The sequence below is a fragment of the Variovorax ureilyticus genome (assembly GCF_037889935.1).
Lineage (GTDB): Bacteria > Pseudomonadota > Gammaproteobacteria > Burkholderiales > Burkholderiaceae_C > Variovorax > Variovorax ureilyticus.
Genome location: NZ_JBBKZU010000019.1, coordinates 1 through 57,671, shown reverse-complemented (window position 1 = coordinate 57,671; position 57,671 = coordinate 1). Strand labels below are relative to the sequence as shown.

Sequence of the window (57,671 nt, the reverse complement as noted above, 5' to 3'; positions counted from 1 at the left end):
ACATGTTTCTCGAGCCCCCCTGGGCAGTTGATGAAGGCGCGGCGCGATCGAAGGGTTCGAAACCTTCGGGCTCCGTGCGGTTTGAATCTGTCATGTCAGAAAGCGAGAGGTTGGAGGTTCCAGGCAGTATGCCAGCGCACGACGCCGTCACGCTCGCTGAGCGCGATCTTCACCAGCCCCCCGCGGCACGGGCCGCCGACGCACTCGCCGGTGTTGGGCTTGTAGACCGCGCCGTGCGTCGCGCAGAGGAGCCACTGGCCGCTGTCGTCGAAGAAGCGGTCGGGCTGGAAGTCGAGTTCCATCGCCACGTGGCTGCAGCGATTGAGGTAGGCATGGGCCACTCCCTCGAACCGGACGGCGAAGGCGCGGCAGGTCTGCCCCGCATGGACCACGTCGAACGGCACGGCGCGCCCGCCTTCGACCAGATCGCCGGCATTGCAAAGAGGAATGCACTCGTCGCTCATGGCCGGATTGTCATGCGTTCCCAAGTAGCCACTGTGCGAGACCGGAAACCGAATGCGCCACATGCAACGGCGAAAGCGGCTCGAAGGTGTCGGGCTCGTGCGCCCCGTAACTCACGCCGACGCTCGCGCAGCCCGCGTTGATCGCGAGCTGGAGGTCGTGCGTGGTATCCCCGATCATCAGCGTGCGCTCCGGCGGCACGTCGAGTTCGTCCATGAGTTCCAGCAGCATGCGCGGATGCGGCTTGCCGAAGGTCTCGTCCGCCGTGCGCGAGGCATCGAAACGATCGCGCAACGCGACCGTGGCGAGCGCCTCGTTCAAGCCCCGGCGCGACTTGCCGGTGGCGACGGCGAGCAGATGGCCGCGCGCGCGCAGCGCATCCAGCATCGGGAGCACGCCGTCGAAGAGCACGACGTCGTCCTGGTGCTGAAGATAGTGGTAGCGGTAGCGCGCACCGAGCTCCGGATACTTTTCCCGCGGGACATCGGGCGCCGCCTTGGCGAGCGCTTCGGCCAGACCCAGGCCGATCACCCAGGCGGCGTCGCTCTCGCTGGGCCTGGCGCCCCCCACATCGACCACGGCGGCCTGGATGCAGCGAACGATGAGTTGCGTGGAGTCATAGAGCGTCCCGTCCCAATCAAAGGCAATCAGATCGAAACGGCGGGCGCGTGGGTCAGTCATGAGGCGTTGTCGAAGGATGGGCAGCGAGCACCTCGAGCGCTTCCGGCGGCATCAGGGCATTCAATTCCGCCGGGAGATCGGCCTGCAGCGCCATGCGCTCGTGGCTCGCGGGATGGGTGAACTGCAGGCGCCAGGCGTGCAGGAACATGCGTTTGAGGCCGATCTTCTGCAGCGCGCGGTTGCGCTCGAACTTGCCATATTTGTCGTCGCCGGCGATGGCGTGGCCGGCCGAGGCCAGGTGAACCCGTATCTGGTGCGTCCTGCCGGTCTTGATCGTGACCGCGAGCAGCGACACCGGTTCGGCGTCGGCCGACAGATTGAAGCGGGCGAGCACCTTGACCAGCGTCACCGCCCGCATCGCATCCGGGTGATCCTTGGCCACGACGCGCACGCGCCGCTCGCCAGCATCGGCCCCGCCAGCCGCGCCCGGGAGCAGGTATTTCGCGAGGGGCGCATCGAGCACCTTCTTGTTCGCGGGCCAGTTGCCTTCGACCAGCGCGAGGTAGGTCTTCCCCGTCTCGCGGTCGCGGAACTGGTCCTGCAGCGCGGTCAGGGCCGACCGCTTTTTCGCCACCAGCAGGACGCCGGAGGTCTCGCGGTCGAGCCGATGCACCAGTTCCAGAAAGCGGGCCGCGGGCCGCGCCCGTCGCAGTTGCTCGATCACGCCGAAGCTCACGCCGCTGCCGCCGTGCACCGCGACGCCCGCGGGCTTGTTGATGGCGATCAGCGCGTCGTCTTCGTGCAACACGGGGAATTCCCGAGGTGGGGCGGGCGGCGACGAACCCTCTTCCGCACGCGCGGCGACCCTCACCGGGGGCACGCGCAACACGTCGCCTTCAGAGAGGCGAGTCTCTGCCTGCGCCCTGCCTTTATTGATGCGCACCTCGCCCGAACGGATGATCCGGTACACGTGGGTCTTCGGCACGCCCTTCAGTTGACGGAACAGGAAATTGTCCAGTCGCTGACCGGCAGAATCCTCGTCAACCCTGAGAAAGCGAACTTCCGCCGCCCCGGGGCCTGGCTTCGCACCTATAATATTTTTCACCAGCGCGGTCATGTAAGTGCTTGATTAATCAGAAGTTTAGAGCACAGCAGGGGGCGCTGCGAGGTCGATGCCGCTTTGATGTCGAGTCCGCAGGCCACGCGCAAGAGCGCAAGGCGGCAGGCGCTTCATCCGAGTCAAGCCGACGCCCACGAAACACCATTACGGAATACCCCAGCCGGCAGCTCCAGGCTACCGGCGGATCGAAGCGAGTACCTCGTGTTGATGCTACTGGTTCAACTTGTCCTGCGCTGGCTGATGCCGGCGAGCACAGGCATTGAGCCACCGGCCGTGCGCATCACCATTGCGCCAGTCGCTGTCGAAAAGATAGCAAGTCAGCACCCGATCGGACTCGCACCCATCCACGCGCCCCCGCACTGGCCCGCATCGAGCTGAATCTCGATGCGGCTGCCGGCATTCGCACGGCAGTTCACGCCAGGGCCTAGCGGCAATTCCTTCGTTTCGCGGCGCGCCGTCCGTGCATCGTTAGGTCCGTCATGGACCGGTAAGACGAGACGAAACATAGAGAAGGACAACGCATCATGAAACGGATGCTGATCAATGCCACGCAGGCCGAAGAACGCCGCCTGGCCATCGTCGATGGGCAAAAGCTCCTCGACTACGAAATCGAGATCGAAGGACGGGAGCAGCGCAAGGGCAACATCTACAAGGCCGTCGTGACGCGCGTCGAGCCGTCGCTGGAGGCCTGCTTCGTGGACTACGGCGAGGACCGCCACGGCTTCCTGCCGTTCAAGGAGATCTCCAAGCAGTATTTCGCCGAGGGCGTGTCGGCCAGCCAGGCCCGCATCCAGGACGTGATCAAGGAGGGCCAGGAGCTGGTCGTCCAGGTCGAAAAGGAAGAGCGCGGCAACAAGGGCGCCGCGCTGACCACCTTCATCTCGCTGGCCGGACGCTACGTCGTCCTGATGCCGAACAACCCGCGCGGCGGCGGGGTCAGCCGGCGCATCGAGGGCGACGACCGGGCCGAGCTCAAGGAGGCGATGGACCAGCTCGAGTACCCCAAGGGCATGAGCATCATCGCGCGCACCGCGGGCATCGGCCGCTCGGCGCCCGAACTGCAATGGGACCTGAACTACCTGCTCAAGCTCTGGAGCGCCATCGACGGCGCCGCCAAGGGCGGCAAGGGCGCCTTCCTGATCTACCAGGAATCCTCGCTGGTCATCCGCGCGATCCGTGACTATTTCAATCACGACATCGGCGACATCCTGATCGACACCGACGACATCTACGACCAGGCGCAGCAGTTCATGGCGCACGTCATGCCCGAGCATGCGGCCCGGGTGAAGCGCTACCGCGACGATGCGGCGCTGTTCAGCCGCTTCCAGATCGAGCACCAGATCGAATCGGCCTACGCCCGCACCGTGCAGCTGCCCAGCGGCGGCGCGATCGTGATCGACCACACCGAAGCTCTGGTTTCGGTCGACGTCAACTCGGCCCGCGCGATCAAGGGCGGCGACATCGAGGAGACGGCCACGCGCACCAACCTCGAGGCCGCCGACGAAGTGGCGCGCCAGATGCGCCTGCGCGACCTGGGCGGCCTGATCGTCATCGACTTCATCGACATGGACGAGTCGAAGAACCGCCGCGAAGTCGAAAGCCGCCTGCGCGAAGCGCTTCGCCAGGACCGCGCCCGCGTGCAGTTCGGCTCGATCAGCAAGTTCGGGCTCATGGAAATGAGCCGCCAGCGCCTGAAGCCGGCGCTCTCCGAAGGCTCCTCGATCCCCTGCCCGCGCTGCGGCGGCTCGGGCCACATCCGCGACACCGAATCGAGCGCGCTGCAGATCCTGCGCATCATTCAGGAAGAGTCCATGAAGGACAACACGGCGGCGGTGCACGTCCAGGTGCCGGTCGAGGTGGCTTCCTTCCTGCTCAACGAAAAGCGCACCGAGATCGCCAAGATCGAACTCAAGCAGCGCGTGAGCGTGCTGATGGTGCCCAACAAGACGCTCGAGACGCCCAACTACAAGCTCGAGCGCCTGAAGCACGACGACCCGCGACTCGACCACATCGACGCCAGCTACAAGATGGCCGACGAGTTCGAGGACCCGACTTCGGTGACGCGCCGCTCGCAAGAGCCGACGAACAAGCAGACGCCGGTGATCAAGGGCGTGCTGCCGGACGCACCCGCCCCGGTCGTGGCCCCGAAGGCCGAGACTGCACAGGCGCCCGTCGCTGCACCGGCCGCGGCAACGGCTGCCGCCTCCGCAGCGCAGGCCAAGGCGGCCGAGACCGGCTTCTTCGGCTGGATCAAGCGCGTCTTCGGCGCGGCCCCGGCTGCGGTGCCCGAGCCCGCACCGATTCCCGTCGAGGCACCCAAGCCGCGCCGCGAAGGCCGGGCCGGTGGCCGCGACGGCGAGGGACAGCGCACCCAGCGCGATGGTGATCAGCGCCGTGGACGTGCCGAAGGCCGCAACGGCCGGGATGGCGACCGTCGTGGTGGAGGTCGCAGCGGCGAGCGTCGCGAAGGCGGCGAGCGTCGCGAGGGCCGCAACGAAGCCCGCGCTGAAAACCAGGCGCGCGAGCCGCGCGAAGCGCGCCAGGGCCGTGAAGGCGAGCGCCGCGGTCGCGGTGGTGAACGCCGCGAAGGCGAAGGCCGCCAGCAGCCCGTGGAGGCGGTGGACAGCCAGCTCGAAGCCCAGGCGCTGGCAGCAGCCGGGGCGGCCAACGATTCCGCCATCCCGGCGGAACGGGCGCCGCGCGGCCGTGGCGAACGCCGGGAGCGCGGCGAGCGTGGCGGCGAGGCAGGACGCGACCGCAGCGGCGACGCTTCGCGTGAATCCGCCGCAGAGGCGGCCGAAGGCGGCGCATCCGGCGAGCGCGCCGGCCGCGGCGACCGTGAAGAACGCGCACCGCGCGGCGAACGAGGCGAAGGCCGCCGCGAGCGCCGCAATGACGGTGCTGCGCGTCCTGAAGCGTCTCCGGAGCAATCCGTCGCCGAAACAACCGGAGCGCCGGCTGAAGAGCAAGGCGCCGAAGCCGCACCGCGCCGTGAAGGCGAAGAGCGTCGAGGCCGTTCGCGCGACCGGTACGGCCGCGATCGCCGCGAACGCGCTCCCCGCGAGGAGGCCGAGACCAGCGTATCCGCCGCAGCGGAACGTCCGGCAAGCGAGGATCTCGCACCTCAGCTGCCCGTGGCACCTGTGCTCGCAGAAGCGACCGCCGCGCCGAAAGCGCAACCGATCGTGGTTCCGTCGAGCGCAGTGCCCCCCCGCGCGATGCCCAAGATCCAGCCCTTCCTCCTGCCGCTGCACGAACTGGCCCAGATCGCCGAAGGTTCGGGGCTGCAATGGGTGAATTCCGACGCCGACCGCGTGGCGCAGGTCCGCGCGGCGATTGCGGCCGAGCCCAAGCCGATCCATGTTCCCCGCGAACGGCCGCCGACGATCGTCCTTGACGAGGGTCCGCTGGTGCTGGTCGAAACCCGTCGGGATCTCGCGGGCATCGTGCTGCCCTTCGAGAAGGCAGCGCAGGACGCGAGCCCCCGCCCCTGAACCCCAGGGGCCGTGGCGCTCCGTCTCTGAGCCGTAAGAAAAAGCCCGGTGCGTGCGCACCGGGCTTTTTTTATTGCGTGAGCGCCCGCTCCGGCGCCATCCCGGTTGGTGCCTTGCAACGCCTGTATCGAGATTTCGCGGGCGATGCGACTTGTGATGCTGCGCCGCACAAGAAAAAGAGGCTGCACAAAGTCACGTTTCGCCAAACGGCGTATGTAAACAACACATTCAAGCCCGTCCGCATTAACATGTTGTTAAACAAAAGGACTACACTCTGTCGAAACATGTTGCATTGCATCAAACGTCAGGCGAACGCGCCGCACAGAGGCGAAGACTAGACCGTTTGGCGGACGATGTAGCGCTTTTGTTGACACGACAGCGACCGCAGCCTATGTTCAAATTCTTGCGAATAGTAGTAAAGCGTTACACTGAAACGCCCTCTGATTGAAGCAGTACCCGTTACGGGAGAATTTCAAATGTTTCGTTCTGACTCGACCGCAAACGGCAACGTGGTCCGACGTTTTTCTCCCGACGGGGGCGGCTCTTCGGCACCTGCGACGTACGCAAAGCCGCGCCGGCTGTCCTACTTCGAACGCACCGTCAAACGGTCGATCGATATCGCGGGTGCACTGACGTTCTTCGCGCTGTTCGGCCCGCTTTACGTCATCGTCGCATTGAGCGTGATGATCAGCATGGGCCGCCCGGTCCACTTCTGGCAGAACCGTCTCGGCGAGAACGGCGAGCGCTTCCGTTTCTACAAGTTCCGCTCGATGGTGCGGAACTCCGAAGACGTTCTGGACGAGTTCCTGAGCCGCAACGACATGGCCCGCACCGAATGGGACACCTTCCAGAAATTGGAGAAGGATCCACGGATTACACCGATCGGCATGTTCATCCGCAAGCTGAGCCTGGACGAACTCCCCCAGTTCTGGAACGTCCTGAAGGGCGACATGAGCCTCGTCGGCCCCCGCCCCTGCATGGAGCGCCAACGCAGCCTCTATGGCAAGGGATGGGAGCACTACTGCGCCGTGCGTCCGGGCATCACCGGCTTGTGGCAGGTGAGCGGCCGCAACAGGCTCTCCTACGCACGTCGCGTGGAACTCGACGTCGAATACGTGTGCAACTGGTCCCTCTGGCTGGATATCAAGATCCTTCTCAGGACCGTCCGCGCCGTGGTCAGCGGAGAGGGTTCGCGGTGACAGCCGTTCACCCCGTTGTACTCTGCGGGGGAAGCGGCACACGGTTGTGGCCCCTCTCACGCAAGACGCTGCCCAAGCAATTCGTTCCGCTCGTCGGTGACAAGAGCCTGCTGGTGCTCACGCTGGAGCGCCTTCGAAAGCTCAACACCGAAGTGACCTGCGTGGCATCGGAGGAACACCGGTTCCTCGTGCAGGAATGCGTGGATGCGGCACAGGTGACCGGGCGACAGCTGCTCGAACCCGTCGCCCGGAACACCGCCGCCGCGATGGCCGCCGTGGCGCTGCTTTCCAAGCCGGATCACCTGCTGCTCTTCGCGCCCGCGGACCATCACATTCCGGATGTCGACGGTTTCGCCGAGACGATCCGGACGGGCATTCCCGCTGCGCTGCGCGGTCATCTGGTGACCTTCGGCGTCGAGCCGACCTTTCCCAGCACCGCCTACGGCTACATCCGCCAGGGCACGAAGCTCGATGGACCGCTGGCCGAAGAAGCGGGCCATACGGTGGCGTCGTTCATCGAGAAGCCCGCAGCCGCCCGCGCCGAACAGTTGTTGCTCGAGGGCGGAAACTTCTGGAACGCCGGGATTCTGCTGGTGCAGGCCAAGGTGCTGATCAAGGCACTGGAAACGCACGCGCCGGACATTCTCGAATCGTGCAAGGCGGCCACCGCGGCCGTCGAGGTCGACGGCGACTTCCTGCGCATGGAGCGGTCCGCTTTCGAGCACTGCCGCAGCCAGAGCATGGACTACGCGGTCCTCGAGAAATCCGATCAGGTCGCCGTCATCCCGTTCCGCGGACGCTGGACCGACGTCGGCAGCTGGAATGCAGTGGCCGAGCTCCACGAACTGGATTCGAACGGCAATCGCATCAGCGGCAACGGCTTTGCGATGAGTTCGGCCAATACCTTCATCCATGCGCCCATCCGTCCTGTCGTGGCGCTGGGCACCAAGGATCTGCTGGTGGTCGACACGCCGGACGCGCTGCTGGTGGTGCACAACGACTGCGTCGAGCAGGTCAAGGACGTCGTCGCGCTGCTCACGGCCAAGGGCCAGAGCCAGGCGGTCCGTCATCGCCGTGTGCCGCGGCCCTGGGGCGCCTATGACAGCATCGACGACGGCGAACGCTTCGCGGTCAAGCGACTCACGGTGAAGCCGGGTGCCCGGCTGGCGCTCCGGATGCACCATCACCGCGCCGAGCACTGGGTCGTCGTCAAGGGCGCGGCCCGGGTGACCTGCGACGGCCATGCCCAGCTCGTGAAGGAAAACGAGTCGATCTACATCCCCGTGGGCGCGGTCTACCGCCTGGAGAACGCCGGCAAGACCACGCTCGAAGTGATCGAAGTCCAAACCGGCAGCTACCTGGCTGACGACGACATCGTTCGGTTCGACGACGAAGACGGCATGGGCTCCGACGCCAGTCAGCGCAAGCTCGCGTGACACTCACCCGCGAACATCAAGGTGATACTGAATGAACGAGTTCCAGAAGCCGATTTTCGTGGCGGGTCATCGTGGCATGGTCGGAAGCGCGATCGTGCGCGGTCTGGCCAGCAGGGGCTACACCAACATCATCACCCGCAGCCGCGCCGAGCTTGACCTGACCGACCAGGCGCAGGTCAGGGCCTTCTTCGCCAAGGAGAAGCCGCAGGAGGTGTACGTGGCGGCAGCCCTGGTCGGCGGCATCCATGCCAACAACACCTACCCGGCCGAGTTCATCTACTCGAACCTGATGGTCGAGGCGAACGTGGTCCACGAGTCGTGGCGCACCGGCGTTGCCAAGCTGCTGTTCCTGGGATCGAGCTGCATCTATCCGCGCCTTGCCACCCAGCCCATGTCGGAGGACGTGCTCCTGACCGGCAAGCTCGAACCGACCAACGAGCCCTACGCGATCGCGAAGATCGCGGGCATCAAGCTGTGCGAGAGCTACAACCGCCAGTACGGCTGCGACTACCGCAGCGTGATGCCGACCAACCTCTACGGGCCCGGCGACAACTATCACCCGGAGAACAGCCACGTGCTGCCGGCGATGATCCGCCGCTTCCACGAGGCCAAGATGTCGGATGCGCCGTCCGTCGTGATCTGGGGCACGGGCACGCCCAAGCGGGAGTTCCTCTACGTCGACGACCTGGCCAGCGCATGCGTCCACATCATGGACCTTCCGCGTGAGGTCTATGCCGCGCACACCGAAGTCATGAGTAGCCACATCAACATCGGCTCGGGCGAAGACCAGTCGATCGCCGAGCTCGCCCAGCTGGTGAGCGATGTCGTGGGATACCAGGGCTCGATCCAGTACGACACGAGCAAGCCCGACGGGACCCCGCGCAAGCTGCTCGACATCTCCCGCATCCGCCAGCTCGGCTGGATGCCCCGAGTGCCTTTGCGCGAAGGCATTGCCAAGGCGTACGAAGATTTCCGCAGCGAAGAACTGGTCGCCTGAGCGGGGATCTCCCGATACGATTCGCGTGATGCAAGGACCCTCGATTTCGCTCATTCCTCCGGGCAGCGGCGGCGTCAAGGATTACGCGGTCGTCGTCGGCGGCCCGCTTCACGCGCCGCCCATGGAGCTCGGTCCCACCACCGATTCCTCGTCGTGGTCCGGCGACTTGCTGCTGCTGCATTTCAGTGGCTACGGCTTCCAGAAGCGTGGCGTACCTCTGTGGCTGGTCAAGAGGATCGGCAGCCTTCGGCAGCAGTTCAGGTCGTTCGGCGTGGTCTTTCACGAGCTCTTCGCCTCCGGGCCGCCGTGGGGTTCGGCTTTCTGGCTCAACGGCATCCAGAAGCAGATCGCGCGCGAACTGCTCTCTCTGTCCGATTTCTGGCTGACCAACCGGGACGAGTCCGCCCGCTGGCTGCTCGACCAGCGCCGCGACACGCCGCACCGCGTGCTGCCGGTGTTCTCGAATGTGGGCGAGCCGGACAGCATCGAGACCGAGCGCCAGCCGCGAATGGTCGTGTTCGGCAGCTCGGGCGTGCGGGCCAATGTCTACCAGTGGGCCGACGGCGAAATCTTCCGGCGAGCACGAAAGGCGGGCCTCGAGATCCATGACATCGGCCCGCCGCAACAGGACCCGGAGTTGCTCCAGCGATTCGAGCAGGAGGGCGTGGTGGCGCACGGCAAGCTCTCCGCCGACCAGGTCAGCAGCGAGCTGTCCACCGCGGCCTGCGGCGCTCTCGCCTACCCGACCGACTACGTCTCCAAGAGCGGCGTCTTCGCGGCCTATTGCGCGCATGGCATCTGCCCCGTGCTGCTCGCGAAGGAATACGGTTCATACGACGGCCTGTCGCCGCATGTGCACTACATCCCGGGATTCGAAGCGCTGGACGGCTCGGTATCGAATGCCAAGGCCATCGGCCGGGAAGCACGCCAGTGGTACGAGCCGCACCGGATCGACGCCCATGTCGCCGCGCTGCAAGCCATGGCGGCGGAGGTGCAGAAATGAACGAACTGCAATTTCTCTGGAGCGAGCGCGAACGGCCTCCGCTCGGCTCGAAACGTTGGCTCGTGGTCTGGGCCAAGCGCGCGCTTCAATTTCGCTCGCTCCTGTCCATCGTGCGGCACAGACGAAAGCTGCGTGCGAGCGGGATGCAAATCGGCCTGCTGTCGGTCATCGATTCGAAGGACCTCAAAGGCCAGGGCTCCAACTTCAGCATCGGCGATCGGACATTCATCGCGCACAACGCGGAGCTCGTCGCGCTGGAGAAGATCACGATCGGCTCGCGCGTGGTCATCAATGACCGGGTGACGGTGCTCACGGGCAGCCACCACGTCGGCGATCCGACATGGCGCCAGTTCAGGAAGCCGGTGCGCATCGACGACTACGCATGGATCGCGGTCGGCGCGACGATCCTGCCGGGCGTCACGATCGGCTACGGGGCCGTGGTCGGTGCCGGGGCGGTCGTGGCCAAGGACGTGCCCCCGCTGGCAGTCGCGACCGGCAATCCCGCGACCGTGCGCCTCAACGTCCGGCCTCAGGATCTCGACTACGACCCGGTCATCTTCCTCGCCCCGTACGAGGCCTGGGTGGGCCGCAGCAAGGGCGCCCTCGTCACGCCGGCCGACGCATTCCCGCCGGGCAGGCCGGCACCGACGGGCAGCGAAAAGCCCACGCCATGAGCGCCGTGCTTTCATCAGCCCCGCCCCGAGCTGCGAGCAAGCCGCAGTCGCTCAGCCGCGCCGGGCAGCTTTTTCTGGCGGTGTTCTTCATCGTCGTGTACGAAGGCGCCGTTCGCAAATGGGTCACGTCCGCGTCATCGCTGCCCCTGATCGGCCTTCGGGACTTCTGCGCGGCCTGGCTGATCTTCTACGCCTGGAAGCGCGGCTATCTGCGCCAGCAGATGAAGATCACGTCCGCCCTCTTCGCGTGGTCGCTGCTGGTGTTCGGATGGGGCCTTCTCCAGCTCGCCGCAGGCCAGAGCTCGCCCCTCATCTTCATCATCGGGCTGCGCTTCTGGCTCCTGTACACCTGGTTCGCGGTTGCGGCGGCGGCCTCGATGAACGAGACCGACTATCGTGCGGCGCTCCTGATGGCGGGGTGGATGATGGTCCTGATGGCGCCGCTGGCCGTACTGCAGCACTACTCGCCGCCCGGGGCGTGGATCAACGTGCAGCTGGAGGGTGGTGATGACGAGGAAGGCATCTTCACCGTCGTGGTGGGCGTGGTCCGCACCACCGGGACCTTCAGCTTCACCTCCGGCTACGCGACGTTCATGGGACTGGTGGCGCCTATCGTCTTCGGCCTGCTGTCGGCCCGAAAGCCACGCAGCAAGCACTACCTCTTCGCGACGGCGGTCTTCATCGCTTTCCTGGTCGGAGCGCTGGTGAGCGGCTCCAGAACGGCCGTCATCTCTTCGGGGATGATGTTCATGGCCTACCTGATCGGCAGGCTGGTGTTCTCCCGCATGCCGCAGAAGCCGGCCGCCGCGGTCGGCGTCGTCATCGCGCTGTTGCTGGTCGGCATCTTCGCCATCTTCTTCCGGGATGCGATCGACGTGACGCAAACGCGCTTCGAGCAGGCGTCGGAGGCGGAGGACTTCTGGGGTCGGGTGCAGACCATCCTCGTTGGCGAGTCGCATGTGTTCGAGACCGTCAACTGGCTGGGCGGGGGTGTCGGGTACGGCTCCAACCTCGCCAACTTCGTGCGCACCGGCTCGTCCGGCTACTTCGCGCTCGCCGAATCCGAAGGCGGGCGGATCCTGCTGGAAGGCGGGTTGCTCGGAATGACGTATGTGGGCCTGAAGCTGCTGGTGATCGTCATTGGCCTCTTCAAGAGCTTCAGGTTGTCGATGAAGACCCATTCGCCCTATCCGGTGCTCGTCTGGCTCACCGCCGCACTGGCGATCCTGTCGTGGCCCTCCAGCGGCCAGTTGACCGCCAACGGGCTGCTGGGGATCATTCTTGCGTTCGCCCTCTTGCTGTTCCGGTTTCCGAGGCTTGAGATCTTTCCTGGACGTGCCTCGAAAACGTGAGACTGCTCCACTTCGTTCCATCGGTTAATCCCTACGGCGGCGGGCCCATCGAAGGCGTCAGGCGACTTCGGGACGCGCTGGCGGCCATCGGCCATCCGGGCGACATCCTGAGCCTCGACAGCCCCGATGCCGACTACGTGACCGACTTTCCCGGACAGCTGACCGCCCTGGGTCCGTCCTCGAGCGGCTATTTCTACAACGACCGGGCGATTCCATGGCTGCAGGCCAACGCCGCGAACTACGACGCCGTGATCGTCAACGGGCTCTGGCAGTACACGGGCCTGGCGACCTGGCGGGCGCTCGGCCGTTCGGCGACGCCCTACTTCGTCTACACGCACGGCATGCTGGACCCCTGGTTCAAGCGCCGCTACCCGCTCAAGCACCTGAAGAAGTGGCTGTACTGGCCCTGGGCGGACTACCGCGTCCTGCGCGATGCCGCCGCGGTGATCTTCACCTGCGAAGAAGAACGCCTGCTGGCGCGCCAGTCGTTCTGGCTCTATCGGGCCCGGGAAGTCGTCGGTTCCTATGGCACTTCACAGCCGCCGACCAACGCGCGTGCGCTGGCCGCCGGATTCACCGCCGCCTTCCCGGAAATCCAGGGCAAGCGCATCCTGCTCTATCTCGGCCGCATCCACGAGAAGAAGGGTGGCGACCTGCTCATCGATGCCTTCGCGCGCGTGCTCGGCGAAGCGCCGGACCTGCACCTCGTGATGGCAGGCGCGGGCGACGACGCCATCGTGAACCAGCTCAAGAGCCGCGCCGGGCAACTCGGCGTCGCCGAGCGCATCACCTGGACCGGTCTCGTGTCGGGCGACCTCAAATGGGGTGCGTTCTACGCGTCCGACGTGTTCTGCCTGCCCTCGCACCAGGAGAACTTCGGCATCGCGGTGGTGGAGGCCCTTGCGTGCGGCAAGCCGGTACTCATCAGCGACAAGGTGAACATCTGGCGCGAGATCCAGCAGGACGGCGCCGGGCTGGTCGGCCCCGACACGCTGGAGGGCACCATCGGGACCCTGCGCCAGTGGCTTTCCCTGTCGCGCGCCGATGTCGCGTCCATGCGCATCGCCGCCCTGCGCTGCTTCCAGGCACGCTTCCAGATCGAGCAGGTGGCTGAGACGCTCGTGCGGATCATCAACGACCACTCGCCCGGTGCGTCGCATTTCAGCCCTCTCGAGCGCGCCTCGAATCAACATCGAAACGCTGCCTGAGGGTCAATGAAGCTTCTCGTCTACGGCATCAATTTCGCACCCGAACTCACCGGCATCGGCAAGTACACAGGCGAGATGGTCGCCTGGCTGGCCGCCCAGGGACACGAGGTGCGCGTCGTCACCGCGCCGCCCTACTACCCCGACTGGGCGGTCTGGCCCGGCTACAACGGGGCGCGCTATACGACCGAAAGCTGGAACGGCGCGAAGGTCATCCGCACCCCGCTGTGGGTGCCGCGCAAGGTCACAGGCACACGCCGCCTGATCCATCTCGCGAGCTTCGCGCTCGGCAGCATTCCAGCGCTGCTGGCCCAGTGGCACTGGAAGCCGGACGTGGTCTGGGTGACCGAGCCGCCGCTCTTCTGCTCCCCGGCCGCGGTCGTCTTCGCGCGGCTGCGTTCGGCCAAGGCATGGCTGCACATCCAGGACTACGAGGTGGATGCGGCGTTCGAGCTCGGCCTGCTCAAGGGCCAGCGAGTGCGTTCGATGGTCGCCTCCATGGAACGCCGGCTCATGCGGTGCTTCGATCGCATCTCGACGATTTCCATGCGGATGATGGAGCGCGCGAACAGCAAGGGAACCGAGGATGCGCGCCTGGTCTCGCTGCCCAACTGGGCCGACGTCTCGGCGATTCGCCCGCTCACCGGCGAGAGCCCCTATCGCGCCGAACTGGGCCTGCCGCCCGATGCGGTGGTCGCGCTCTATTCGGGCAACATGGGCGCCAAGCAGGGGCTGGAACTGCTGGCCGAGACCGCATCGCTGCTTGCCGGCCACGCTGACATCCACTTCGTCTTTTGCGGCAACGGCGCCGGCCGCGCCGACCTCATCAAGCGCTGCGAAAGCCTATCGAACGTGCGCTTCCTCGATCTTCAGCCCATGGAGCGCCTGGGCGATCTCCTCGGGCTCGCGGACATCCATCTGTTGCCGCAGCGCGCCGACGCTGCCGATCTGGTGATGCCGTCCAAGCTCACGGGCATGCTGAGCAGCGGCAGGCCCGTGGTCGCGGGCGCCAGGCCGGAAACCGAGCTCGGCCAGGTCACAGCGAAATGCGGCATCGCGGTGCCGCCGGACGACCCGAAGGCCTTTGCCGACGCGGTGCTCTCGCTCGCCTCGCAGCCGGATCGCCGGCGCGAACTCGGCATCCGCGCGCGAACCTATGCGGAAGAGAACTTCGACCGCGACGCGGTGCTCAGGCAGTTCGAGCGCGATCTGAAGGCCTGCGTGGCGGACACGCGCCGCTGACACGGCCGCCCGGCGCGTGAACATGGCGGCCTGCCCGCCATGCGATCACGGACCGCGATCACTGCTCTTCGGGCAGGATGCTTTCGTAGTTGTAGTGGGTGTAGCGATAGCGGCCGTACTTCGAGGCCGACAGCGTCCGGCGGCCGAGATTCATCGCGTTCAACAGCACCCCGGTGGCCGCCTTGCCGCTCATCGCAAGGCGCCGCGTGCTCTCCTTGATTTCGCCCATGGTCGAGAGGTCGGCCCGCGCCACCAGCAGCACGGTGCCGGTGTGCGCGGCCACGGTGCTCGTGTCGGCGGCCACCAGCACGGGCGGCGAGTCGATCACCAGCAGGTCGTACTGCTCCGACAGGCGCTCCAGCGTGGTCTTGAACGAATCCGACACCAGCAGCTCGGCCGGGTTCGGGGGCAATTGGCCCGTCGCGAGGAAGTCGAGGTTCTGGACCACCTGCTTGTGGACCGTCTGCTGGATCGTCAGGCTGCCCGCGATCAGCTCGGACAGGCCGCCATGCCGCTGCAGCCCCAGGTACTGGTGCGTGTGGCCACGGCGCAGGTCCGCGTCGATGAGCAGCGTGCGCCGCCCGGCGGCTGCCATCAGCGCTGCGAAGTTGGCCGACACGAAGCTCTTGCCGACGCCCGGCGTCGGGCCCGTGATCAGCACGCGGTTGTTCGGGGACTCGAGCATCGCGAACTGCATCGCAGTGCGCAGGCTTCGCAGGCTTTCCACCGCGGGATCGTCGGGATGCTCGATCGCGAGCAGCCTCACACCCGTGGCGCCGCTCAGGCGCCGCTTGGCGATCGCATCCTGGTGCGAACTCACGGGAATGGACGAGAACACCGGCAGGCCGCTGTTGACCTCCACCTCGTGCGGATCGCGGATGCGGCGTTCGACGAAGGCATTGCGCAGGAAGGCCGCGACGATACCGAGGAACAGCCCCAGCGCGAGCGCCGCGCCGATGATCACCTTGCGGTTCGGCTTGATCGGGTAGAGCGGCACGACGGCCTCGTCGACCACGCGCACGTTGCCGATCTTGCCTTCCTTCACCAGGCGCAGTTGCAGGGCATTGTTGAGCAGCGACTGGTACAGCTCGGTGTTCACCTTCACGTCGCGCTCCATGCGCACCGCTTCCTGCTGCACTTCAGGCAACTGCTTGATGCGCTGCTGGATCTCGCCCAGATCGGTCTTCAGCGCGGCAATCTGTGCATCGAGCGTCTGGACCAGCGGATGGGCGGATGTAAAGCGCGCTTCGAGTTCGCGGCGACGCTGCTGGGCTTCCAGCAGTTTCGTCTGGCGATCGACCGACTGGGTGAGCGCCGTCGAAGCGGCCTGGCTGAAGTCCACCGTACCCTTCTGGTTGCGGTAGCGGTTGTAGACGTCTTCCGAGGCTTCGAGCTGCTTCTTGAACTGCGGCAACTGCACGTCGAGGAACGCCAGCGTCTTCTGCGCCTCCGCAGCCTTGCGTTCGATGTTCTGCCGCACGTACTCCGCGCCGACCGCGTTCAGGACGCGCGTGAGCTTGTACGGATCGGTGTCCTGGCGCGACACGTTGATGATCCCCGAGGCCCTGCCGCGCTCGAAGACGCTCAGGCTGTTCTGGAGCCCGATGATGGTGGGCAGCTTGGCCTGGGCTTGAAGATCGAATTCCGCGCCGGGCTTGCCCGCAAGTTCGGTGACCAGCAGCTCGATCGGCCCCTGGGTGCTGGTCGCCTTGAGCATCGTGCCGACCGTTCCGCCGAGCGGTTCGGCGAGCCCGGGCCCGGAGAGCGCATAGCGACCGCCCTCCTTCGCAGTGATGAGGAAACCAGCGCCTTCAAGCGCTTCCGGCACGTTGAACTTCGAGACCTCGATGCGCTCCTGGCCGGAGACGTAGCCGCCCTGGCCCAGGAATCCCGGATCCGACAGCGAGGTCGAGCGCCGCGCGAGCCAGCCGCCGATGTACGGGATGTAGCGCGGCGACGCGACGACGAAAAGATTGGCTGCCTCGGCCGCCTGCGTCGCGATCATCCGCGAGCGGAGGATTTCGATTTCCGCGCTGGCGGGCGCCCTCACGTCCACCAGCCCGCCCGCCTCGGCCAAGGCACCCTTGCCACCGCCGCCGCCTTCCGAGTTTTCGACCTGGATGACCATGGCGGACTCGTACACGGGCTTTTCGAGAAACGCGTAGATGAACCCGGCCACGAAGACCACGAGCGCGATGCCGGCGATCAACCACTTGTTGGACTGCAGCACCTCGAGGTATCGACCGATGTCGAAGTCCTCTTCCTCCGGCGTTTCGAACGCGCTGGGACCGGCCTTGGGGGTGAGAGTGGAGTTCATTAACTGGATACTCTGGAAATGCGTTGGGCCCATTGCTGGGCGCCCTCTTCGATGAGTGTGAGCGAGTGCAGGAAGGCATCCCGGCCGGCCTGGTACGGATCAAGCACGTCGCGATCGCTGAACTCGCCGAGACGAAACACCTTGCCTCGCGCAAACTGGTAGCGCTCCTCGATCGCACGGCGCTGTTCGCGGTCCATGACGAGGATCAGATCCGCGCGCTGGCACATCTGTGCATCGAGCTGCCGCGCCTGGTGATCGGCGATGTCGATGCCGCGCGCCTCCATGAGCTCGCGCGCCATGGGGTCGGCCGGCTTGCCGACGAGCGCCTGCAGCCCCGCGGAAGCGACTTGCGCGTTCGGCAGCGCAGCACCGAAGAGCCCTTGCGCCATCGGGCTTCGGCAGATGTTTCCCAGACAGACGACGAGAACGTTGCGAATGGTCACGATCAGCCCGTCATTGGTTGGTGCCCGGCCTGACGACCCCGCGGTAGGAGGTCCAGGTCGTCGCGGTCGGAAGGATCAGGTTGAGCACGCGGTTCCAGCGGACCAGTTGCACCGGATCGACGTAGACCACGTCCTTGGCACGCAGCGCGAACCCATCGGCCATCGCGATGGCCGTCGGCGTCTTCGCATCGAGGTGGAAGATCGACTGGCCGCCGGTCGGCTCGTTGCGGATCACGAAGATCTGCAGCGGATTGGCGGTGTTGAGGTTCACGCCACCCGCTTCCACCAGCGCATCGCTCAGGCTGAGCCGCCCGTTGCGCATCGGCACCCCGAGCTGATTGTTCACTTCGCCGAAGACGGCGACCTTGTTTTCGTCGCGACCGCGGATGTACAGCATGTCGCCCGGCTTCAGCGGGATCCGGCTCGGATCGATGCCCGCGTCCGCCATGGCGACCAGATTCAACTGCATCATCTTGCCGTCGCGCGTGAGGTCGACGGCAGAACGATCGCCGTTGGCGGTCAGGCCGCCCGCGCGATTGAGCGCCTCCGCGAGCGTCATCGGGATGTCGCTGAACACGATCACACCGGGTGCGCGCACTTCGCCTTCCAGGTAGGCGCGCTTGCTGCGGAAGGAGTTGACCCGCACGCTCAGCTGCGGATCACGGAAAACACGCGACAGACGCTTGACGAGCGCCTGCTCGACTTCCTCGATGGTCATGCCGTTCACGTTCAGCGTGCCGGCATAAGGAAAGCTCAACTGTCCGGTCGTCGACACGATGTAGCCGGGCGCCGCAGACACACTGCCGACATCTCCGCCGCCGCTCGATGGGGGCGTGCTGTAGACGATTTCCGGGTGATCGAGCACGAGGATGCCCAGCACGTCGCCCGGGCCGATCCGGTAGGGGCCGATATTGCCGATCAGCTTCCTTACCTCGGGGCCCACCGTCGTCTGCGCCGTCGCGGCGCGCTGTGCATGAATCAGCTCGGGCGTGATCTCCGTGATCGCACCCGCCGGCGGCGGATCAATCTCGTTCGTGGAGAAGCCCGAGGGAGAAACGGCCTTGGCGGCGTCACCGCTGGCGGAGGTGAAGCCCGGCCCCAGCGGCGCACAACCCTGAACCAGCAGGACAGCCGCTGCCAAGCAAGTGGCATGGAGGAAATAACGTTTCAAAAGCGACCCCGCATCGTGACCCTGAAATGAATACTTTTGCAAACAGTTACCACTGTACCTCAGGAAAGGTAGCGACTCAAACCCTTTGTCGGCTTAGTGCGTAAGGTGGATGAAGGCCTACGAGACAGTACGCCAAACGACCTCATCAAAAGGAGCAATTTGCCGACATACAGCGAATCGGGAGGCCTCCTTCTTCTGGTTCGGTGCTACAAATTCAGTAGCATCAATGCAGCACGGAGTATGGCTGCGTCAGGGATTTTCTGTCTGCGCAGCGCGCTTCCAGGCGGCGGAAGCCTGATCGGCGTCATCGCGCGCCTCGGCCAGCTGAGCGAGCGCCTGCCAGGCCCGCCGATGGAGATTGACGTCCTGCAAGCCGAGGCCCGCCTGTGTGAGCAACTGTTGCGCCTTGCCCCACAGCTGCCGCTTCATGCAGGCCATGCCTGCAAGGTACTGCAGATTGGCATCGCGCGGGTTGTTACGCTGGGCGGACTCGATGCGCGAAAGCCACTCCGCGTCCACCGAATCCAGCCCCGCCTCGAGGGCGCGCACCAGCTTGACGCGCAGCGACTCGCCCAAGCTTTGCGGCTGCTGGATCATCCGCTCCCAGATCGGCAAGAGCCACGCGCGGGCCACCGACAGATCGCCGCGCAGGGTGACCATGCGCTGGGCTGCGTGGATCGCGACTTCCGGAATCTGGCGCTCGCTCAGCTCGAACTCGTTCCAAGCGCGCAGGAGCTGCGCCGGGTCGTGCGCACCCGACAGCAGTTCGGTCGCCAGGCCGCGCACGATGCTCTGCGCCCCCGAGTCCGAGAAAGCGCGGTGCTTCGCCAGGAGACGCGCGGTTTCCAGCGCCTCCAGCGTCCGCCGGTCCTGCCGGGCAGCCTTCAGACGGATGCGCAGGGCCAGCGTGCGCCGCTGCGCGCCCAGCGGCAGCTCTTCCAGGCGCGCGAGCGCACCCGGCGCATCGCGATCGTCCAGCGCCCAGCGAGCGGCGCGCAACTGCACGCCCTCGCGGGTCTCCGGCGTCGCCATGGCGCCGCGCTCCGCGCTTTCGTTGAGCGCCTGCTGCAGATGCGCGTCGCGCGCCGGCCTGTCCTGCAGGGATTGCGCGCTCTCCGCCGCCAGCAGGTGCGCCATCACACGGACTTGCGGCGCGGCCGGCAGGTGGGCATCGAGCGCGGCCAGCGCCCGCTCCTGCACCAGCGCGGCCAATGCCGCCTTGCGGGCACGCGAGAAACGCCCCGCGAGGAGCTGCACCGCGGCATCGAGGAGCGAGGCATGCAAGGCGCGCTCCTTCTGCTGGAGTCGCCATTGCCGCGCCTGCTTCGGCAGCGAGAACAGGGCCGACAGCCCGCGTAGGGCCAAGTGCAGGAACACGAATGCCGCGAAAAGCAGGAGTAACACGAGGTTCAGCGACAGATCGACCCGCCATGGCGGCCAGAAGACGGTGATCGTCCCCTGGTTGTTGCCCGCGAATAGCGCCACCGCGGCCGCGATACCGAACAGTGCAAGTAGCCAGAGAGCCGCGCGCATGATCCCTAGCGTCCGGCAGCGGCCGTCGCCAGGGCCGCGAGAGTTTCATCGATACGCGGCGGCTCGGTGGTCTTCACCTGCGCCTGGATCTGCTGGAGCAGCGTGGCCGCGGCCTGCACGCGGCGCGATGCCGGATCGAAGTAGCGATTGAGCGACACCGACACCGCTGCGAGCTCGCTGCGCGCCGTTTCGACCTGGCGCGAGAGGATCGACAGGCGCGCATTGAGCAGCTTGAGCTTCAGGTTCTCGCGCAGGAAGAAGGTCTGGTCGGGCGTCAGCAGCACCGCTTCGGGGCGATCGATGCGGCCCACGCGCAGCAGCGCGCGCGCCTCGCCGCGGACCACCAGCAGGGCGCGTTCCCACCACGGCGCGCCCGGCGGGACCGGCTCGGCCTGCAGCGCATTGCCGCTTCCGCGCATCGCGACGGCGTTGATCACCGGCAGGTCGTCGAGATTGCGGATCAGCTCGTCGATCTTCTGGAGCGCCTCGCCCACGTCGGCGCTCGCCGATGCGCGCAGGCGGTCGGCATCGTGCTGCATCGCGCGCTGCAACGGCGCGAGCCTCGGCTGCGAGGCGCGCTCGATGCGCTGGTCGCCGGCCTTCAGTGTCGCCAGGAGTGGCTGGACGTTGCCCGTCACCTGCGCCTGCTGCAAGGCCGTCCGTACGGCGGCCTCGATGTCGACCACGAGGTTCTCGTCGCGCGAGCGCGAGAGGCTCTGCATGAGTTCTTCGAGCTGCGAGCGCTGGAGCACGACCTCGTTGAGGCGCGTTTCGGCCAGCGCGAGCCGCGCGGCCGTGTCGCGCACGACTTCGTGGGCCTGGCGCGCCAGGGTGCGGGCCTCGAGCGACTGCGCGAGGGCATCCGCGCTCTGACGCGCGAGCTGCTCCTGCATGCCGCTGACCTTCTGCCACAGCGCGATCGAGATCACGAGGGCCACCAGTGCGACGATCGCCAGGACGCCGATCAGCAACCTCGACAGCAAGGCGGCTGCGGCAGCAGGGCCGGCCATCGGGGCGGTGGGCGCCGCAGCGCGCATCGCGGGATCTGGCGCAGGCTCGATCAAGACAGAAGCGTCGCTCATTCGAAGGATTCTATCGACGCGACCAGCGACGACAGGGGCGGTGAGGACACGCGCACGCGGCCGAAGCCGGCGTCGCGTGCGGCTTGCGCGATGCGCTCGTGCGTCGCAAGCGCCCGTGCGGCGCGCCAGTCGGCCGCCGGCGCCAGCGTGCGCAGATTGGCGATCGCCTCCGAGCTGCTGAAGAGCCAGATGGCGGATCCGTCGGCGGCTTCTTCGATCACGTGACGCTCGGCCTCGCCGATGGCGGGCACGAGCCGGCGATAGGCCGCCACCGCGTCGCATGTCGCCCCCGCCTCGGCGATCTCGCGCGCCAGCCATACGCGGCCCACCGCCTGGCCGGCCGCATCGCCGCCTCGAACGATCAACACACGCACGCCGGGGCGCACCTGCGATCGAACCAGCGCCCAGAGTGCCTCCGAGTCGAACTGCACTGCATCGGCCGCCGGCGCGTCGATCGAAGACGCAGGCACGCCGGCCGCCCGCAGCCCTCGCACGGTGCCGGGGCCAGTCGCCCAGAAGCGGCAATGCGCGGCTGCGCCGATGCGCCCGACGCTCGCGCCACCGAGGAAATGCGTGGCCGCCGCGGCACTCACGAACATCAGCGCGTCGTAGCCGGCGATCCGCTGCCAGGCTTTTTCGACGGGGCTGCGGTCCTCCAGCGAAGCGATCTCGATCAACGGCAGGGCGATGGCATCGACTCCCGCGCCACGCAGGTCGGCCACCCACCGTGAGGCTTCGCGCGCAGGACGTGTGACGATCACGCGCTGTCGTGACATCTCAGCGCACGACCAGGCTGCGCGCGAGCCGCGACGCATGAGACTGACGCAGCTGAGGCCAGGAACCCCGCGGAACCGGCTTTGCCGGGCCGCCGGGGGTGCCCCCGGAGAGGGGGTGTCCGAGCCACAGGAAGTGGGCGAGGCTGGGGGTGAGCTTCATCCTACTGCGCACCGCCCGCGCGCAAGAGCCCGGCGGCGCTGTCGCCCAGCGCACCCGCCTGCGCGAAGTCCGCCACGTTCGCCTGCACGTGCACTCGCACCAGCGGCGCGGCGCCTTCCGGGTCGCCCCATGCGGCATCGATGCGCAGCTCGCTCGCCGACTGCCAGCGAGCATGCGCGGCCAGCGGCATCGAGCAACTGCCGCCCATGGCACGGCTCACCGCGCGCTCGGCAGCGGTGGCGAGCCCGTCGGGCCGGCTCGCCAATGGCGCAAGCAGATCGATCAGGTCGGCGCGGTCCGCGCGCACCTCGATGCCGAGCGCGCCCTGTCCGGCGGCGGGCAGCATCGCATCGGGTTCGAAGACCTGGCGGATGCGGTCTCCGAGGTCCAGCCGCTTGAGGCCCGCGGCAGCGAGCACGATCGCGTCGTACTGGCCTTCATCGAGCTTGCGCAGACGAGTGTCGAGATTGCCGCGCAGCGGTTCGATGCGAAGGTCGGGCCGCAGCGAGCGCAGCAGCACCACTCGCCGCAGGCTGGAGGTGCCAACCACCGCGCCTTGCGGCAAGGCATCAAGCGAGTCGAACCGCGGCGAGACGAGCGCGTCGCGCGGGTCCTCGCGCTCCAGCACGCAGGCCAGCGCAAAGCCCTCGGGCAGATCCATCGGTACATCCTTGAGCGAATGCACTGCGATGTCGGCGCGGCCTTCTTCGAGCGCGAGCTCGAGTTCCTTGACAAAGAGCCCCTTGCCGCCGACCTTGCTGAGGGAGCGATCCAGGATCTGGTCGCCGCGCGTCGTCATGCCCAGAAGGCTGACCGCGTGGCCCTTTTCTTGCAGGAGCGCCTTCACGTGCTCCGCTTGCCATATCGCCAGACGGCTTTCGCGTGTGGCGATCACGATGTTGCTCAAGACCGTTCCAGTGAGAGAGAAGTACCGCGGGGATGCTAGCATGTTGCGCCGCAGCAACGTTCGCCGCAGGCCTATTAGACGAGGAGAAGTTTTCGAGATGACGACGAGCCCCGCCCCAACCGCGCCCAAGCGGAAAGCCAACGACGAAGACCTGCCCCTGATCGCCGACATCCGCCTGCTCGGGCGCATCCTCGGCGACGTGATCCGCGAGCAGGAAGGCGAGGAGGCGTATGCGCTGGTCGAGAAGATCCGCACGCTCTCGGTGGCCTTCCGCCGCGACGCCGACCACGCTGCCGACCGCGCGCTCAAGAACCTGCTCAAGGGCCTGAGCGCGGCGGAGACGGTGAGCGTGATCCGGGCCTTCACCTACTTCAGCCACCTGGCGAACCTGGCCGAGGACCGGCACCAGATCCGCCGCCGGACCGAGGCCGAACGCGCCGGCGAAAGCGGCGATGGCAGCCTGGAAATCGCGCTCGCCCGCATCCGCAAGGCCGGCATCAAGCCGGAGGCCGTCGTGGAATCGCTGGCCCACAGCTATGTCTCGCCGGTCCTCACCGCGCACCCGACGGAAGTACAGCGCAAGAGCATCCTGGATGCCGAACGCGCGATCGCGCAATTGCTCGCGGCGCGCGACGAGATCGCGCTGCGCCAGCTCGCCTTCGCGGGCAAGAAGGACGCCCTGACGCCCCTCGAATACGCGGAGAACGAAGAGCAGATGCGCACCCGCGTCACGCAACTCTGGCAGACGCGGCTGCTGCGCTTTTCCAAGCTCACGGTCGCCGACGAGATCGAGAACGCGCTGAGCTACTACGAAGCCACGTTCCTGCGCGAGATCCCGCGCGTCTACGCCGACCTCGAGAAGGCTCTCGCGCACGGGGACACCGTGCCCTCCGTGGCGCCTTTCCTGCGCATGGGCCAGTGGATCGGCGGGGATCGCGACGGCAATCCCAACGTGACGGCCGAGACGCTCGAATACGCGCTGCGGCGCCAGGCCGAGCTGGCGCTGCGCCACTACCTGACCGAAGTGCACTACCTCGGCGGCGAGCTGTCGCTGTCGACCGCGTTGGTGGATGTATCGGTCGAGATGCAGGCCCTGGCCGAACGCTCGCCGGACAAGAACGAGCATCGCGTCGACGAGCCCTATCGCCTCGCGCTCACCGGCATGTATTCGCGCCTCGCGGCGACCTTGCGCGACCTCACCGGCGGCCAGGCCGCACGCCACGCGGTGCCGCCGCAGAACCCCTACCTGCATGCCGAGGAGTTCCTTGCCGACCTGCGCACGATCGAGGAATCGCTCGTCGACCAGCATGGCGCGGTGCTGGCCGCGCAACGGCTGCATCCGCTGATCCGAGCCGTGGAAGTGTTCGGCTTCCATCTCGCGACGGTGGACCTGCGCCAAAGCTCCGACAAGCACGAAGCCGTCGTCGCCGAATTGCTCGCGACGGCGCGCATCGAGCCCGGCTACGCCTCGCTCGACGAAGAGGCCAAGCAGGCGCTGCTGCTGCGCCTGCTCGACGACGCGCGCCCGCTGCGCGTGCCCGATGTGGAGTACTCCCCATTGGCAAAGAGCGAACTGGCCATCTTCGCCGCCGCCCGCACCGCCCGTGCGCGCTTCGGCGCAGCGGCCATCCGGCACTACATCATCAGTCACACCGAAACGGTCAGCGATCTGCTCGAGGCGCTCCTGCTGCAAAAGGAAGTCGGGCTTCTGCGCGGCACGCTTGCCGAGAACGCAACGTGCGACCTCATCGTGGTCCCCCTCTTCGAGACCATCGAGGACCTGCGCAACGCCGCGCCGATCGTGCGCGCCTTCTACGGACTGCCGGGCATTCATGCGCTGATCCAGCGCTCGGGCGCCGAGCAGGACGTGATGCTCGGCTACAGCGACAGCAACAAGGACGGCGGCATCTTCACCAGCAATTGGGAGCTCTATCGCGCGGGGCTGGCCCTGGTCGCGCTGTTCGACGAGCTGAACGCGGAGAGCCGCGTGCCGAGTCCCTCGCCGGGCCGCCCCAAGCGGGCGAGCGCCCCCTCGGGGGGCAGCGAGGACGCGTCAGCGCCGAGCGTGGGGGCCCCAATCCGCCTGCGCATGTTCCATGGCCGCGGCGGGACGGTCGGCCGCGGCGGCGGACCGAGCTACCAGGCCATCCTCGCGCAGCCTCCGGGCACGGTGCGCGGGCAGATCCGGTTGACCGAACAGGGCGAGGTGATCGGTTCGAAGTACGCCAATCACGAGATCGGCCGCCGCAATCTCGAAACGCTGGTCGCAGCCACGCTCGAAGCCACGCTTCTGCCGAGCGCAAAGGCCGCGCCGAGTACCTTCATGGCTGCCGCGGCAGAACTTTCATCGGCGAGCATGGCCGCCTACCGCGCGCTGGTGTACGACACACCTCACTTCGGCGACTACTTCTTCAGCGCCACGCCGATCCGCGAGATCGCGGAACTCAACATCGGCTCGCGGCCCGCATCGCGCAACCCGAGCCGCAGCATCGAGGACCTGCGCGCGGTGCCTTGGAGCTTCAGCTGGGGCCAGTGCCGGCTCACGCTGCCGGGGTGGTACGGGTTCGGCTCGGCGATCGAGAAGTTCCTCGGCAGCGCCGGCAATCCCGCCGCTCGCAAGGAACGGCAGGCGCTGCTGCAGCGCATGTATGCGCAGTGGCCCTTCTTCCGCACCTTGCTGTCGAACATGGACATGGTGCTTGCCAAGAGCGATCTCGCGCTGGCCTCGCGCTACTCGGAACTGGTTGCCGACCGCAAGCTGCGGCAGAAGGTGTTCTCGATGATCGACGCCGAGTGGCATCGCACCTCGGACGCGCTGGCGCTCATCACCGACGCGAAGCAGCGCCTGGAAGGCAATGCCGAGATGCAACGCTCGATCCGCCACCGCTTCCCGTACATCGATCCGCTGCACCACCTGCAGGTGGAGCTGATGCGCCGCTACCGCGCAGGACAGATCGACGAACGCCTGCAAAGCGGCATTCACATGTCCATCAACGGCGTCGCCGCGGGCTTGCGAAACACGGGTTGATAAGGAAGCTTCAGCGGGAGCACCCGCGGAACCGGCTCCGCCGGGCCGCCGGGTGCGCCCCCTCGAGGGGGTGCAGAGCCACACGAAGTGGGCGAGGCTGGGGGTGGTCCTTCTACTCCCCCAGCAATTCGCCGATGGGCTGCAGGTCCTCGACGTGGTCGCAGATGGCCTTGGCGACCATCATGATCGGGATGCCCAGCAGCAGCCCCCAGATGCCCCAGAGCCAGCCCCAGAAGATCACGCCGACGAACACCGCCACCGGATTCATGCGGCTCGTCCGGCTGGTGAGGATCGGCAGGAGCAGGTTGCCCACCAGGGTGTGGATCACGAGCGAACTGCCGCCCACCAGGAGTGCCATCTGCACGCTGTTGAACTGCATGAACGCGACCAGGCCCGCCGTCGCCATCACGATGACCGACCCGATGTAGGGGATGAGGTTCGTCACGCCGGCCACGATGCCCCACACGGCCGCGCTCTCCAGCCCGATGGCCCAGAACGCCAGTCCCGTCGCAAGACCGACGAGGGCGCTGGTCAGGATCTGAACCAGCAGGTAGCGCTCGATGTTCTTCGTGATGGCGTCGAGCACGTGCACGGTGATCTTCTTCTTCTGCAGGCTCGGACCGGTGATCTTGACCAGCTTGCGGCGGAAGGTGTCCCCCGAACCCAGGGCGAAGTAGGTGAGGAAGGCGATCAGCGTGAGCTGCCCCGCCGCCGCGATCAGGCCGACCGTGCCGCTCCAGAGGTAGTCCCTGACGTTGAAGGCCGGCCGCTCGATGACCACGCGCGCGACGCCCTTGCGGGCGGCGACCTTGGCCGAGTTCTCCTCGGCGGCCTGCTCGATCTGCGCGGCCGCCTTCTGCACGGTGTCGAGCGTGCTCGGGTCCTTGGCCCGGCCGTCGTCGCGCAGGGCGAGGCGCAGCTTCTGTGCCGCGACGGGCAGCGCATCGACGAGGTCCTGCGCGCTGCCGGAGAGCGAATAGCCCGTCCAGCCCATCGCGCCGCCGACGGCGAGCAGGATCACGGCAGAGCCGATCCAGCGCGAAACCTTCCATCGTTCGAGCACATCGACCAGCGGCGACAGCGCATAGGTCAGCATCAGGCTCACCATCAGAGGGATGAACACCGCCGCGGCCCAGTGCAATGCGAACACGCTTCCAAGCACCGCGAGGGCCACCAGAGACGCGCTGCGCACGTCCACCGGCATGTGCAGCAGCACGCGGTCAGGCTCGGCGGGCTCCTGGGGCGCCTCGTCCCTGGCTTCGGAGCTGTCGCCGTCGCTCATCGCGGCTCCTTCAGCACCTCGCGAACGCTCGGAAGCTGCCGCCTCGACACCACGACCGGCTCCGGGATGCCGTCGAGCCGCAGGGCCCAGCCTTCCGCCTCCTCGCCGTCTTCGTATTTCTCGAGCGCGCGGATCGCGGACCGCGCCACCAGCGCGTTGCGATGCACGCGCACGAAACGCTTCGGATAGCGCTCCTCGAGGTCGGAAAGCGAGCCATCGAAGATGTGGCTGCGCTGAGCGGTGCGCACCGTCAGGTACTTGAACTCGGACTTGAGATAGAGCACTTCCGACAGCGGCACACGCTCGGTCCGGCCGCGATCGAGGATCAGCAGCGCGTCCTGGGGCTCCTGCGCGGCGGCCGGCTGACGCTCGTGCAGATGGCGCGCGACCTTCTGCAAAGCCTGCTGGAGCCGTTCGACGCGCACCGGCTTCGTCAGGTAGTCGACCGCCTCGAGTTCGAAGGCCGTCACCGCGTGCGCCGCATAGGCGGTGACGAAGATCACGGCCGGCGCATCCGGCCGGCTGCGCAGGTGGCGCGCGAGCTCGAGGCCATCGATGCCGGGCATGTGGATGTCCAGCAGCACGAGATCGAGACGCTGCGCGCCAAGCTGCTCCAGGGCGGCTTCGCCATTTGCCGCTTCGCCGACGATGTCGGCGGCCGGCGAGCGGCAATCGGCCAGGAGCGCGCGCATCCGGGAGCGCGCCAAGGCTTCGTCATCCACGATCAAAGTGCGAAGAGGATTCATGGTTCAGCTGGAATGGCAATGCGCACGCGATAGTGCTTCTGGTCGAGGCCGGCGCTGAACTGCGCCCGCATGTCGTGCAGGAGATGCAGGCGGTCGCGCACATTGCCCAATGCGATGCCGTGGCCGCGCGGCAAAGGTTCGTCGGCCCAGCGCAGCGGGGGCAGGCTGTTGATGACCTCGATCAGCACCATGCTGCCGCGACGCTCTGTGCGGATGCGCAGTTTGGCGCCCTCGGGGCTCGGCTCCACGCCATGCTTGACGGCGTTTTCCACCAGCGGCTGCAGCAGCAGCGGCGGCAGGCGCGCGCCGTTGGCATCCGGGTCGATGTCCCAGCGCACGCGCATCCGGTCGCCGAAGCGCACCTGTTCGATGGCAAGGTAGCGCTCCGCGAGCGCGATTTCGTCGGCCAGCGTGACCGACTCGCCGGGATCCGCCAGCGCCTGACGGAAAAGTTCGCTCAGGTCCTCCAGCATGGCCTCGGCCTTGGCCGGCTCGTGCCGCACCAGCGCGATGGCGCTGTTGAGCGTGTTGAACAGGAAGTGCGGTCGGATGCGCGACTGAAGTTCTTCCAGGCGCGCAGTGGTCGCCGCCGGTGTCCGCCCCCGTGCGCGCAGCGCCAGCGCGGCGACGATCAGACTCGCGAACAGTGCACCGGCCAGGGCACTCGCCACCCATGCCGAGGCCGCGATCACGCCCGTCAGCCGCAGCAGACCGCAGCCATAGAGCCCCGCCACCGCGCCGAGCAGCGCACCGGCCCCGTACTGCGCCCGCAGGGGCAGGCGGCCGAGGGGCTTCTTGAGAGCGCATCCCACGAGCAGCCAGAGCAGGGTCGCCGGCAGCGCGCCACCGGTCACGGTCGCCGCCCGCAGCAACCATTCGGACGGCGAGGCCGCGAGAAACAGCGTGGCGACCGCCACCACCACTTCCACGAAAAGCACCGCGCGCAGCACGACGCCGATCTGGCAGGCATCGAAGACCACCGAGCCCAGGGGCGCGGACACGGAAGCGGCCGCGGTCGGGGCCGAAGCCGGTTTCGTCCTGGACGATGGCGAAGGGGTGGCCGATAAAATCGACGGGTTGCGCATCAATGAAACACTGGGTGACCAACCCATTATTGCCTCCCGGCCGTCCCCCATGACCCAAAACCAACTCGACAAGAAATCCGAAGCCTGGTCCGCCCTGTTCTCCGAACCCATGAGCGACCTCGTCAAGCGCTACACCGCGAGCGTGTTCTTCGACAAGCGTCTGTGGCAGGCAGATATCGAGGGCTCGCTGGCGCATGCCGGAATGTTGGCGGCCCAAGGCGTCATCGGCGCGCAGGACCACGCCGCAATCGAGCGCGGGATGAAGCAGATTCGCGAGGAAATCGAATCCGGACAATTCGAGTGGAAGCTCGACCTGGAAGACGTGCACCTCAACATCGAGGCCCGCCTCACGCAACTCGTGGGCGATGCCGGCAAGCGCCTGCACACCGGCCGCAGCCGCAACGACCAGGTCGCCACCGACGTGCGCCTCTGGCTGCGCGGCGAAATCGATCTGATCGGCGGGCTCCTGACCGATCTGCAGAAATCGCTGCTCGACCTCGCCGAGAAGAACGTGGACGTGATCCTCCCCGGCTTCACGCACCTGCAGGTGGCGCAGCCGGTGAGTTTCGGCCACCACATGCTGGCCTACGTCGAAATGTTCTCGCGCGATGCCGAACGCATGGGCGACGTGCGCAAGCGGGTGAATCGCCTGCCGCTGGGGGCCGCCGCCCTGGCCGGCACGAGCTACCCGCTGGACCGCGAAGCCGTGGCCAAGGCGCTGGGCATGGACGGCGTCTGCCAGAACAGCCTGGATGCGGTGAGCGACCGCGACTTCGCGATCGAATTCACCGCGGCGGCCTCGCTGGCCATGGTGCACATCAGCCGCCTGAGCGAGGAACTGGTGCTCTGGATGAGCCAGTCCTTCGGCTTCATCGACATCGCGGATCGCTTCTGCACCGGCAGTTCGATCATGCCGCAGAAGAAGAACCCCGACGTTCCCGAACTCGCCCGCGGCAAGACCGGGCGCGTGGTCGGCCACTTGATGGGCCTCATCACCCTCATGAAGGGCCAGCCGCTGGCTTACAACAAGGACAACCAGGAAGACAAGGAGCCGCTGTTCGACACGGTCGACACGCTCAAGGACACGCTGCGCATCTTCGCGGAAATGGTCGGCGGCATCACCGTCAAGCCGGAGGCCATGGAGATGGCGGCGCTGCGCGGCTACGCCACCGCGACCGATCTGGCCGACTACCTGGTCAAGAAGGGCCTGCCATTCCGCGACGCGCACGAAACCGTGGCGCACGCGGTCAAGGCCGCGATTTCACACAAGGTCGACCTGTCGGAGCTGCCGCTGGCCGTGCTGAAAGGCTTCAACGAGGCGATCGAGAAGGATGTCTACGACGTCCTGTCCCTGCGCGGCTCGCTCACCGCGCGCAACATCCTCGGCGGCACCGCGCCTGCCCAGGTCCGCCAGCAGATTGCCCGGCATCGCGCCCGCCTCGTCTGAGGAATACGCCATAGGCAGGAGGAACACCATCCGTCGGGCGTGTTCCCAAATGTAAAAATGTAGTGCTAAAGTTTGGCACGATTTGCGCTTTCTTCGAAGCAGCAATCGATCCGAGCCTATGGAAAAACCCCGCTGCGTCGTCGTCATCCTGACCTTCAATTCCGCTTCGATCATTCGCGAAACGGTTGCCCAGGCGAAGAAGGTGAGCCCTCACGTGTACGTGGTGGACTCCCATTCCTCGGACGAAACTCCCGCCATCCTGGCCGAGCTGGGCTGCACCGTGGTGCAGCGCCCGTTCTCCAATTACAGCGACCAGCGCAACTGGGCGATCTCGCAGATCGAGCAGGACTACCAGTGGCAGTTGCACCTGGATGCCGACGAAGTGCTCGACGACCGGGCGGTCGCCGAGATCGGTGCCCTGCTTTCGGGCCAACCCGCGTTCGATGCCTATCTGATCCGCCGCTGCGACTACTTCATGGGCAAGCGCCTGCGCTTCAGCGGTGTGAACCCGTGGCATCTGCGCCTGTTCCGCTCGGGCGTCGGGCGCTGCGAGGCACGGCTCTACGACCAGCATTTCATCAGCACCGCCAAGGCCGGCCGGCTGCGCGGCTTCATGCACGACAAGAACGCCGCCAAGCTCACCGACTGGATCGCGAGCCACAACCGCTGGAGCGACGCCGAGGCCAAGGAAAAGCTCGGCCCCGCATCTGCTTCCGCCAGCGTGCTTCAGCCGAGACTGATGGGCGACGCGCGCGAGCGCACCCGCTTCATCAAGGAGATCTACTACAAGCTGCCGACGGGCCTGCGCTCGCTCGGCTACTTCGTCTACCGCTATGTGTTCCGGCTCGGCTTCCTCGACGGGAAGACCGGTTTCTACTTCGCCTTTTTCCAGGCCCTTTGGTTCCGGATGCTGGTCGACGCGAAGATGTACGAGAAGCGCCAGCAACAGCAACCCCAGATCTGATTCAAGGAGTGACCCAGACCATGCGGCAATACAACGCCTCGAAGCGAATCCTCGTCACCGGCGGCGCCGGTTTCCTCGGCAGCCACCTATGCGACCGCCTGCTCGAGCAGGGGCACGATGTGCTGTGCGTGGACAACTTCTTCACCGGCACCAAGCGCAATGTCGAGCACCTGCACGGCCACCCGCGCTTCGAGCTGATGCGCCACGACGTGACCTTCCCGCTCTATGTGGAGGTCGACGAGATCTTCAACCTCGCCTGCCCCGCCTCGCCGGTGCACTACCAGCACGATCCGGTGCAGACCACCAAAACCAGCGTGCACGGCGCGATCAACATGCTGGGGCTGGCCAAGCGCGTGCGCGCCAAGATCCTGCAGGCCTCCACCAGCGAGGTCTACGGCGATCCGGAGATCCACCCGCAGGTCGAGCAGTACTGGGGCCGCGTGAATCCGATCGGCATCCGAAGCTGCTACGACGAAGGCAAGCGCTGCGCCGAGACGCTGTTCTTCGACTACCACCGCCAGCACAAGCTGCGCATCAAGGTGGTGCGCATCTTCAACACCTACGGGCCGCGCATGCACATGAACGACGGCCGCGTGGTGTCCAACTTCATCGTCCAGGCGCTCAGGGGCCAGGACATCACCATCTACGGCGACGGCCAGCAAACGCGCAGCTTCTGCTACGTGGACGACCTGGTCGAGGCCATGCTGCGCATGATGGCCACCGGTGACGAAGTGCCCGGGCCGATCAACATCGGCAACCCCGGGGAGTTCTCGATGCTGGACCTGGCCAACAAGGTCATCGAGCTGACCGGCTCGAAAAGCAAGCTCGTGCGCATGCCCCTGCCGGCCGACGACCCCAAGCAGCGCCGTCCCGACATCACGGTGGCACAGAAGGAACTGGGCGGCTGGGCGCCGCGCACGCAGCTCGACGAAGGGCTGAAGAAGACCATTGCATACTTCGACAAACTCCTGTCGGAACCCCGCGCGAACTGAATTCATGAACATCACCATCATCGGCACCGGCTACGTCGGGCTTGTCACCGGCACCTGCCTCGCGGACCTGGGCAACCATGTCTTCTGCCTCGACGTGGACGCACGCAAGGTCGACATCCTCAACCAAGGCGGCATCCCCATCTACGAGCCGGGGCTGGACGATCTCGTGGCCTCGAACGTCGAGGCCGGGCGGCTCGGTTTCTCCACCGACATCGAAGCCTCGGTGGCGCACGGCGACATCCAGTTCATCGCCGTGGGCACGCCGCCCGACGAGGACGGCAGCGCCGACATGCAGTACGTGCTGGCCGCAGCGCGCAACATCGGCCGCTACATGAACAGCTTCAAGGTCGTGGTGGACAAGTCCACCGTGCCGGTGGGCACGGCCGACCGCGTCAAGGCCGTGATCCAGGAAGAGCTGGACAAGCGCGGGCGCGCCGACCTGCGCTTCTCGGTGGTGAGCAATCCCGAGTTCCTCAAGGAAGGCGCCGCCGTGGAGGACTTCATGCGGCCCGACCGCATCGTGATCGGCTGCGCCGACGACGAGGACGGGCGCGAGGCGCTGGCGCAGATGCGCAAGCTCTATGCGCCCTTCAACCGCAACCATGAGCGCACGCGCGTGATGGACGTGCGTTCGGCCGAGTTCACCAAGTACGCGGCCAACGCGATGCTGGCCACGCGCATCAGCTTCATGAACGAGCTGGCGAACCTGGCCGACCGCGTGGGCGCGGACATCGAGGCGGTGCGCCAGGGCATCGGCTCGGACCCGCGCATCGGCTACAGCTTCCTGTATGCGGGCACGGGCTATGGCGGCAGCTGCTTTCCGAAGGACATCAAGGCGCTCAACCGCATCGCGCAGGACTACGGCCAGACGCTGCGCGTGCTCGAATCGGTCGAGGCAGTGAACAACGACCAGAAGCACGCGCTGACGAACAAGGTGCTGGCCCACTTCGGCAACGACCTCAAGGGGCGCACCTTTGCGCTCTGGGGGCTGGCCTTCAAGCCCAACACGGACGACATGCGCGAGGCACCCAGCCGCGTGGTGATCGATGCGCTGCTGCGTGCCGGCGCACGCGTGGTGGCGCACGACCCGATCGCGGTGGAGGAAACGCGCCGCGTGCTGGCGCTGGATTTCGCGGATGCGCCCGAGCTGCTCGAGCAGATCAGCTATTGCGCGCCCAAGGACCCGATGAGCGCCCTCACCGACGCGGACGCGCTGATCATCGTCACCGAATGGAAGGCCTACCGCAGCCCGAACCTGACGAAGCTCAAGGCGATGATGAAGTCGCCGGTGATCTTCGACGGGCGCAACCTCTACGAGCCCGCCGCGATGCGCGCAGCAGGCATCGTCTATCAGGGGATCGGGCGCAACAGCCGCTGATGAACACCGTCCGCCTCGTCCTTTCGTCGCTCGCGCTGGCGACCGCCCTGGCCTCGCACGCCCAGACGGCGCCGGCCGATGCGGCCCAGCAGGCCACGCCAGCCTACGTCGCGGCCAAGACCAGGTGGCAGAAGGAACTGAGCGCCTTCGACGCGGCCGACAGGGAACGGCTGCCATCTCCCGGCGGCGTCTTGTTCGTCGGCAGCTCCACGATCCGGATGTGGCCCCACATCGCGCAGGACTTTCCGCAGCAGCCGGTGGTCATCAACCGCGGCTTCGGCGGCTCGACGATGGAAGACGCCAGTCTTTTCGCGCAGGACCTCGTGGTGCGCTACAAGCCCCGGCTCGTGCTGGTGTATGCGGGCGACAACGACCTCGCCGAGAACCGCACGCCGATGCAGGTGCTCGAGAGCTTCGCGCGTTTCGCCAACACCGTGCGGGGCGAGTTGCCGGACACACGCATCGCCTACATCTCGATCAAGCCCAGCCCCTCGCGCGTGAAGCTGATGGCGCAGATGCGCGAGACCAACGACGCGATCGCGGCCTACCTGCGCCGCATGCCCAACACCGAATTCATCGACGTCTACACGCCGATGCTGGGCGCCGACGGCCGCCCGCGCCCCGAACTGTTCCGCGCGGACCAGCTCCACATGACCGACGAGGGCTACCGCCTCTGGCAATCGGTGATCGCGTCGCACCTCGCAGAGCCGGGGACGCGCGTGGATGCCTCAGTCGCGCAGGGGCTGCGCTAGCGGCGCAGGCGGTTTCTTCTTGCGCTCGTCCAGCCACTGGCTGACGCGCGCGACCGCATAGAGCCCCGAGAACACGACCGCGAGCAGCAAGGCATCGCCCCACCAGGGCCGCGCGGTCTGACTGTCCCCGTAGATCGCAAGGACCAGCAGCACCGCGACGAGGTGCGCGCAGAACACCGGCAGCGAGGCGCACCCCATCGCTTCGAGCCAATGCAGGCGCGGAATGCGCCGCATGAACGCCGGCCCCCACTGGGTCGCGACGATGCCGAGCACCACGAGATTGACGATGCGCAGCGGCCCGAGCTGCCATTTGTCGAAGAGGAGGTTCCGCTCGACGTCGCCGCCGAAGGGCGCCTGCCCGTGAATTCCGAAGTGCCGCCAGTGGAAGCCGTAGAGCGCCAGGGCCGTCGCGATCGCCAGCACCCAGGGCGGAAAGCGGAAGGGCCGCGCATCGGGCGAGTTCCGGCTCGCCCCCATCCACAGGCCCGCGAACCACAGGAACTGCCAGGCAAAGGCGTTGAAGGCGCCCATCTCATGGAACGGCACGTCGAGCCCGGTGAAGCGCACCACCAGCCCGTACAGCCATTCGCTCAGGCCCAGCTGCGCCAATCCCCAAAGCGCTGCGCTCGCGACCATCACGCCGGTCCAGCCGTGCCGCAGCGCAAAGGCGAGAACCCAGGGGCTGAGCAGCATGAAGAAGATGTACATCGGCAGGATGTCGAGCAGCGCCGGCTCATAGATCAAGAGCAGCGAATAGAGAAAGCCCTCGCGCGGATTGGCGAGGTAGAACGACAGCAGGTTCTTCACCGCCGGCTGGTCGATGCGCTGGCCCACGGCCGAGATGATCGTGAAGAGAAACAGCAGCGTCGCGGCCTGGCTCAGGTAGACCTTGAGCGCGCGCCGCCAGAAGGCGCGCCGCATCGAATCCACGCCCTGGTTGTAGCTGACCCGGCTGTAGACGAGCCCCGACACGAACGCCGACAGCAGCACGAAGCCCTCCGCCGCCGACACGAAGCCGAAGGGCTGCCCGAGGGGGTCGGTGAGGCGTGTCGGCAGATGCGTCAGGGTCATCAGCAGGAGCATCAGCCCGCGCAGCGCATCGATTTCCCAGTAGCGTTTCATCGTCGGCATGCCGGCCGCGGGGGCCGCATGGTCAGGTCCTTGCCCGCGGCTAGGCCAGCGCGCGGATCGCGGCGATCACGGTGGCGCTGTAGTTGCTCCATGTGTAGCTGGCGGCGTGCCGGATCGCCTGCTCCTTCATCGCCATGAGCGCCTGCCGGTTCTGGTTGAACCAGGCGAGCTTCTCGGCGATCTGCTCGGGCGAGCGGATCGGAACCAGGAACCCGGTCCGGCCTTCGATCACCAGGTCCTCGCCGCCGGTATTCGGCGTGATGACCAGCGGCAGACCCTGGCTCATCGCCTCCTGCATCACGAGCGCACGGCCCTCGTACAGCGACGGCAGGCAGAACACATCGCAACTGTTCATGAGCTTGAGCACCTCGGCATGCGGGCGGCCCGGTTCGTAGGTGAAGCCCGCGTACTGCCGCCGATAGAAGTCGAGCGATTCGAGTGGCCCGCCCATCACCACCAGCTCGATGTTCTCGCCGCCCAGCAGGTGCATCGCCCGCAGCAGATCGGCCAGCCCCTTGCGCTGCCCCATCGAGCCCGCGAAGAGCACCCGCAGTGGACGCGACGGGTCTTCCGCCGTGCGCGACCAGGTGCCCGACGCGCTCGGCGAGCCGAAGGGCGACAGCACTCGGGCCTTGCCCGACGCCCATTCCGGAAGCGAATCGGCGACGAACTTGCTCGGCACGACGACCAGGTCGGCGAGCTCGAGTTCGTGCACCTTGCGCTCCAGCTTGGCGTCGGTGTCGCCCATGCCGCCGCCGAGTGCGCCGACCCATTCGGGAAGGCGCTGCGTTTCTTCTTCCATCAGGCGGCGCCCTACCTCCCAGTAGGAAATCGGCAGGTCGTAGACGCAGCGCATGCCCAGCGACTTCGCCTGCCTGAACGTGTCGAGCGCGGAATCCTCGTAGCTGTAGACCGCCTTCACGTCGTGCTCGCGATGGACGGCCGGAAGCGCCCGGGCCACGAAGCGATCGAAGTCCTGCAGCACGCCGTCGATCGATGCGAAGCCTTCTTCGTGACGCACCCAGTGATCCCAGCCGAACCGGAAGCAGATCATGCGGGCGAATTCGCGCCAGGGATGCTGCAGGACCTTCTGGGGGGGAACATCGAAGCGACGTCGGAGCAGGTCCTTGCCAAGCTTCTGCGGCACCAGCTTGAGCAGGGGACTGTCGTCCCGCGCAGCGAAGGTGGTGGCGAAACGCGCCAGCATGTCCTCCCGCTGCAGACCATCGAGCATGGCACGAACGTTCTGGTTGCCGGCGGGGTGGCTGAACAGCAGTTTCATATCGATCGATCATAGTGGAGGCACCTCGCGTGCCAGAGGCAGGCCACAGCCATGCGCTACCCTTCCAGTCGAAGGAGAAGCCCCGTTGAACACGAGAAAGACATCGCGCTGTTTCGTCGCCCTCGCGCTGGCCCTGGGCGCTCTGTGCGCCCACGCCCTGCAGATCGCCAACCTCACGCCGCAGGGCGAGGTCGCCCGCATCCGGCAGGTCGTCGCCCGCTTCGACCAGGCCGCCGTGAACTTCGGTGATCCACGCGCACCGGCGCCGCTCACCGTGAGCTGCACCGATGCACAGGCCGGCAAGGGCACCGGACGCTGGACCGGCGAGAAGCAGTGGGTCTTCGACTTCGAGAGCGACCTGCCGCCCGGCGTGCGCTGCACCGTCACGCGCGTGGCCGGCTTCAAGTCGCCGAGCGGCTCGGAGCTGACCGGGCCGGAGCGCTACCAGTTCAACAGCGGCGGGCCGTTCATCCGCAACTGGCAGCCGAGCTACGGAAAGATCGACGAGCAGCAGCTCTTCATGCTCGAACTCAATGGCACCGCCACGCCGCAAAGCCTGCAGGACAACGTCTGGTGCGCTGCCGACGGCATCGGCGAGCGCATTCCCGTCAAGCTCGTCGACGGCGAGCAGCGCAACGCATTGCTCAAAGCCCTGGGCCGCGACCGCGATGCAGCGAAGGAGCCGGGCCGGTTCATCACGCTGCAATGCAACCGCACCCTGCCGCCGGGCGGCCGCGTGCAGGTCGTCTATGGCAAGGGCGTCGCAACACCGTCGGGCGTGGCCAACAACGTCGAGCGACGCCTAGCCTTCGAGGTGCGCGAGCCTTTCGGCGTCTCCTTCACCTGCGAGCGCGAGAACGCGCAGTCGGCCTGCCTGCCGCTGCGGCCGATGGAGCTGCGCTTCAACGCCTCGGTCTCCCGCCAATTGGCCGGACAGATCACGCTCAAGGGCGCAGTCAAGGAGCTCAAGCCGAAGTTCGAGGACGGCACGGCAAATGCCGACGCGCTCGTCGATGGCGTGCGCTTCGCCCCGCCCTTCCCCGAACAGACGCAATTCACCATCGAGCTGCCAGCGAAGTTCGAGGATTCATCGGGCCGCGCACTGGCCTCGCCAGGCACCTTTCCGATGAAGGTCGCGACCGGTGCGATGCCGCCGCTCGCCAAGTTCGCGGCCTCGCCATTCGGCGTGATCGAGCGGCTCGCGGAGCCCGGCGGCGTGGCCTTGATGCCGGTGACGGTGCGCCGCGTCGAACCCGCGCTGCAGGTGCAGGCGCTGACGCCGGGCAAGGTGAGCGATCTCAATCCTCGCAGCGACGACGAGATCATTGCGTGGTTCCGCAAGGTGCGCCGCTACGACAACAATTACACGGTGTCCCGCAAATCGGCCGCGCGCGACGTGAAGGGCCCCTTGCCGAAGGTGATCGACAAGGACGAACGCGACAACGTGCAGACCCGCATGCTGTCGCTGCTCGGCGGCCAGGGCGGCGTGCGCACGCTGGATATGCCCAAGAGCGAAGGCGGCGATCCGCGGCCGTTCGAGGTGATCGGCATCCCGCTCACGCCGGGCTTCCACGTGCTCGAGATCGCATCGCAGAAGCTCGGCGATGCGCTGCTCGACGAGCGCTACGGCGGCGGGCGCACGATGTACGTGCGCACCACCGCACTGGCGACCAATCTCGCGGTGCACTTCAAGCTGGGACGCGAAAACTCGCTGGCCTGGGTCACGACGCTCGACAAGGGCAAGGTGGTGCCCAACGCCAGCGTGCGCGTGTCCGGCTGCGACGGCAAGGAGATCGCGGCCGGCACGACCGATGCGGACGGCATCGCGCGCTTCGCCAGCCTGCCGGTGAATCCGCCGAGCTGCGCCAGCGACGAGGAATACAGCGCCGACGCCTACTTCGTCAGCGCGCGCGCGAGGGATGCCGACGGTGTCGAGGACCTCGCCTTCACCTGGACCGACTGGCAGCGCGGCATCGAGCCCTGGCGCTTCAACGTGCCCACGAGCCAGGAGGCCCAGCCCGGCCGCGTGGCCCACACGATCTTCGACCGCACGCTGCTGCGCGCCGGCGAAACGGTGTCGATGAAGCACCTGATCCGCACCCTGACCCGCAGCGGCTTCGGCTTGCCCACGAGCCAGCCGGACACGCTGGTCGTCACGCACATCGGCAGCGGCCAGCAGTTCACGCAGCCGCTCAAGTGGCGCAAGACCGCGACCGGCGGGCAAAGCGGCGAGAACACCTTCGAGATTCCGCCCGCCGCCAAGCTTGGGCTCTACGAAGTCGAGCTGCGCAGCGGTTCGGGTGATTCGCAACGCAGCTACAGCACCGGCCAGTTCCGCGTCGAGGAATTCCGCCTGCCGGTGTTCGAGGGCCGCATCGCGCCAAGCGACAAGAACCCGCTGGTCGCCGCGGCGGCGGTGCCGGTCGATGTCCAGGTCAACTACGTGTCAGGCGGTGGCGCGGGCAATCTGCCGGTGCGCGTGTCGGCGATGGTGCGCGGCAAGTCGCTGTCGTTCCCGGATTTCGAAGCCTTCAGCTTCTCGCCGCCCCGCAAGGAGGGCGCGGCGACGAGCAATGCCGAAGAAGCGGAATCTGCGGCCGACGACGCACGCGTGGTCGCCGACAAGCTGCCGCTCACGCTCGACCGCAACGGCGCGGGCAAGGTGACGATCGACAAGATCCCGCCCGCGCGGTTCACGCCGCGCGAACTGCTGCTCGAAGCGAGCTACGCCGATCCGAACGGCGAGATCCAGACGCTGCGCAGCACGCACACGCTCTGGGCCGCCGGCGTGATCGCGGGCATCAAGACCGAAGGCTGGGTCTCGACCGGCCAGAAGCTGCGCTTCCAGGCCGTGGCGCTCGATCTCGCAGGCAAGCCGCGCGAAGGTGCGACGCTCAATGTGCGCGCCATCGCCCGCATCACCACCACCAGCCGCAAGCGCATGGTGGGCGGCTTCTACACCTACGACAACAAGACCGAGACGAAGGAGATCGGCACCGTCTGCAGCGGCAAGAGCGACGTGCGCGGGCTTCTGCTGTGCGAGGCGGAGCTGAAGGAGCCCGGGGAGATCGAGCTCATCGCGATCGCCAGCGACAAGGAAGGCCGCGAGAGCCGCGCGTCCAGCACGGTCTACGTCACGCGCCAGGGCGAGCTCTGGTTCGGCGGCCAGGACCACGACCGCATCGACGTGCTGCCCGAGAAGAAGAGCTACCAGCCCGGCGAAGTCGCGAAGTTCCAGGTGCGCAGCCCCTTCCGCTTCGCGACCGCGCTGGTGTCGGTCGAGCGCGAGGGCCTGATCGAAACGCACGTCGTGAAGCTCAACGGGCAGGACCCGACGGTGAGCCTGCAGATCAAGCCCGAGTGGGGACCGAACGTCTACGTCAGCGTGCTCGCGCTGCGCGGCCGGCTGCGCGAGGTGCCGTGGTACAGCTTCTTCACCTGGGGCTTTCGCGCGCCGCGCGAATGGTGGACCGCCTTCTGGTACGAGGGCAAGGAATACGTCGCGCCCACCGCGCTGGTCGATCTGAGCAAGCCCGCGTTCAGGCTCGGGCTCGCGGAGATCCGCGTCGGCACGCAGGCGCACCGGATCGACGTGAAGGTCGCGAGCGACAAGCCCAGCTACCCGGTGCGCGGCAAGGCGCAGATCACCATCACCGGCAAGCTGCCCGACGGCAAGCCCGCCGCCGGCGCCGAGGTGGCACTGGCTGCGGTCGATCAGGCGCTGCTGGAGCTGATGCCGAACGACAGCTGGAACCTGCTCGAAGCCATGCTGCAGCGGCGAAGCTGGGGCGTGAGCACATCGACCGCGCAGATGGAGATCGTCGGCCGCCGGCATTACGGCCGCAAGGCGGTGCCGGCCGGGGGAGGCGGCGGCAAGAGCCCGACGCGCGAACTGCTCGACACCCTGCTGATGTGGAACCCGAAGATCGTGCTCGACGGCAACGGGCAGGCCACGGTGACGGTGCCGCTCAACGACGCGCTCACCACCTTCAGGATCGTCGCCGTCGCCGATTCGGGCGTGGGCCTGTTCGGCACCGGCCAGACCTCGATCCAGGCGACGCAGGACCTGCAGATCATCAGCGGCCTGCCGCCGCTGGTGCGCGAGGACGACCAGTTCCGCGCCCAGATCACGCTGCGCAACACCACGCAGAAGGACATGAAGGTCGAAGCCACGCCGCGCGCCACGCTGCTCGCGCTCGCGCCGCAGACGGTCGACATCCCGGCCGGCGAAGCGCGCGAGATCGCGTGGATGGTGACCGCGCCGGCGCAGCTCGCGCAGTTGCGCTCCGAGGCGATCCTCTGGGAGATCGAGGCCCGCGACACGGTCGGCGGCGCGCGCGATGCCCTCAAGGTGCGCCAGCGCATCGTGCCCGCGGTGCCGCTCACGGTGCAGCAGGCCACGCTGGCGCAGATCGACGGGCCCTTCACCCTCGACGTCGCGGCGCCCGCGGACGCGCTGCCCGGCCGCGGCGGGGTGCGCCTTTCGCTGCAGCCAAAGCTGGCCGAAGGGCTGGGCGGCGTGCGCGACTGGTTCGCGGCCTATCCGTACAGCTGCCTGGAGCAGAAGACCAGCAAGTCCATCGGCCTGCGCGACGGCAAGGCATGGCAGACGGTGGTCGCGCAGTTGCCGAGCTATCTCGACGGCGACGGCCTCGCGAACTACTTCCCGCCCCGCGACGGCGAGGCCAACCGGGGAAGCGACATCCTGACCGCCTATCTGCTCGCCGCGGCGAACGAGGCCGCGGCGCTCGATCCGGCCTTCGCGCTGCCCGACGCGGCGCGCGCACCGATGGAGCAAGGACTGATCGCCTTCGTCGAAGGGCGCATCCAGCGCGACTTCTGGAGCCCGCGCAAGGACCTCGACGTGCGCAAGCTCGCGGCGCTCGAGGCGCTGTCGCGCTACGGCCGCGCGCAGGGCCGCATGACCGGCAGCATCACCATCGCGCCCAACCAGTGGCCGACCAGCGCGGTGATCGACTGGATCAACATCCTCCAGCGCGTGCAGGACGTGCCGCAGCGCCAGCAGCGCCAGGGCGAGGCGATGAACATCCTCAAGGCGCGCCTGAGTTACCAGGGCACGCGCGTCGCTTTCAGCACCGAGCAGGACGACCACTGGTGGTGGCTGATGGCCAACGGCGACGTCAACACCGCGCGCCTGCTGCTCACGGTGATGGACGATCCGGCGTGGAAGGACGACCTTCCCAAGCTCGCCAACGGCTTCATCGGCCGCCAGCAGAAAGGCGCATGGCTCACCACCACCGCGAACCTCTGGGGCGGCCTCGCGCTAGAGAAGTTCTCGAAGCAGTTCGAGAGCACGCCGGTCACCGGTATCACCGCCGCGAGCCTTGGCGGCGCGAAGGCGCAGGTGGACTGGAGCAAGGTCGAGCGCGTGAAGACCACCGACGCGAGCGGCGCTCCGAACCAGACGACCGCCTTCGGCGCACCGGCCTCGCCGGGCAACCTGCGCAACAACAGCATGTTCATCCCGTGGCCGGCCATGCCGGCCGCGCGCGACACGCTGGTGCTGACGCAGACCGGCAGCGGCAAGCCGTGGCTCACCCTGCAGTCCGTGGCGGCAGTGCCGCTCAAGGCCCCCTTCGCGGCGGGCTACTCGATCAAGCGAACGATCACGCCGGTCGAACAGGCCGTGCCGGGCGTCTACACCCGCGGCGACGTGCTGCGCGTGAGCCTCGAAGTGGATGCGAGCGCCGACATGACCTGGGTCGCGATCACCGACCCGGTCCCGGCCGGCGCGACCATCCTCGGCACCGGGCTCGGGCGCGATTCGCAGATCGCCACTCAGGGCGAGAAGCGCGCCGGCGGCGGCTGGCTAACTTTCGAGGAGCGCAGCTTCGAGGCCTTCCGCAGCTACTACGGCTACCTGCCCAAGGGGCTCACGCGCGTGGAATACACGGTGCGCCTGAACAACGTGGGCGAATTCGCAATGCCGCCGAGCCGGGTCGAGGCGCTGTATGCGCCGGAGATGTTCGGCGAAGCGCCCAATCCGCGGATCAAGGTGGAGGCGCCGAAGTAGCACGTCGATTGCCGGTGGTTCCACTGGCGGCGACTCCACGGCATGATGGAACGCAGCACCGTCCCATGAAGGCCATCGCCCATGTGCAGAAGCATCAAGACCCTGTTCAACTTCGAACCCCCCGCGACCGAAGAGGAGGTGCGCGCCGCGGCGCTGCAGTTCGTACGCAAGCTCAGCGGGTTCAACCATCCATCGAAGGCCAATGAGGCGGCCTTCGATCGCGCGATCGAAGACGTCGCCGCCGTCGCACGCACGCTCATCGGATCGCTGGTGACGACCGCCGAGCCGCGCGACCGCGAGGTCGAAGCCGCGAAGGCCCGCGAACGCACCGCCATCCGCTTCGGCCACAGCCACTGAGCCTCGTCCATCGCTGCGAAGGAGTTCCATGTCCATGCCGACCGTCGAACAGATCCAGCAGATCCTCGATCCGATCTTTCCGGGTCTGATGGGGGTGCGCCTCGTCACGCTGGAGCCGGAGCGGGTCGTGGCGAACCTCCTGGTCCGCCCCGACCTCTGCACGGCCGGCGGCATCATGCACGGCGGCGCGTACATGGCCTTTGCCGACACGCTGGGGGCCGTGGGCACCATCGTCAATCTGCCCAAGGGCAAGCGCACCACCACCACCGACTCGAGCACCAAGTTCATCGGCGGCGCGAAGGCGGGCACCACGGTGGTCGGCGAATCGGTCGCGCTGCATCGCGGGCGCACCACGATGGTGTGGCAGACCACCATCAAGTCCGAGGAAGGCAAGCTCTGCGCGGTGGTGACGCAGACGCAACTCGTGCTGGAGGGCTGACATGGAACTCACCCCCAGCCTCGCCCACGTCGTGTGGCTCGGACACCCCCTCTCCGGGGGCAACCCCGGCGGCCCGGCAAAGCCAGTTCCGCGGGGTTCCCTATATGGGTCGAGCCGGTTTCAACTCCTTCTGCGGGTCACGGAGCACTGACATGCGCACTCTGCTATTCATCCTGGGCGGCTTCGTGCTGCTGGCGGTGTGCCTGGCCGCAGGCAAGTCGATGGCGGGCGGATTCGGCGACGGCATGCGCATGAGCCTCGTCGCGTTCGCCGCCTTGTGGTTCGTGATCGCGGCGGCCAACATGTGGATGGGGATCGTCAAGGGTGGCTATTCGTTCGGCGAGGAATTGCCGATCTTCCTGCTCATCTACCTGCTGCCGCTCGCGGGCGCGGCCTTCGTGGTCGTGAAGTGGAAGCTCTTTTGACCCGCCTGTGAGCACTTCGTCCGACTTCGCGGAGTTCGTCAAGGAGCAACTGGCTGCGGTCCACGGCGTCCAGGCCAAGCGCCTCTTCAGCGGCGTGGGGCTGTCCGCACACGGCGTGCAGTTCGCGATGATCATCGACAACGTGCTCTATTTCGTGGTCGACGACGCCACCCGCCCGGCCTACGAGGCGATGGGCAGCCAGTGCTTCTCGTACACCACGAAGGTGCGGCATGTGGAGGTCAGGCGCTACTACGCGGTGCCCGGCGAGGTGATCGAGGATCGACAGCGCCTCGCGATGCTGGCACGCGAATCGCTGGAGATCGCTGCGCGGCCTCGCAAGAGTCCGAAGCCGAAGCCTCGCAAGATGGCGAAGGCATCGCGCTAGCATCCGCGTCCACCTCCAATCCCTGAAGAAGGTTTCCGCATGTCCATCGAACTCTGGCTCGCCTTCATCGCCGCGTCCGCCGTGATGCTGGTCATCCCCGGGCCGACCATTCTCACCGTCATCAGCTACTCCGTCGCGCATGGTCGACGGGCCAACGTGCCGCTGGTCGCGGCAGTCGCGCTGGGCGACTCGACCGCACTGGTGCTCTCTCTGCTCGGCCTGGGTGCGCTGCTCGCGACCTCGGCTTTCTGGTTCATGGTGATCAAGTGGGTCGGCGGGCTGTACCTGCTCTACCTCGGCGTGAAGCTGCTGCGCGCGGGCATCTCGCCGGCCGAGCTGGCTGCGCCGTCCGCGCCGCGCTCGCGCTGGCGGCTGTTCGCCAACACCTGGCTGGTGACGGCGCTGAACCCCAAGGGGATCGTGTTCTTCGTCGCCTTCCTGCCGCAGTTCATCAACCCGCGCGCGGACGTGACGCACCAGCTCTGGATCCTCGCTATCACCTTCGTGGCACTGGCAACGCTCAACGCCACGCTCTACGCGGTGTTTGCCGGTTCGGCGCGCAGGCTGCTGGCTTCGCCGCGTGCGCAGCGCCGCTTCAACTTCGCAGGGGGCTCGCTGCTGTCGGCGGCGGGGGTGTGGGCGCTTCTCGCTCGCCGTCCGGCATGAGCCGCCCGTGACCGCGAAGTACACCGGCCCGCTGCCCACGCACGGCCGCTTCGACTACGCGCCGATCACCCGCCGCCCGGACCATGCGTGGCCGAATGGCGCGCGGCTGGCGGTGTACCTCGGCCTGAATCTGGAGCATTTCGCGTTCGGCGAAGGCATGGGCGCGTGCATCGGCCCGGCGTCGCCGCACCCGGACGTGCTGAACTTTTCCTGGCGCGAGTACGGGAACCGCGTCGGCGCGTGGCGCTGCCTCGAACTCTTCGACAGCCTCGACATGGTGTGCGGCACGCTGCTCAACACGGCGCTGTACGACCACTGTCCCGAGCTGATCGCGGCCTCGGTCGCGCGCGGCGACGAGCTCATCGGCCACGGCCACAGCAATTCGGAGCGCCAGGGCGACATGGACGAAGCAGGCGAGGCGGCGCTGCTCGCACGATGCCGCGCGCGCATGCTCGCGGAAAGCGGCAAGGCGCCCGCGGGCTGGCTGTCGCCGTGGATCTCCGAAAGCCACCTCACGCCCGACCTGCTCGCCGAGGCCGGCTACCGCTACACGCTGAACTGGTGCCACGACGACCAGCCGGTGCCGATGCGCACCCGCAGCGGCCGCACGCTGTGGTCGGTCCCCTACCCGCAGGAGCTGAACGACATCCCGATGATCATCGCGCGGCAGATGGACGCGAAGGATTTCGCCCAGATGATCATCGACAACGCCGACGAGATGGTCGATCAATCGCGTCGCCAGACGCTGGTCATGGGCGTGGCCCTGCATCCGTACATCGTCGGGCAACCCTATCGGCTGCGGCACCTGCGCCGAGCGCTCGGGCACCTCGCGCGCCTGCGCGACGAGGGCGAGATCTGGCTCACCACGCCCGGGGCGATTTGCGCGCACATGGCGACGGTCACCTCGGCCAGCGCTGTGGCAAGCTAGCGCGCAGGCTGCATGCGCGCGGCCGCTGCCGCTCCCCATGTCGCCATACCGCCTGTCCGTTTCGCTTCTGCTGTCCACGCTTGCCCTCGTGCTGGCAGAGCCCGCCTGGGCCTTTGCCACCTTCGACGAGGTGCGGCGCGACTTCCGCCCCTCCGACACGCTGGTGCTGGACCGCGACGGCCAGTTGCTGCAGCGCGTGCGCACCGATCCGGCAATCCGCCGGGGTCAATGGACCGCCCTCGCCGACATCTCGCCTGCGCTGCGCACGGCCATGGTGCTGAGCGAGGACAAGCGCTTCCACGAACACAGCGGCGTCGATTGGCGCGCTGCTTCTGCGGCGGCCTGGGGCAATCTCTGGAACACGCACACGCGCGGCGCCTCCACGATCACGATGCAGCTCGCCGGGCTGCTGGACGACGACCTGCGGCGCGGCGGGAGCGGCCGCAGCATCGGCCAGAAGCTCGGCCAAGCCGTCGCAGCGCAACGGCTGGAGCACACCTGGCGCAAGGACCAGATCCTGGAGGCCTACCTCAACATCGTGCCGTTCCGCGGCGAGATCGTCGGCATCGATGCGCTCTCGCGAACGCTGTTCGGCAAGGCGCCGCACGGCCTCGACGCGCGCGAGGCGGCGGTGGCAGCCGCGCTGGTGCGCGCACCGAACGCGAAGCCGGCCGTGGTCGCCCAGCGCGCCTGCGAACTGATGCGCACGATGGAGCCGGGCAGCCGGCCCGATTGCGACGGCGTCGACATGTTCACCAGCGCCGCGCTGCAGCGGCGCAGCTTCGATGCGAGCGAAGGCATCGCACCGCATCTCGCACGACGTGCGATTGCAGCGCGCACGGAAGGCGCGCAGGGCGACGTCCTCACCACGCTTCGAGCGCCGCTGCAACGCTTCGCGCTCGACAGCCTGCAAAGGCACTTGCGCGAGCTGCGCGGCCGCAACGTGGAAGACGGCGCGATGGTGGTGCTCGACAACGCAAGCGGCGAAGTGCTTGCGTGGATCGGCTCCTCGGGCGCCCTGAGCCGCGCCGCCGAGGTGGACGGCGTGCTCGCGCAACGGCAGCCTGGATCCACGCTCAAGCCCTTTCTCTATGCCGAAGCCATCGCCGAGCGGCGGCTCACGGCGGCTTCGCTGCTCGACGATTCGTCCGCGCAGATCAACACCGCAAGCGGCCTGTATATCCCGCAGAACTACGACCGGCAGTTCAAGGGCCATGTCTCGGTGCGCACCGCGCTCGCGGCCTCGCTCAACGTGCCCGCGGTGCGCACGCTGGTCATGGTGTCGCCCGAAGCCTTCGCGCGGCAGTTGCGCGCAGCCGGCCTGCCACTGGCGCAGAGCGGGGACTACTACGGCTACAGCCTCGCGCTCGGCAGCGCGGAGGTCTCGCTTCTGGCTCTGACGAATGCCTATCGCACGCTGGCGAACGGCGGCCGGTTCGGCGAGACCCGCTATCTGCCTGCGCAGGTCGCCTCGCAGCCCGGCAGCGCGGCGGTCGATCCGCGCGCGGCGTTCATCGTCGGCGACATCCTGAGCGACGCCAATGCGCGCGCGCGCACCTTCGGCCTGGACAGCGTGCTCGGCACCCGCTTCTGGACCGCCGTGAAGACCGGCACCAGCAAGGACATGCGCGACAACTGGGCCATCGGCTGGTCGCAGCGCTACACCGTCGGCGTGTGGGTCGGCAATGCGAGCGGCGCGCCGATGTGGGAGGTGAGCGGCACCAGCGGCGCCGCACCGGTGTGGGCCGAGGTGATGGCCTTCCTGCATCGCGGTGCGCCGAGCGGTGCGCCCAAACCGCCGGCCGGGCTGGTGCAGAAGCAGATGCGTTTCGGCGACGAGCTCGAGGCGGCGCGCAGCGAATGGTTCGTCGCGGGCACCGAACAGGCTGTGTTCGCGATCGCGCCCGACGCGACCGGCGAGACGGCTCCACGCATTGCCTCGCCGGCCGACGGGACCATCATCGCGATCGATCCGGACATCCCGCCCGGCAGCCAACGCGTGCGCTTCGAGGCCGAAGGACGCGCGGTTCATTGGCGCATCGACGGCAAGCCTCTGGCACGCGGCAACAGCGTGCAGTGGCTGCCCTGGCCGGGTCGACACGTGGTCGAGCTCATCGACACGCGCGGCCGGGTGGCGGACAGCATCCGCGTGGAAGTGCGGGGGGCGGGCGTGGTGACCGGCGCGACGACCGCAAAGAACGCCAGGCGCTGAACGGTGGTCGGTGGTCGCGTCCGACACCTGTCAGCGCGAACCGACGCTGCCGCACCACCGGATGGCGGACAGCCGCTGCCCACGGCGGCCCACGGCGACGAACGCAGGATGCCGCTGGAGCGCGCCCCCCATGCGGTCTACAACTGTCTCAACAACCACCACCACAAGGAGGTGCGAGATGTTGATATCGATGAGATCGGTGCCGCAACGGCAGGACCCGCAAGTCGTCGTCGCCTGGATTCGCGCATGCATCTGGGCCAGCGTCGAGGGCTGGCCCTTCTGCCCTCTCAAGTAGCGTGGCCTTCCACCCTACTTCACGACCATCAGCGTGAACGGCCACACATAGGCCTGCAGCGTCACGAAGATGCCGACGAGGGATGCCAATGCGATCGAGTGGAAGAACACGTAGCGCAGGATGTCGCCCTCGTGATTGAACCACCGCGTGGCGGTGGATGCCACCACGATGGACTGCGCATCGATCATCTTGCCCATCACGCCGCCCGAGCTGTTGGCCGCGCCCATGAGGTTCGGCGACAGGCCCAGCTGGTCCGCAGCGACTTTCTGCATGCCGCCGAAGAGCACGTTCGAAGCGGTGTCCGATCCGGTCAGCGCCACCCCCAGCCAGCCCATGAGCGTGCCGAAAAAGGGATAGAGGACGCCGGTGTTGGCGAACGCCAGACCCAGCGTGCTGTCGAGCCCCGAATAGCGCGTGAGCGTCCCGAGCGCGAGCATCAGCGCGATGGTGAGCAGCGAATACTTCACCAGATTGAGCGTGCGGCCGTAGGCCACGATGAGCTGCCCGACGCTGTACTTGGCGACGAAGCCGCCCACGATCGCCGCCAGCAGGATGCCGGTGCCGGTGGCCGAGAGCAGCGTGAAGGCATACACCGCACCTTCCTTGGTAGGCCCGGGAACGACCGGCGGCATCTTCTCGACCAGGTTGTGCAGCCCGCCGATCGGAAAGTTGGGCGCGAAGAGCCCGTTGAGCCAGGTCTTGACCGGCGGCAGGCCCCAGATGAACACGAAGACGGTCATGATCGCCCACGGCGTCCATGCGCGCACGAGTTCGGCGGTCGAATGGGGCGAGCGCTTGGCGGTGGCCGTGGCCGCCGGCGTGCCGCCGTCGTCCTCGTGCCCCTTGAGCGAGACCGAGCGCCAGATGTTGCGCGGCTGCCAGACGCGCAGGAAGAGGATCAGCGAGACCATCGAGACGATGGCCGCGATGATGTCCACGAGTTCCGGGCCGATGAAGTTCGAGACCAGGAACTGCGGAATCGCGAAAGACACGCCGGTCACGAGAATGGCGGGCCAGACTTCCATCATGCCCTTGCGGCCGGCGAAGGCCCAGATCAGCCAGAAGGGCACCAGCAGCGAGAAGAACGGCAACTGGCGGCCGATCATCGCGGTGACCTGCATCAGGTCATAGCCATGCACCTTGGCGAGTGTGATCACCGGCGTGCCCAATGCGCCGAAGGCGACGGGTGCGGTGTTGGCGATGAGCGAAAGGCCCGAAGCCGCGAGGGGCGAGAAGCCGAGGCCGATGAGAATCGCGGCCGTCACGGCCACCGGCGTGCCGAAGCCGGCCGCGCCTTCGAAGAACGCACCGAAGGCGAAGGCGATCAGCAGCAGTTGGAGACGACGGTCCTCGGTGATGTCGGAGAGCGAGTCCTGCAGCACCTTGAAGCTGCCGTTCTGCTCGGCGAGCTGCTGCAGGAAGATGATGTTCAGGACGATCCAGCCGATGGGCAGCAGGCCCGTGAGTCCGCCAAGGAAGGCTGCGCGGCCCGCGAGACCGGCGGGCATGCCGAAGGCGACGATGGCGATGACCAGCGCACTGATCAGGCCGAGCCCGGCGGCGATATGAGCCTTCATGTGAAGGAAGCCGAGGCACACCAGCATCACGACGACCGGAATCGCCGCGAGTGCCGTCGAGAGAACCATGTTTCCGAACGGGTTGTAAACCTGCTGCCATGTCATGAATGTCCGCCTTTTGTTGTCTGGAGTTGGTCGGATGAAGCCCTGCGGATAATAGGCACCGCGCAAAGATCAGACAACCTAGGAGCCACCCCCTGTGCCAGACCTCTCCAAGATCACGAACATCGAAGACCTGCGAGTGATTGCCGAACGCCGCGTGCCGCGCATGTTCTATGACTACGCCGACTCGGGAGCCTGGACCGAAGGCACCTACCGGTCCAACGAGGACGACTTCCAGAAGATCAAGCTGCGCCAGCGCGTCGCGGTCAACATGGAGGGCCGCTCGACCCGCACCACGATGATCGGCGAGGAAGTCGCGATGCCTGTGGCCATCGCGCCCACGGGCCTCACCGGCATGCAGCACGCCGATGGCGAGATCCTCGGCGCTCGGGCCGCGAAGGCCTTCGGCATTCCGTTCACGCTCTCGACGATGAGCATCTGCTCGCTGGAAGACGTCGCCGAGCACACCGACCGCCATCCCTTCTGGTTCCAGCTCTATGTGATGCGCGACCGCGAGTTCATCGAGCAACTGATCGAACGTGCGAAGGCCGCGAACGTCTCGGCGCTCCAGCTCACGCTCGACCTGCAGATCCTCGGCCAGCGTCACAAGGACATCAAGAACGGCCTGACCGCGCCACCCAAGCCCACGTTGAAGAACCTCATGAACCTCGCGACGAAGCCGCGCTGGTGCATGGGCATGCTCGGCACCAGGCGCCGCACCTTCGGCAACATCGCCGGCCACGCGAAGGGCGTGAAGGACCTGTCGTCGCTCTCGTCGTGGACTGCCGAACAGTTCGACCCGACTCTGAGCTGGGCCGACGTCGAGTGGATCAAGAAGCTCTGGGGCGGCAAGCTGATCCTGAAGGGCATCATGGACGTGGAGGACGCGCGCCTCGCGGCCTCCAGCGGCGCGGATGCGCTGATCGTCTCCAACCACGGCGGTCGACAACTCGATGGCGCGCCCTCTTCCATCGCCGCGCTCCCGGCCATCGCGGAAGCGGTGGGCACGGAGATCGAGGTGTGGATGGACGGCGGCATCCGCAGCGGCCAGGACGTGCTGAAGGCACGCGCGCTCGGTGCGCGCGGCGTGCTGATCGGCCGCAGCTTCCTCTATGGGCTCGGTGCCTTCGGCGAAGCGGGCGTGACCCGCGCGCTGCAGATCATCCACAAGGAACTCGACATCACCATGGCCTTCTGCGGGCGCACGCAAGTCGACGAGGTCGACTCGAGCATCCTGCTGCCCGGCACTTTCTAGGCAGGGTTACGGCCCTGGCCGACAGCGCCTGCTTCTGCGGCGGGGCAAACTAGGGATTGCCCTAACAACACGCAGAGAGGCGCCAGTTCATGAGCTCCGTCACATCCTCCGCGGGATCGACCACCGTCGATTCCGCGACGTCCCCGCGCGCCTACACCAGCGAAGAAAAACGCCATCGCATCTTCGCGATCATGGCGGCCTCCTCAGGCAACCTGGTCGAGTGGTTCGACTTCTACGTCTATGCCTTCAGCGCGCTGTACTTCGCGCCCTCGTTCTTTCCGAAGTCGGATCCGACGGCGCAGTTGCTGAACACCGCGGGGGTGTTCGCGGCGGGCTTCCTGATGCGCCCCGTCGGCGGATGGCTCTTCGGCCGCGTCGCGGACCGGTACGGCCGCAGGACCTCCATGCTGATTTCGGTAACGATGATGTGCGCCGGGTCGCTCGCCATTGCATGTCTTCCCACCTACGCGGCCATCGGTGCCTGGGCGCCGTTCCTTCTCCTGATCTGCCGGCTGTTCCAGGGCCTCTCGGTCGGTGGCGAATACGGCACCACGGCAACATACATGAGCGAAGTGGCGCTGCGCGGACAGCGCGGGTTCTTCTCGTCTTTCCAGTACGTCACGCTGATCGGCGGGCAGCTGCTGGCGGTGCTCGTGATCGTCGTGCTCGAGCAGCTGCTGAGCGAAGCCGAACTCAAGGCCTGGGGCTGGCGCATCCCGTTCGTGATCGGCGCGATCGCTGCGGTGGTGGCGCTGTTCCTGCGCCGCACGCTGCACGAGACACAGACGGAAGCGTCGCGCACCAACAAGGAAGCCGGCACGCTGTCGGGCATCTTCCGTCACCACAAGGCCGCCTTCTTTACCGTGCTGGGCTATACCGCCGGTGGTTCGCTGATCTTCTACACCTTCACCACGTACATGCAGAAGTACCTGGTCAACACGGTGGGCCTTCCGATCAAGACCACGAGCTACGTGATGACCTGCGCACTCTTCGTCTACATGTGCATGCAGCCGGTGTTCGGTGCGCTGTCGGACCGCATCGGCCGGCGCAACAACATGCTGCTGTTCGGTGGGCTCGGCGCGCTGTGCACCGTGCCGATCCTCACGGCCCTTCAAGGCGTCACGAGTCCGGTGGTGGCGTTCGTGCTGATCATCCTCGCGCTGGCAATCGTGAGCTTCTACACCTCGATCAGCGGCATCGTGAAGGCCGAGATGTTCCCGCCCGAAGTGCGCGCGCTCGGCGTCGGGCTGGCGTATGCGGTCGCGAATGCGCTGTTCGGCGGGTCAGCGGAATACGTGGCGCTGGGTCTCAAGTCGATCGGCCACGAGACGGCCTTCTACTGGTATGTCACGGCCATGATGGTGATCGCCTTCGTGGTGAGCCTGCGTCTGCCCCGCCAGGCAACCTACCTGCACCACGATCACTGAGCGGTGCTCAGGCCTCGGCTTCCCAGAGCTTCGGATAGCGGCTCACGAAGCCGTCGCCGGTGACCTCCAGCATTTCGGCGTAGTCGAAGCGCGGGGAGGTGTACCAGTAGCCGGACTCCCCGCGGCGCTCGTAGCGCTGCTCGAGCTCGATCAGGCTGCCGCTCTCGAGGTCGAGCCACGCGGCAGGCGCATCGGCCGCCTCGCCTTGCGCAAGATGCAGGCGGCGCAGCGGCAGCAGATTGGTGGCCGGCGTGAAGCCGAGGTCGAGATCGACGCAATGCCCGAGGTCGGGCAGCGGCGCATCGTTGAGCTTCCACGCACCGTGCGCGTCGTGCACGATGGAGAAATCGATCTGCTCGCTGCCGAGCCAGCCCCGCACCGTGCTCCACTGCGTGTGCCAGGCGCGATCGCAGCGCACGCGGTAATGCAGTTGCGCGGCGCGGCCATCCTCGTGGCGAAAGGCCGCAGCGCCGTCGATCTGCCAGTTCTCGCCATTGCGATCCAGGCGACAGACGTCGTGCCCCGGAGCATCGAGGCGGCGCCAGAGCATGAAGGCAACGGGCTGCATACGGCGGATGATGGCACCGGGTGCCCGCAGTGCGCAAGCCTGGGCAACCAAGCAGCACTGTCCGACGAAAATGGCGTCCGTGAGCATCACACCGATCCGCCGTATTGCGCATCTCGACATGGATGCCTTCTATGCTTCTGTCGAGCTGCTGCGCTATCCGCAGCTCAAGGGGCTGCCGGTGGTGATCGGGGGCGGGCGGCGCAAAGTCGACGAGGCGTTGCGGGACGTCCCGGAGGGCGGCACGCTGGCCGATATTCCCGTCGCGGCCTTCCCGCTGCTCAAGGACTACGCCGGACGCGGCGTGATCACCACGGCAACCTACCCGGCCAGGCAGTTCGGCGTGGGATCGGCGATGGGCCTCATGAAGGCCGCGAAGCTTTGCCCGCAGGCGATCATCCTGCCGGTGGACTTCGACGAGTACCGCAAGTATTCCCGCCGCTTCAAGCAGGTCATCACCGAGATCGCGCCGGTGATGGAAGACCGTGGCGTCGACGAGGTCTACATCGACTTCACCGAGGTGGCCGGCGGTCAGCGCGAGGGTGGCCGCGTGCTGGCGCGGCTGATTCAGAAATCGATCTTCGAGGCGACCGGGCTGACGTGCTCGATCGGTGTGGCGCCCAACAAGCTCATCGCCAAGATGGCGAGCGAGTTCAACAAGCCGAACGGGATCTCGGTGGTGTTCGAGAACGACCTCGAGGGCCGCATCTGGCCGCTGCCCTGCCGCAAGGTCAATGGCATCGGGCCGAAGGCCGACGAGAAGCTGCAGCGCCACGACATCCGTACCATCGGCGAGCTCGCGGAACGCGATCGCGACTGGCTGATCACCAACTTCGGCAAGGCCACCGGCGCATGGATGCACGAAGTGGCCTGGGGGCGCGACGAGCGGCCGGTGGTCACGGAAAGCGAGCCGGTCTCGATGAGCCGCGAGACCACGTTCGACAGGGACCTGCATGCGGTGCGGGATCGCGCCGAGCTGGGCGCCATCTTCACGCACCTGTGCGAGAAGGTCGCGGAAGATCTCCAGCGCAAGGGCTACGTTGGCAAGACCATCGGCATCAAGCTGCGCTACGACGACTTCAAGATTGCAACGCGCGACCAGACCATCGATCGCTTCACAGCCGATGCAAAGGCGATCCGGCAGGTCGGAGGTCAGTGCCTGAAGCGGGTCCCTCTGGAGCGGCCGCTGAGGTTGCTCGGGGTCCGCGTGGGTGCGCTGATGAAGGCGGCAGAGGCGGATGCGGCGAACCGCGTGCCCGCGAACGCGGGCGGAGGGCGTCAAGCCGCGGAGGTGCAAGGCGCCGCCGCCAGGACCGCTTCCCTCTTCTAGCCTGCTACCCCGTCGCTTCAGCGGGCCGGCACGCCGTTCTGCCACTGGGGCCAGTTTGCGACGATGTGATCCACGACCCGGCTGCCCACCAGTTCGATGTTCTCCACCGTCTCTGCAAAGCCCCCGGCGGTCTCTCCCGGCGCCGGGTCGAGGTGCTGCAGCGTGGTTTCGCGCGGATTGCCCTGGTCGAAGTTGACGGCTCCGCGCAGGCTCATCACGCGGTCGGTGCCATGGGTGCGCTTGATCACGAGGGTGACGGCTGCGGCTTCCATTTCGGTGATGACATAGTCGTCCGCACCGTAAAGCTTGGCGATGTACTGTGCCTGGCTGGACATGCCGGGCCCGTGGAAGAAGGTGTCGCCGGTCATGTGGGTGCCGGTGCCGACGAAGGGCGCACGGCGCGCTGCGGCCTGCGGGTAACGGAGCCGATAGGCGCGGGCCGAGTCAGAGTCCTTCAGGGGCGTTTCGGCAGAGAGCTTCATCGCCCACGCAACCAGGTCCGGATTGAGCTTGAATCGGCGGTACTCCTCGTAGCCTTTGCGCGGCATGAAAGTTGGCTCCCCGGCCTTGTTTTCCTCGGGCGCCCAGCGATGTCCGAGGTCGTAGTCGACCAGCCAGGTGGCCCAGCTCACTTCTCCGATGGTGCCGCGAGAAGGCGGAGTGCCGGCCACGCCCGAGATGACGTAGTAGGCCTGCGAGAAGTCGAACTTCGGATTCAGCAGGATCGCCTGCATGGATGAGGACGAATTCACCTTGCCCATGCCAAGGACCGCGCCGCAGACGCCATCCGCGTTGCAATACACCGGTTGCAAGGCACCTGGGACGGCCACCGGCGTCGTGCCCTTCCAGTAACGCTCGTACCAGTGCTGGAACTCGCCGGCACGGTCGCCGGTGTTCTGCCCGATCTCGAACATCGCGGCGACGAAGACCTTGACCTTCACCGGCTCGGAAGGGCGTGGCTGCATGTTGGAAGCGCATCCCGCGTTGAGGCCAACGGCAGCGGACAGCGCAAGCGCGCGGAAGCGGGTGGATTGGAAGGGCGACATGGAGTTCTTTCCTTGGCAAGTACATGGGCCTGGACGCTGGGTCCCGGCGTACCCGAGGCCGATGTGGCGTCCTACAGCTGCGCGTGCATCGCTTGAGCACCCTATCTACCAGCGAATTGCTGCGTCAGCCCACCCCGAGATTTTCGCAAAGCTCATGCCTGCCACCGCCCCTCGCTTTGTCCCACTCGCCAATGGGCTCGTCTACGTGGATTCCAGCATGCCCGGACTTCGGCGCTCAAAGCGCGGAGCGGCCTTTCGGTATCGGGACGCCCGAGGTGCCTGGATCAGGGACGCCGAGGAGATCGCGCGTATCCGGCGGCTGGCCATTCCACCGGCCTACAAGGACGTGTGGATCTGCCCAGTGCCCAATGGACACCTGCAGGCGACCGGCATCGATGCGCGCGGGCGCAAGCAGTACCGCTATCACGCGCAATGGCGTGCCCTCAAGGACGAAACCAAGTTCGACAGGCTGGAAGCCTTCGGCCGGGCGCTGCCGGGCATCCGCCGGCGCGTGTCGCGGGATCTGCGCACCAAGCCGGGCGAACCTTTGAGGCGGGAACTGGTCCTGGCGACGATCGTTCGCCTGCTCGATACGACCTTCCTGCGCATCGGCAACGAGGAATACATGAACAGCAATGGCTCGTACGGACTCACGACGCTTCGCACCAGGCACGCCGACACGCACGGAGGCACCCTTCGGCTGCGCTTTCGCGGGAAGAGCGGCGTGCTCCACGAGGCCGAAATGGACGATCCGCGCGTCGCCAAGGTGGTTCGCCGGTGCCAGCAGCTGCCCGGGCAGGAGCTTTTTCAGTACGAGGGAGAAGACGGCACCCCGACGGGCATTTCGTCGACCGACGTCAACGATTACTTGCGCGAGATCGCTGGCGAGGAATTCAGTGCCAAGGATTTCAGAACCTGGCACGGAACAGTTCAGGCCCTGGATCTGATCCGCCTCCGATGCGCTTGCGAGGCGGCCGCCGGTCCTGCGCCAGTGCGCGCGGGGCTGAAGGAGGTCTTGTCCGCCGTCGCGTCTCGGCTGGGGAACACACCTGCCGTTTGCAAGAAGGCATACGTGCATCCGGCTGTGCTCGGACTCATCGAAATGCTGAATTCGAATTCCGAGGAATCGAAAGCCTTGTGGGACAGGGTTTCACATAAGGTGCGAAATCAGCGTGATCTGCGCGCATCTGAACAGAGGCTGCTTGCTTTTCTCTTGCTCGCTCGGGAGCGAGCGTCCAAAAGCAAAAAGCCCAGCCTGATGAGGGCTGGGCTTTTTGGGGCTGTAAGAGCCTGACGATGACCTACTTTCACACGGGAACCCGCACTATCATCGGCGCTGAGGCGTTT

Annotated in this window: 46 protein-coding genes (1 of these 46 running past the window's edge); 27 read left to right on the top strand and 19 right to left on the bottom strand. The window is 66.9% G+C overall.

The window, feature by feature from the left end:
* The 4 genes in view from WKW77_RS30070 to WKW77_RS30055 are tightly spaced (at most 10 nt apart) and all read right to left on the bottom strand, a layout consistent with a single transcriptional unit that may run on beyond the window.
* A protein-coding gene (locus tag WKW77_RS30070; RefSeq protein ID WP_340360558.1) for a S49 family peptidase crosses the window boundary here: on the bottom strand, positions 1-94 show its beginning. Its footprint begins 950 nt before the window's first position; 94 of the gene's 1,044 nt are visible here — the first part of the coding sequence; the start codon lies at positions 92-94; its stop codon lies off the left edge, out of view.
* A gap of 1 nt (position 95) precedes the next feature.
* Positions 96-464: a Rieske (2Fe-2S) protein gene (locus tag WKW77_RS30065; RefSeq protein ID WP_340360557.1), complete on the bottom strand. Its 369-nt coding sequence runs from the start codon at positions 462-464 to the stop codon at positions 96-98.
* A 10-nt stretch (positions 465-474) separates the two neighbouring features.
* A complete protein-coding gene (locus WKW77_RS30060; protein WP_340360556.1) occupies positions 475-1,143 on the bottom strand; it encodes an HAD-IA family hydrolase in 669 nt (222 codons plus the stop codon).
* The gene (locus WKW77_RS30055; protein ID WP_340360555.1) at positions 1,136-2,200 is read right to left on the bottom strand and encodes an RluA family pseudouridine synthase; all 1,065 of its coding nucleotides are present in this window, start codon (positions 2,198-2,200) and stop codon (positions 1,136-1,138) included. Before WKW77_RS30055 ends, WKW77_RS30060 begins: the two co-directional genes overlap by 8 nt.
* A gap of 527 nt (positions 2,201-2,727) precedes the next feature.
* Between WKW77_RS30055 and WKW77_RS30050 the strand changes: the two genes are divergently transcribed.
* The 9 genes from WKW77_RS30050 to WKW77_RS30010 all read left to right on the top strand — a co-directional run bounded on the left by WKW77_RS30050 (position 2,728) and on the right by WKW77_RS30010 (position 14,805).
* Positions 2,728-5,697, top strand: a complete 2,970-nt coding sequence (locus tag WKW77_RS30050) for an Rne/Rng family ribonuclease (protein ID WP_340360554.1) — start codon at positions 2,728-2,730, stop codon at positions 5,695-5,697.
* Between the two features lie 476 nt (positions 5,698-6,173).
* Positions 6,174-6,896, top strand: coding sequence for a sugar transferase (locus WKW77_RS30045; protein WP_340360553.1), 723 nt, complete (start codon positions 6,174-6,176; stop codon positions 6,894-6,896).
* On the top strand, positions 6,893-8,332 hold the full coding sequence (locus WKW77_RS30040; protein WP_340360552.1) for a mannose-1-phosphate guanylyltransferase/mannose-6-phosphate isomerase: 1,440 nt from the start codon (positions 6,893-6,895) through the stop codon (positions 8,330-8,332). The genes WKW77_RS30045 and WKW77_RS30040 overlap by 4 nt, the downstream gene beginning before the upstream one ends.
* Positions 8,333-8,363: 31 nt before the next feature.
* On the top strand, positions 8,364-9,329 hold the full coding sequence (fcl, locus tag WKW77_RS30035; protein WP_340360551.1) for a GDP-L-fucose synthase: 966 nt from the start codon (positions 8,364-8,366) through the stop codon (positions 9,327-9,329).
* Between the two features lie 28 nt (positions 9,330-9,357).
* Complete coding sequence (locus WKW77_RS30030) at positions 9,358-10,332, top strand: hypothetical protein (protein WP_340360550.1); 975 nt, start codon at positions 9,358-9,360, stop codon at positions 10,330-10,332.
* Complete coding sequence (locus WKW77_RS30025) at positions 10,329-11,006, top strand: acyltransferase (RefSeq protein WP_340360549.1); 678 nt, start codon at positions 10,329-10,331, stop codon at positions 11,004-11,006. The genes WKW77_RS30030 and WKW77_RS30025 overlap by 4 nt, the downstream gene beginning before the upstream one ends.
* On the top strand, positions 11,003-12,358 hold the full coding sequence (wzy, locus tag WKW77_RS30020; RefSeq protein WP_340360548.1) for an O-antigen polysaccharide polymerase Wzy: 1,356 nt from the start codon (positions 11,003-11,005) through the stop codon (positions 12,356-12,358). Before WKW77_RS30025 ends, wzy begins: the two co-directional genes overlap by 4 nt.
* The gene (locus WKW77_RS30015) at positions 12,355-13,566 is read left to right on the top strand and encodes a glycosyltransferase (RefSeq protein ID WP_340360547.1); all 1,212 of its coding nucleotides are present in this window, start codon (positions 12,355-12,357) and stop codon (positions 13,564-13,566) included. Before wzy ends, WKW77_RS30015 begins: the two co-directional genes overlap by 4 nt.
* A gap of 6 nt (positions 13,567-13,572) precedes the next feature.
* The gene (locus WKW77_RS30010; RefSeq protein ID WP_340360546.1) at positions 13,573-14,805 is read left to right on the top strand and encodes a glycosyltransferase WbuB; all 1,233 of its coding nucleotides are present in this window, start codon (positions 13,573-13,575) and stop codon (positions 14,803-14,805) included.
* A 58-nt stretch (positions 14,806-14,863) separates the two neighbouring features.
* On the opposite strand, the gene WKW77_RS30005 is transcribed toward WKW77_RS30010, so the two are convergent.
* From WKW77_RS30005 to hemC, 7 genes are all read right to left on the bottom strand, one after another.
* Positions 14,864-17,122 (bottom strand): polysaccharide biosynthesis tyrosine autokinase, encoded by a 2,259-nt coding sequence (locus tag WKW77_RS30005; RefSeq protein WP_340360545.1) that lies wholly within the window; start codon positions 17,120-17,122, stop codon positions 14,864-14,866.
* Positions 17,122-17,559, bottom strand: coding sequence for a low molecular weight protein-tyrosine-phosphatase (locus WKW77_RS30000; RefSeq protein ID WP_422823296.1), 438 nt, complete (start codon positions 17,557-17,559; stop codon positions 17,122-17,124). The genes WKW77_RS30005 and WKW77_RS30000 overlap by 1 nt, the downstream gene beginning before the upstream one ends.
* A 16-nt stretch (positions 17,560-17,575) precedes the next feature.
* Positions 17,576-18,706: a polysaccharide biosynthesis/export family protein gene (locus tag WKW77_RS29995; RefSeq protein ID WP_340360543.1), complete on the bottom strand. Its 1,131-nt coding sequence runs from the start codon at positions 18,704-18,706 to the stop codon at positions 17,576-17,578.
* Positions 18,707-18,985: 279 nt separating this feature from the next.
* Complete coding sequence (locus WKW77_RS29990; RefSeq protein WP_340360542.1) at positions 18,986-20,269, bottom strand: heme biosynthesis protein HemY; 1,284 nt, start codon at positions 20,267-20,269, stop codon at positions 18,986-18,988.
* 5 nt (positions 20,270-20,274) lie between these two features.
* Positions 20,275-21,351, bottom strand: coding sequence for a uroporphyrinogen-III C-methyltransferase (locus WKW77_RS29985; RefSeq protein ID WP_422823295.1), 1,077 nt, complete (start codon positions 21,349-21,351; stop codon positions 20,275-20,277).
* Positions 21,348-22,127 carry a uroporphyrinogen-III synthase gene (locus WKW77_RS29980; RefSeq protein WP_340360541.1) on the bottom strand — a complete coding sequence of 260 codons (780 nt, stop codon included), beginning with the start codon at positions 22,125-22,127 and terminating at the stop codon, positions 21,348-21,350. Before WKW77_RS29980 ends, WKW77_RS29985 begins: the two co-directional genes overlap by 4 nt.
* 161 nt (positions 22,128-22,288) lie before the next feature.
* Positions 22,289-23,236 carry a hydroxymethylbilane synthase gene (gene hemC / locus WKW77_RS29975; protein ID WP_340360540.1) on the bottom strand — a complete coding sequence of 316 codons (948 nt, stop codon included), beginning with the start codon at positions 23,234-23,236 and terminating at the stop codon, positions 22,289-22,291.
* Between the two features lie 55 nt (positions 23,237-23,291).
* Here hemC and WKW77_RS29970 point away from each other — a divergent pair, with 55 nt between their 5' ends.
* Positions 23,292-26,222 (top strand): phosphoenolpyruvate carboxylase, encoded by a 2,931-nt coding sequence (locus WKW77_RS29970; protein ID WP_340360539.1) that lies wholly within the window; start codon positions 23,292-23,294, stop codon positions 26,220-26,222.
* Between the two features lie 112 nt (positions 26,223-26,334).
* Here the strand turns inward: WKW77_RS29970 and WKW77_RS29965 are convergent, their stop codons facing one another.
* From WKW77_RS29965 to WKW77_RS29955, 3 genes are read right to left on the bottom strand one after another with little or no spacing between them, the layout of a single operon-like run.
* The gene (locus WKW77_RS29965; RefSeq protein WP_340360538.1) at positions 26,335-27,504 is read right to left on the bottom strand and encodes an AI-2E family transporter; all 1,170 of its coding nucleotides are present in this window, start codon (positions 27,502-27,504) and stop codon (positions 26,335-26,337) included.
* Positions 27,501-28,250 carry a LytR/AlgR family response regulator transcription factor gene (locus tag WKW77_RS29960; protein ID WP_340360537.1) on the bottom strand — a complete coding sequence of 250 codons (750 nt, stop codon included), beginning with the start codon at positions 28,248-28,250 and terminating at the stop codon, positions 27,501-27,503. Before WKW77_RS29960 ends, WKW77_RS29965 begins: the two co-directional genes overlap by 4 nt.
* Positions 28,247-29,335, bottom strand: coding sequence for a sensor histidine kinase (locus WKW77_RS29955; protein ID WP_422823294.1), 1,089 nt, complete (start codon positions 29,333-29,335; stop codon positions 28,247-28,249). The genes WKW77_RS29960 and WKW77_RS29955 overlap by 4 nt, the downstream gene beginning before the upstream one ends.
* 49 nt (positions 29,336-29,384) lie before the next feature.
* Between WKW77_RS29955 and argH the strand changes: the two genes are divergently transcribed.
* The 5 genes from argH (at position 29,385) to WKW77_RS29930 (ending at position 34,868) form a co-directional block, all read left to right on the top strand.
* Positions 29,385-30,782 (top strand): argininosuccinate lyase, encoded by a 1,398-nt coding sequence (argH, locus tag WKW77_RS29950; protein WP_340360535.1) that lies wholly within the window; start codon positions 29,385-29,387, stop codon positions 30,780-30,782.
* Between the two features lie 118 nt (positions 30,783-30,900).
* Positions 30,901-31,746: a glycosyltransferase family 2 protein gene (locus WKW77_RS29945; RefSeq protein WP_340360534.1), complete on the top strand. Its 846-nt coding sequence runs from the start codon at positions 30,901-30,903 to the stop codon at positions 31,744-31,746.
* 20 nt (positions 31,747-31,766) lie between these two features.
* Positions 31,767-32,738 (top strand): UDP-glucuronic acid decarboxylase family protein, encoded by a 972-nt coding sequence (locus WKW77_RS29940; RefSeq protein ID WP_340360609.1) that lies wholly within the window; start codon positions 31,767-31,769, stop codon positions 32,736-32,738.
* Between the two features lie 4 nt (positions 32,739-32,742).
* Positions 32,743-34,116: a UDP-glucose dehydrogenase family protein gene (locus tag WKW77_RS29935; protein ID WP_340360533.1), complete on the top strand. Its 1,374-nt coding sequence runs from the start codon at positions 32,743-32,745 to the stop codon at positions 34,114-34,116.
* Positions 34,116-34,868 carry an SGNH/GDSL hydrolase family protein gene (locus WKW77_RS29930; protein WP_340360532.1) on the top strand — a complete coding sequence of 251 codons (753 nt, stop codon included), beginning with the start codon at positions 34,116-34,118 and terminating at the stop codon, positions 34,866-34,868. Before WKW77_RS29935 ends, WKW77_RS29930 begins: the two co-directional genes overlap by 1 nt.
* Here the strand turns inward: WKW77_RS29930 and opgC are convergent.
* Both opgC and WKW77_RS29920 read right to left on the bottom strand, forming a co-directional pair.
* A complete protein-coding gene (opgC, locus tag WKW77_RS29925; RefSeq protein ID WP_340360531.1) occupies positions 34,845-35,990 on the bottom strand; it encodes an OpgC domain-containing protein in 1,146 nt (381 codons plus the stop codon). The two genes, WKW77_RS29930 and opgC, sit on opposite strands and share 24 nt — an antisense overlap.
* 49 nt (positions 35,991-36,039) lie before the next feature.
* Complete coding sequence (locus WKW77_RS29920) at positions 36,040-37,281, bottom strand: glycosyltransferase family 4 protein (protein WP_340360530.1); 1,242 nt, start codon at positions 37,279-37,281, stop codon at positions 36,040-36,042.
* Positions 37,282-37,366: 85 nt separating this feature from the next.
* Here WKW77_RS29920 and WKW77_RS29915 point away from each other — a divergent pair, with 85 nt between their 5' ends.
* The 8 genes from WKW77_RS29915 (at position 37,367) to pbpC (ending at position 48,727) form a co-directional block, all read left to right on the top strand.
* Positions 37,367-43,315, top strand: a complete 5,949-nt coding sequence (locus WKW77_RS29915; RefSeq protein WP_340360529.1) for an alpha-2-macroglobulin family protein — start codon at positions 37,367-37,369, stop codon at positions 43,313-43,315.
* Between the two features lie 81 nt (positions 43,316-43,396).
* Positions 43,397-43,672 carry a DUF2277 domain-containing protein gene (locus WKW77_RS29910; protein ID WP_340360528.1) on the top strand — a complete coding sequence of 92 codons (276 nt, stop codon included), beginning with the start codon at positions 43,397-43,399 and terminating at the stop codon, positions 43,670-43,672.
* 28 nt (positions 43,673-43,700) lie between these two features.
* Entirely contained in the window at positions 43,701-44,111 is a 411-nt protein-coding gene (locus tag WKW77_RS29905) for a PaaI family thioesterase (protein ID WP_340360527.1), read from the top strand.
* A gap of 152 nt (positions 44,112-44,263) precedes the next feature.
* The gene (locus WKW77_RS29900) at positions 44,264-44,536 is read left to right on the top strand and encodes a hypothetical protein (protein WP_340360526.1); all 273 of its coding nucleotides are present in this window, start codon (positions 44,264-44,266) and stop codon (positions 44,534-44,536) included.
* A gap of 7 nt (positions 44,537-44,543) precedes the next feature.
* Positions 44,544-44,921, top strand: a complete 378-nt coding sequence (locus tag WKW77_RS29895) for a TfoX/Sxy family protein (protein ID WP_340360525.1) — start codon at positions 44,544-44,546, stop codon at positions 44,919-44,921.
* Positions 44,922-44,960: 39 nt separating this feature from the next.
* Positions 44,961-45,587 (top strand): LysE family translocator, encoded by a 627-nt coding sequence (locus WKW77_RS29890; RefSeq protein ID WP_340360524.1) that lies wholly within the window; start codon positions 44,961-44,963, stop codon positions 45,585-45,587.
* A gap of 7 nt (positions 45,588-45,594) precedes the next feature.
* Complete coding sequence (locus tag WKW77_RS29885; RefSeq protein ID WP_340360523.1) at positions 45,595-46,515, top strand: polysaccharide deacetylase family protein; 921 nt, start codon at positions 45,595-45,597, stop codon at positions 46,513-46,515.
* Between the two features lie 37 nt (positions 46,516-46,552).
* Positions 46,553-48,727, top strand: coding sequence for a penicillin-binding protein 1C (gene pbpC, locus WKW77_RS29880; RefSeq protein WP_340360522.1), 2,175 nt, complete (start codon positions 46,553-46,555; stop codon positions 48,725-48,727).
* A gap of 309 nt (positions 48,728-49,036) precedes the next feature.
* Here the strand turns inward: pbpC and WKW77_RS29875 are convergent, their stop codons facing one another.
* Positions 49,037-50,704 carry an L-lactate permease gene (locus WKW77_RS29875; protein WP_340360521.1) on the bottom strand — a complete coding sequence of 556 codons (1,668 nt, stop codon included), beginning with the start codon at positions 50,702-50,704 and terminating at the stop codon, positions 49,037-49,039.
* Positions 50,705-50,798: 94 nt separating this feature from the next.
* Here WKW77_RS29875 and WKW77_RS29870 point away from each other — a divergent pair, with 94 nt between their 5' ends.
* On the top strand, positions 50,799-51,956 hold the full coding sequence (locus WKW77_RS29870) for an alpha-hydroxy acid oxidase (RefSeq protein WP_340360520.1): 1,158 nt from the start codon (positions 50,799-50,801) through the stop codon (positions 51,954-51,956).
* Positions 51,957-52,045: 89 nt separating this feature from the next.
* Positions 52,046-53,383 (top strand): MFS family transporter, encoded by a 1,338-nt coding sequence (locus WKW77_RS29865; RefSeq protein WP_340360519.1) that lies wholly within the window; start codon positions 52,046-52,048, stop codon positions 53,381-53,383.
* A 7-nt stretch (positions 53,384-53,390) separates the two neighbouring features.
* Here WKW77_RS29865 and WKW77_RS29860 read toward each other — a convergent pair whose 3' ends face one another.
* Positions 53,391-53,951, bottom strand: a complete 561-nt coding sequence (locus WKW77_RS29860; RefSeq protein ID WP_340360518.1) for a putative glycolipid-binding domain-containing protein — start codon at positions 53,949-53,951, stop codon at positions 53,391-53,393.
* Between the two features lie 70 nt (positions 53,952-54,021).
* On the opposite strand from WKW77_RS29860, the gene dinB reads away from it, so the two are divergent.
* Positions 54,022-55,278 (top strand): DNA polymerase IV, encoded by a 1,257-nt coding sequence (dinB, locus tag WKW77_RS29855; RefSeq protein ID WP_340360517.1) that lies wholly within the window; start codon positions 54,022-54,024, stop codon positions 55,276-55,278.
* A gap of 17 nt (positions 55,279-55,295) precedes the next feature.
* Here dinB and WKW77_RS29850 read toward each other — a convergent pair whose 3' ends face one another.
* Positions 55,296-56,324, bottom strand: a complete 1,029-nt coding sequence (locus tag WKW77_RS29850; RefSeq protein WP_340360516.1) for a purine-nucleoside phosphorylase — start codon at positions 56,322-56,324, stop codon at positions 55,296-55,298.
* 154 nt (positions 56,325-56,478) lie between these two features.
* Between WKW77_RS29850 and WKW77_RS29845 the strand changes: the two genes are divergently transcribed.
* Positions 56,479-57,618, top strand: coding sequence for a DNA topoisomerase IB (locus WKW77_RS29845; protein WP_340360515.1), 1,140 nt, complete (start codon positions 56,479-56,481; stop codon positions 57,616-57,618).
* Positions 57,619-57,671 lie beyond the last annotated feature (53 nt).

Bases quoted from the DNA above. Each gene is read 5' to 3' on its own strand.
- WKW77_RS29875 (WP_340360521.1), bottom strand. From the start codon at position 50,704: ATGACATGGCAGCAGGTTTACAACCCGTTCGGAAACATGGTTCTCTCG.
- WKW77_RS29955 (WP_422823294.1), bottom strand. From the start codon at position 29,335: ATGCGCAACCCGTCGATTTTATCGGCCACCCCTTCGCCATCGTCCAGG.
- WKW77_RS29990 (WP_340360542.1), bottom strand. From the start codon at position 20,269: ATGCGCGCGGCTCTCTGGCTACTTGCACTGTTCGGTATCGCGGCCGCG.
- WKW77_RS29965 (WP_340360538.1), bottom strand. From the start codon at position 27,504: ATGAGCGACGGCGACAGCTCCGAAGCCAGGGACGAGGCGCCCCAGGAG.
- WKW77_RS29910 (WP_340360528.1), top strand. From the start codon at position 43,397: ATGTGCAGAAGCATCAAGACCCTGTTCAACTTCGAACCCCCCGCGACC.
- WKW77_RS29940 (WP_340360609.1), top strand. From the start codon at position 31,767: ATGCGGCAATACAACGCCTCGAAGCGAATCCTCGTCACCGGCGGCGCC.
- WKW77_RS29905 (WP_340360527.1), top strand. From the start codon at position 43,701: ATGTCCATGCCGACCGTCGAACAGATCCAGCAGATCCTCGATCCGATC.
- WKW77_RS30010 (WP_340360546.1), top strand. From the start codon at position 13,573: ATGAAGCTTCTCGTCTACGGCATCAATTTCGCACCCGAACTCACCGGC.
- WKW77_RS29960 (WP_340360537.1), bottom strand. From the start codon at position 28,250: ATGAATCCTCTTCGCACTTTGATCGTGGATGACGAAGCCTTGGCGCGC.
- WKW77_RS29850 (WP_340360516.1), bottom strand. From the start codon at position 56,324: ATGTCGCCCTTCCAATCCACCCGCTTCCGCGCGCTTGCGCTGTCCGCT.
- WKW77_RS30005 (WP_340360545.1), bottom strand. From the start codon at position 17,122: ATGAACTCCACTCTCACCCCCAAGGCCGGTCCCAGCGCGTTCGAAACG.
- WKW77_RS29970 (WP_340360539.1), top strand. From the start codon at position 23,292: ATGACGACGAGCCCCGCCCCAACCGCGCCCAAGCGGAAAGCCAACGAC.
- hemC (WP_340360540.1), bottom strand. From the start codon at position 23,236: ATGCTAGCATCCCCGCGGTACTTCTCTCTCACTGGAACGGTCTTGAGC.
- WKW77_RS29920 (WP_340360530.1), bottom strand. From the start codon at position 37,281: ATGAAACTGCTGTTCAGCCACCCCGCCGGCAACCAGAACGTTCGTGCC.
- WKW77_RS29930 (WP_340360532.1), top strand. From the start codon at position 34,116: ATGAACACCGTCCGCCTCGTCCTTTCGTCGCTCGCGCTGGCGACCGCC.
- WKW77_RS30025 (WP_340360549.1), top strand. From the start codon at position 10,329: ATGAACGAACTGCAATTTCTCTGGAGCGAGCGCGAACGGCCTCCGCTC.
- wzy (WP_340360548.1), top strand. From the start codon at position 11,003: ATGAGCGCCGTGCTTTCATCAGCCCCGCCCCGAGCTGCGAGCAAGCCG.
- pbpC (WP_340360522.1), top strand. From the start codon at position 46,553: ATGTCGCCATACCGCCTGTCCGTTTCGCTTCTGCTGTCCACGCTTGCC.
- WKW77_RS29900 (WP_340360526.1), top strand. From the start codon at position 44,264: ATGCGCACTCTGCTATTCATCCTGGGCGGCTTCGTGCTGCTGGCGGTG.
- WKW77_RS30060 (WP_340360556.1), bottom strand. From the start codon at position 1,143: ATGACTGACCCACGCGCCCGCCGTTTCGATCTGATTGCCTTTGATTGG.
- WKW77_RS30055 (WP_340360555.1), bottom strand. From the start codon at position 2,200: ATGACCGCGCTGGTGAAAAATATTATAGGTGCGAAGCCAGGCCCCGGG.
- WKW77_RS29890 (WP_340360524.1), top strand. From the start codon at position 44,961: ATGTCCATCGAACTCTGGCTCGCCTTCATCGCCGCGTCCGCCGTGATG.
- WKW77_RS30045 (WP_340360553.1), top strand. From the start codon at position 6,174: ATGTTTCGTTCTGACTCGACCGCAAACGGCAACGTGGTCCGACGTTTT.
- WKW77_RS29935 (WP_340360533.1), top strand. From the start codon at position 32,743: ATGAACATCACCATCATCGGCACCGGCTACGTCGGGCTTGTCACCGGC.
- argH (WP_340360535.1), top strand. From the start codon at position 29,385: ATGACCCAAAACCAACTCGACAAGAAATCCGAAGCCTGGTCCGCCCTG.
- WKW77_RS29945 (WP_340360534.1), top strand. From the start codon at position 30,901: ATGGAAAAACCCCGCTGCGTCGTCGTCATCCTGACCTTCAATTCCGCT.
- WKW77_RS29860 (WP_340360518.1), bottom strand. From the start codon at position 53,951: ATGCAGCCCGTTGCCTTCATGCTCTGGCGCCGCCTCGATGCTCCGGGG.
- WKW77_RS29845 (WP_340360515.1), top strand. From the start codon at position 56,479: ATGCCTGCCACCGCCCCTCGCTTTGTCCCACTCGCCAATGGGCTCGTC.
- WKW77_RS29985 (WP_422823295.1), bottom strand. From the start codon at position 21,351: ATGAGCGACGCTTCTGTCTTGATCGAGCCTGCGCCAGATCCCGCGATG.
- WKW77_RS30050 (WP_340360554.1), top strand. From the start codon at position 2,728: ATGAAACGGATGCTGATCAATGCCACGCAGGCCGAAGAACGCCGCCTG.
- dinB (WP_340360517.1), top strand. From the start codon at position 54,022: ATGGCGTCCGTGAGCATCACACCGATCCGCCGTATTGCGCATCTCGAC.
- WKW77_RS30030 (WP_340360550.1), top strand. From the start codon at position 9,358: ATGCAAGGACCCTCGATTTCGCTCATTCCTCCGGGCAGCGGCGGCGTC.
- WKW77_RS29865 (WP_340360519.1), top strand. From the start codon at position 52,046: ATGAGCTCCGTCACATCCTCCGCGGGATCGACCACCGTCGATTCCGCG.
- fcl (WP_340360551.1), top strand. From the start codon at position 8,364: ATGAACGAGTTCCAGAAGCCGATTTTCGTGGCGGGTCATCGTGGCATG.
- WKW77_RS30065 (WP_340360557.1), bottom strand. From the start codon at position 464: ATGAGCGACGAGTGCATTCCTCTTTGCAATGCCGGCGATCTGGTCGAA.
- opgC (WP_340360531.1), bottom strand. From the start codon at position 35,990: ATGAAACGCTACTGGGAAATCGATGCGCTGCGCGGGCTGATGCTCCTG.
- WKW77_RS29980 (WP_340360541.1), bottom strand. From the start codon at position 22,127: ATGTCACGACAGCGCGTGATCGTCACACGTCCTGCGCGCGAAGCCTCA.